This window comes from Streptomyces sp. B93 (genome assembly GCF_018070565.1).
Taxonomy (GTDB): Bacteria; Actinomycetota; Actinomycetes; order Streptomycetales; family Streptomycetaceae; genus Streptomyces.
The window spans coordinates 285,015-342,046 of sequence record NZ_JAGPXL010000001.1 but is presented as its reverse complement, the minus strand read 5'-3'; the positions used below and the strand labels follow the sequence as shown (position 1 = coordinate 342,046).

The following is a 57,032-nucleotide window of genomic DNA, read 5'->3' as shown; positions in this document are numbered from 1 at the left end:
CGGCTGGGTGACCTGCGGCAGCTCGCCGTCGACCCGGCGGAAGAAGTTCCGCAGGGAGTGCGCGGCGTGCAGCGGGACCCGGTCGTAGCCGATCTCGACGCTGCCCGGCTTGGCGATGTCGCTGGCGATGCCCCGGGTGGTGCGGACCAGGTGCCGGGCCACCGGGAGGGCGTACGCGGACAGGCCGTGCACCTTGTTCGCCGGGTTGACGACCACGACACCGCTGATCGCGTCCCCGTGCCGGGCCGCGAGCCGCAGCGCGAGGGCGCCGCCCATGGACAGACCGCACACGAAGACCCGCGCACAGTGCGCGCTGAGGGCGCGCAGCTCGCGGTCCACCTCCGCGTACCAGTCCTGCCAGCCCGTGAGCTGCATGTCCTCCCAGCGGGTGCCGTGGCCGGGCAGCAGCGGCAGGGTGACGGTCAGGCCGTGCCCGGCGAGGTACTCCGCCCAGGGGCGCAGCGACTGGGGTGAACCGGTGAAGCCGTGGCAGAGCAGTACGCCGACGTCGCCGCCTTCATGGCGGTACGGCTCGGCACCAGGGAGGACCGGCACCATCGGTCTCCTGTTCAGTGAGAGGGACTGTGAGGACATCGTGAGGGACGGTGAGCTTCACCGTACGCGACCGCACTGACACCGACCAGGGCCGCAGGCCCTCTCGCACCGGCTCCGGGTTAAGGTCTGTCCGACAGACACAGGAGGCACTCGGTTGTTGTACGGCGCGATGAAGGTATCCATCGGGGGTCCGCTGAAGCTTGTCTTCCGGCCCTGGGTGGAGGGCCTGGAGCACATTCCCGCCGAGGGCCCCGCGATCCTCGCCTCCAATCACCTGTCCTTCTCGGACTCGTTCTTCCTGCCCGCGGTCCTCGACCGCAAGGTCACCTTCATCGCGAAGGCCGAGTACTTCACCACGCCCGGTCTCAAGGGCCGGATGACCGCCGCGTTCTTCAAGGGCGTCGGTCAGCTGCCGGTGGACCGCTCCGGGGCGCGCGGCGCCGGTGAGGCGGCGATCAGGAGCGGTATCGAGGTGCTGGAGCGCGGCGAGCTGTTCGGGATCTACCCGGAGGGCACCCGCTCGCCCGACGGCCGCCTCTACCGCGGCAAGCCGGGCGGCCTCGCGCGCGTGGCGCTCGCCACCGGTGCCCCGGTGATCCCGGTCGCGATGATCGACACCGAGAAGATCCAGCCGCCCGGTCAGGTGATGCCCAAGCTGATGCGGCCCGGCATCCGGATCGGCAGGCCGCTGGACTTCCGCCGCTACCAGGGCATGGAGCACGACCGTTTCGTGCTGCGCGCGGTGACCGACGAGGTCATGTACGAGATCATGAGGCTCTCCGGCCAGGAGTACGTCGACATGTACGCGACGGCGGCCAAGCGGCAGCTCGCGGAGGCGGCGAAGGCCGAGAAGGAGGCCGCCAAGGCGGCGAGGGCCGCGCTGGCGCAGGCCGAGAAGGAACAGGCGGAGAAGGAGAAGCGGGCCGAGCGGGGCGACCGGACGCAGTAGCGTTCGGTTCGGGCCGCACCGCGGTCCGGCCAGGGGGGTGGCGGACGTGGCCGAGCGTGAGCGGGTCATGAAGATGTCGGTGGAGCAGCCGCTGTGGCGGGCGCTGACCGGTTACCGGGTGCTGACCATGCTCTACGCGGTCGGCCTGTTCATCAGCGCGCACGACGACTTCGCCCGGCCCTGGGCCGCGGTCGTCTACTTCGCCGTCCTCGTCGTGTGGACCCTGGCGACCCTGCCCCGGGTGGCGAACGCGGCCAGCTGCACCCGGTGGTTCCTGGCCGCCGATCTGACCATCGCGCTCGTCGGCATCCTGCTGACCCGGTTCGCCGACTCCGTCGAGCGCATCGAGGCGGGCAACGCGACGCTGCCGTCGATATGGACCGCGGGCAGTGTGCTGGCGTTCGCCCTCAAGGGCGGCTGGCGCTGGGCGGCCTTCGCCTCCACCCTGGTCGCCGCCGCCAACCTCCTCCACCGCGGCTCCCCGACCCGGGACACCGTGCACGCCGTGATCCTGGTCTGGGTCGCCTCCATCGCCATCGGCTACGTCGTCGAGGTCGCCCGCGCCTCCGAGCGCACCCTCGCCCGCGCCCTGGAGATCGAGGCCGCCACCCGGGAGCGCGAGCGGCTCGCGCGGGACATCCACGACAGTGTCCTCCAGGTGCTGGCGATGGTGCAGCGCCGGGGCGCGGTCATCGGCGGCGAGGCGGCCGAGCTGGGGCGGCTCGCGGGCGAGCAGGAGGTGGCGTTGCGCACCCTGGTCTCCGGCGGCCTGCGCGCCCCGGACGCCCCGCGGGCCGCGGTCCCGCCGCCCCGGTCCGAGGACCCGGACGTCCCCGTCGACCTGCGCCCGCTGCTCGCGCCGTACGCCGGTGCCCGGGTCAGTCTCGCCGAGCCCGGCGCCCCCGTGCCACTGCCGCCGGCCACCGCCGCCGAGCTGGCCGCGGCCGTCGGGGCGGCCCTGGACAACGTGCGCAGGCACGCCGGGGAGGACGCCAGCGCCTGGATCCTCGTCGAGGACGAGCCCGACGAGGTGATCGTGACCGTCCGCGACGACGGCCCCGGCATCCCCGAGGGGCGGCTCGCCCAGGCCGAGGGCGAGGGCAGGCTGGGGGTGGCCCTGTCGATCCGGGGGCGGCTGCGTGACATCGGCGGCACCGCCGAGCTGATCTCGGTGCCGGGCCAGGGCACCGAGGTCGAGCTGAAGGTGCCGAAGGACCTCAACACCGTACGGGGGAAGGCGGAGACGCGATGAGTGAGCAGCAGGGGCCGATCCGGGTGATGGTGGTCGACGACCACCCGATGTGGCGCGACGCGGTCGCCCGTGACCTGGCGGAGGCGGGCTTCGACGTGGTGGCCACCGCGGGCGACGGCGAGCAGGCGGTGCGCCGCGCCAAGGCCGCCGCGCCCCAGGTGCTGGTCCTCGACCTGAACCTGCCCGCCAAGCCGGGCGTCCAGGTCTGCAAGGAGCTGGTCGCCGCCGACCCGGCCCTGCGCGTCCTGGTGCTGTCCGCGAGCGGGGAGCACGCGGACGTGCTGGAGGCGGTGAAGTCCGGCGCGACCGGCTACCTGGTGAAGTCGGCGTCCACCGCCGAACTGCTGGACGCGGTGCGCAGGACGGCCGTGGGCGACCCGGTGTTCACCCCGGGCCTCGCCGGTCTGGTCCTCGGCGAGTACCGCCGCCTCGCCGCCGAGCCCGCGCCCGCCCCGGACGCGGGCGAGCCCGACGCGCCCCGGCTGACCGACCGGGAGACCGAGGTGCTGCGGCTGGTCGCCAAGGGGCTGAGCTACAAGCAGATCGCCGAGCGCCTGGTGATCTCCCACCGCACCGTGCAGAACCACGTCCAGAACACCCTCGGCAAGCTCCAGCTGCACAACCGCGTCGAACTCGTCAGGTACGCCATAGAACGCGGCCTCGACGAGGAGTAGCACGGGTGGCGTCGCGGGTAGCGTGAGGCGTACGGCAGCACGGTCCACGCATACGGCAACCTCGGCGAAGGGACCTCCCATGCGGGTCGGAGTACTGACCGGAGGCGGCGACTGCCCCGGGCTCAACGCCGTCATCAGGGGCATCGTCCGCAAGGGCGTGCAGGAGTACGGCTATGAGCTGACCGGTTTCCGGGACGGCTGGCGCGGCCCCATGGAGGGCGACGTCATGCGGCTCGACATCCCCGCCGTGCGCGGCACCCTGCCCCGCGGCGGCACCATCCTCGGCTCCTCGCGCGCCGATCCCTTCCAGCACGGCGAGGCCGCGGTGCGCCGGGTCCGCGAGAACCTCGCCAAGCACGAGGTCGACGCGCTCATCACCATCGGCGGCAAGAACACCCTGACGGTCGCGGCCCGCCTCTTCGAGGAGTACGGCGTGCCCTGCGTCGGCGTGCCGAAGACCATCGAGAACGACCTGCCGTCCACCGACTACACCTTCGGCTTCGACACGGCCGTCACCATCGCCACCGAGGCCATCGACCGGCTGCACACCACCGCCGAGTCCCATATGCGCGTCCTGGTGGTGGAGGTGATGGGCCGTCACACCGGCTGGATCGCCGTCCGCTCGGGCCTCGCCGGTGGCGCCAACGTGGTCCTCATCCCCGAGCAGCCCTTCGACCTGGACCAGGTGTGCGCCTGGGTGACCTCACGGTTCAGGGCGTCGTACGCCCCCATCGTGGTCGTCGCGGAGGGCGCCGCGCCGGTGGGCGGCGACCCGATGCCGGGGGACGACGACGAGTCGGAGCCCGCCGGGCCGGTGCCGCCGTCCGGGATCGGCGAGTGGCTGGCCCGGGAGATCGAGCGGCGCACCGGCAAGGAGGCCCGCACCACGGTGCTCGGCCATGTCCAGCGCGGTGGCACGCCCACCGCCGCCGACCGCTGGCTCGCCACCCGGTTCGGGCTGCACGCCATCGACTGCGTCCGCGACGGCGCCTTCGGCCGGATGGTGGCCCTGCGCGGCACCGACATCGTCCGGGTCCCGCTCGCCGAGGCGAAGGCGCCGCTGAAGACGGTCGACGCCGGGCTCTACGACGAAGTCGGGGTCTTCTTCGGCTGAAGATCGTATATTCGCCCTGGCGGGGCATGTGCGCCCGCCGGAACGAACACGGCTCACGACCCGGGGAGACCCTGTGGAGATCCTGGCCTTCGGAGTGCAGGCCGACGAGAGGCCCCTGATCGAGAACGCCTTCCGCGGCCACCACGAGGTCCGCTGCCTGGACGTCTTCCTCAACGCGGACACCGCCCCCATCGCCGCCGGGCACGAGATCATCTGCACCAGCGTCAACTGCGACCTCGGCCACCAGGTCCTCCAGACCCTCGCCAAGGGCGGCACCCAGATGGTCGCCCAGCGCTCCACCGGCTTCAACAACATCGACCTCGGGGTCGCCGAGCGGCTCGCCATGACGGTCGCCCGGGTGTCGTACTACTCGCCGTACTCCGTCGCCGAGTTCGCCTGGACGCTCGCCATGGCCGTCAACCGCCGTATCGTGCGCGCCTCCACCCGCACCCGCGACTTCGACTTCCGCCTCGACGGCCTGATGGGCCGCGACCTGCACGGCCGCACCGCGGGCGTCCTCGGCACCGGCAAGATCGGCGAGGCGTTCGCCCGGATCGCCCACGGCTTCGGCATGCGCCTGCTCGGCTGGGACATCGCCGAGAACCCCGCCTGTGTGGAGCTGGGCATGGAGTACGTCCCCAAGGAGCGTCTCCTCGCCGAGTCCGACGTCGTCTCCCTGCACGTCCCCCTGCTGCCCCAGACCGAGCACCTCATCGACGCCGCCGCGCTGAAGTCGATGAAGGACGACGCGATCCTCGTCAACTCCAGCCGCGGCGGCCTCATCGACACCGCCGCCCTCGTCATCGAGCTGCGCGCGGGCCGCTTCACGGGCGTCGGCCTGGACGTGTACGAGGCGGAGGCGGGCCTGTTCTTCCTCGACAAGTCCCTCCAGGCCATCGAGGACGACACCCTGGCCCGCCTCGTCACCTTCCCCAACGTCCTCGTCACGTCCCACCAGGCGTACTACACCGTGGACGCCGTCGGCCAGATCATCGACACCACCGTGGCCAACGTCCTCGACTACCGCGCGGGCCGCCGCTCGGAGAACGTGCTGGTGCCGCGCAGCTGACCGGCCAGCTCCCGCACCACCCCGGCGCCGTTCAGCGACAGCACCGACTCGGGGTGGAACTGCACGCCCGCGAACCCTGGCCCGCGCAGCGCGTGCACCTCGCCCGTGGCGCTCCGGCTGACCTCCACGCCGTGCGCCGCCAGCTCGGCCGCCGACTCGTCGTCGCAGCGCGCCACGAAGCTGTTGTAGAAGCCGACCGTCTCCGGCCGCCCGAACAGGTCGACCGTCACTTGCGCCCCCTGGTACGGAACCTCCTTCCGTACGATGTCCAGCCCCAGCTCCGCCGCGATCAGCTCATGGCCGAGACAGACACCGAGCACCCCCTGCCGGTGCCCCCCGACGACCTCCGCGGTCAGCGCGCGCAGGAACCGCATCTTCGGATCGGCCGTGTCGGCGGGGTCACCGGGGCCGGGCCCCAGCACCAGCAGCCCGTCGTGCCCGAGCACCGCCTCCCTGAGCCCCGGCTCGTCGTACCGGCGCACGGTCACGTCGAGGCCGCCGGAGCGCAGCACGTGCGCGAGCATCGCCGTGAAGGTGTCCTCGCCGTCGACGACCAGCGCGTGCCCCGCCAGGACGTCCGAGCGCTCCTGCATCCGCAGCCAGAACGGCGCCAGCGCGCCCCGGCGCCCGTCCAGCGCGGCCCGCACCCGGGGGTCGTCGGCCAGTCGCGGCCGTACGGACTCCTCGCGCGGCCGGGACGGACCTACCCCCAGGGCCGCCAGCACCCCGGCCGCCTTGGCGTGCGTCTCCGCCACCTCGCCCGCCGGGTCCGAGCCGCGCACCAGGGTGGCGCCGACGGGGACGCGCAGCCGGCCGTCGCGGGAGATGTCGGCGGTACGGATGAGGATGGGGGAGTCCAGGGTCTGGGCCCCGCCGGAGTCCCGCCCGAGGAGGGCCAGCGCGCCCGCGTAGTAGCCCCGGCCACCGGTTTCGTGCCGCTCGATGACCCGGCAGGCGTTCTGCACCGGTGAGCCGGTGACGGTCGCCGCGAACATGGTCTCCCGCAGCACCTCCCGCACGTCCAGCGAGGACTTCCCGCGCAGCTCGTACTCGGTGTGCGCGAGGTGCGCCATCTCCTTCAGCCGCGGCCCGACGACGACCCCGCCCATGTCGCCGACGGTGCACATCATCTTCAGCTCCTCGTCGACCACCATCGACAGCTCCTCGATCTCCTTGCCGTCGGCGAGGAAGGAGAGCAGGTGCTCGGGCGTGGGCCCCTCGGCGGGGTAGCGGTACGTCCCGCTGATCGGGTTCATGACGACCGTGCCGCCCGCCATCCGCACATGCACCTCAGGGCTCGCGCCGACCAGCGTCCGCTCCCCGGTGTGCACCACGAACGTCCAGTACGCGCCCCGCTCCCCGACCAGCAGCCGCCGGAACAGCGCCAGCGCGTCGGCTCTGCCGAAGCCGGGGATCTCCCCCTCGTACGTCCGGCGGATGACGAAGTTCGCGCCCTCGCCGCGCCCGATCTCCTCGCGCAGCACGCGCCCGACGACGGCCTCGTACTCCTCGTCGGACACGTCGAAGCCACCGCCCTCGACGTGCACGTCATGCGACGGGAGCCCATCCAGGGCCTCGGCGAGCGGGATCTCGTACCTCTCCTCGGGCACGAGCACGCTGAGCGGCGTCCCGTCGTCGCGGACGTCGAAACCGCGCTCCCGGATCTGCCGGAACGGGACGAGGGCCAGCCCCTCGCCCGGCAGGTCGGCGAGCCGTTCGCGGGTGACGGCCGGGCCGACGAGGACCTCGACCGTCTCCTGGTCGTGGCCCGGGGCGCGGCGGCGCAGCAGGGCGAACGGACGGGGGTCGTCCAGAAGTGCGAGCAGGTTCATGGGGCCGTGCTCCTTCTCGGTGTCTCGGTGAGAGAGAGAACGGCCCGGAAACGCCGAAGGCCGCCTCTCGGGCGGCCTTCGCGAAGTTTCTCGTACGCGCAGTCAGTGGGCCGCCGAAGGAGCGGTCCACCACCAGTTCTGGATCGAGTGCGCGAACATGACACGGACCCTACCGCATGTCCACGGGGCGTACGCCGTGTCTCATCAGCTGGGCATGGGGCAAAGCGGCCGACACGACCCCGTAATGTGGTGGACGTGACCGTGAACGCTAAGACCAGCGCCACCGCTGGCAACACCTGGCGAGACCTGCCCGCGGCGCAGCAGCCCGAGTACCCCGACACCGAGGCTCTGCGCGCAGTGATCGCGGACCTCGAGTCGTATCCGCCGCTCGTCTTCGCGGGCGAGTGCGACCAGCTGCGCGCCCGGATGGCGGCCGTCGCCAAGGGAGAGGCGTTCCTCCTCCAGGGCGGCGACTGCGCGGAGTCGTTCGACGCCGTCGGCGCCGAGCAGATCCGGGCCAAGCTCAAGACCCTCCTCCAGATGGGCGCGGTGCTGACGTACGCCGCCTCCGTGCCGGTCGTGAAGGTCGGCCGGATCGCGGGCCAGTACTCCAAGCCGCGCTCGAAGTCGACCGAGACCCGTGACGGCGTGACCCTGCCGTCGTACCGGGGCGACTCGGTCAACGGCTTCGACTTCACCGAGGCGGCCCGCGTGCCGGACCCGGAGCGGCTGAAGCGGATGTACCACGCGTCGGCGTCCACGCTGAACCTGGTGCGCGCCTTCACCACGGGCGGCTACGCCGACCTGCGCCAGGTGCACGCCTGGAACCAGGACTTCGTGAAGTCCTCCCCCTCCGGGCAGCGCTACGAGCAGCTCGCGCGGGAGATCGACAACGCGCTGAACTTCATGCACGCCTGCGGGGCCGACCCGGAGGAGTTCAAGACGGTCGAGTTCTACAGCTCCCACGAGGCGCTGCTGCTCGACTACGAGTCCGCGCTCACCCGCGTCGACTCCCGCACCGGCCAGCTCTACGACGTCTCCGCGCACATGGTGTGGATCGGTGAGCGCACCCGGCAGCTGGACCACGCGCACATCGAGTTCGCCTCGCGCATCCGCAACCCGATCGGCATCAAGCTCGGCCCGACCACCACGGCCGAGGAGGCGCTCCAGTACATCGAGCGGCTCGACCCCGACCGGGAGCCGGGACGGCTGACGTTCATCGTGCGGATGGGCGCGGACAAGATCCGGGACCGGCTGCCGGAGCTGGTGGAGAAGGTCACCGCGTCCGGCGCCACCGTGGCCTGGGTGACCGACCCGATGCACGGCAACACCTTCGAGGCGGCCTCCGGTCACAAGACCCGCCGCTTCGACGACGTGCTCGACGAGGTCAAGGGCTTTTTCGAGGTCCACAAGGCTCTCGGCACCCACCCGGGCGGCATCCATGTCGAGCTGACCGGTGACGATGTCACCGAGTGCGTGGGTGGCGGCGACGAGATCTTCGTCGACGACCTGCACCAGCGCTACGAGACGGCCTGCGACCCCCGGCTGAACCGCAGCCAGTCGCTGGACCTGGCCTTCCTCGTCGCCGAGATGTACCGGGACCAGTAACCGGGACGGTGCCGGTTCGCCCGTTACAGGGGCGTCGACTGGGGCGCGGATCACATGCGATCCGCGCCCCGCTCGACTTTTGCGGCACCTGAGTGACGGGTAAGGTTAGGTTAGCCTCACCGATCAAGGGTCGGTACGGCACGACCCTGATCCCAGTCGGGAGGTGAACCCGCGTGTTCGTGTGCAGTTGCTTCGGCATCACGGAGCAGCAGGTCAAGCAGCATGCGGAGGACGGCGCCTGCACGCCGCGGCAGATAGCCTCGGCCTGCAAGGCGGGCACCGACTGCGGCGGCTGTGTGCGCCGTATCCAGGCCCTCCTCGGACGGGGCAGCTGTCCGCGCCGGGAACTGGCGGACCAGGGCAGGTCCCCGCTCGCGGACATGACCAGCAAGCCCGCGGCCGTGCGGGTGACCGCCGAGGCGGCCTGAACCCGGAGCCCGAACCGGGTCAGTGGCCGGAGAAGCCGCCCGTGCCCGGACCGGAGGCGTCGGGCTGGCTCTGCTCGATGAGCGTCGACAGGTAGAGCGACTCGCCCAGCTTCTCGATCAGGTCGAGCTGGGTCTCCAGGTAGTCGATGTGGTGCTCCTCGTCGGCGAGGATCGCCTCGAAGATGTTGGCCGAGGTCACGTCGCCCTTGGCGCGCATCACCTCCACACCGCGCCGCAGCCGGTCGATGGCCTCGACCTCGATCTGCCGGTCCGCCTCGAACATCTCGGTCACCGTCTGCCCGACGCGGACGTGGAACAGCCGCTGGTAGTTGGGCAGGCCGTCCAGCAGCAGGATGCGGTCGGTCAGCACCTCCGCGTGCCGCATCTCGTCGAAGGACTCGTCGCGGGTGTACTTGGCGAGCTTCGTCCACCCCTTGTGGTCCTGAAGCTTGGAGTGCAGGAAGTACTGGTTGATCGCGGTCAGCTCGGCGGTCAGCTGCTCGTTGAGCAGTTCGAGGACCTCGGGGTCGCCCTGCATACGGGGCTCCTTCCACGTGGGGACGCCGGAATCGGAGGTTGCCGCCGCATGATTGCACCGGCGTAGAAGATCGTCCAGTAAGTGCGTACTTAGTAAGTAAGGGCATGCTTAGCGCCAGTTGACCGATTCCTCCCGACCCTGGTCCTGTGCACCGTCCGTGTTCTGTCAGGATGGACACCATGGATCGTCCGGTGGAGAGCGAAACAGGAGAAGCGGCACGGTACGAGCTTCCGCCGGGGCAGCGAGTCCAGCGCGGCTGGCCGGTCACCCACTACGGACCGGTACCCAAGTTCCGGACCGAGCGCTGGGAGTTCAGGGTCTTCGGCGCCACCGCCGACGGCGCGAAGCACTGCTGGAACCACGAGGAGTTCACGGCCCTGCCGTACACCACGGTGGTGGCCGATCTGCACTGCGTGACGAAGTACAGCATGCTCGGCGCGGAGTGGGGCGGAATCCCCGCCCGCACCATCCTCGACATCGCGCCGCCCGCCCCCGACGTCACCCATGTGATGGTGTGGGCGGAGTACGGCTTCAGCTCCAATCTGCGCCTCACGGACTTCACCGCCGAGCGCACCCTCTTCGCCACCCACAAGGACGGCGAACTGCTCACCGCCGAGCACGGCTTCCCGCTGCGCCTGATCGTCCCCCACCTGTACGCCTGGAAGGGCCCGAAATGGGTCCGCGGGGTGGAGTACATGACCACCGACCGGCGGGGCTTCTGGGAGGAGCGCGGCTACCACAACATCGGCGACCCCTGGCGGGAGCAGCGGTACTCGTACCAGGAGGAGCCGGGGGAGGGCCCGGAACTCTGACGTCGGACCGGGCCTCAGCCGTCCCGGAGCTTCTTCAGCCGCTCCACGTCCGCCGCGTGCCCCTCCTTGCCGCCGGGGGTCTCGATGACCAGCGGAACGCCCTCGGTGGCGGGGTGCGTCATCAGCGCCCGGAACGGGTCCTCGCCGATGTGACCGGAGCCGATGTTCGCGTGCCGGTCCTTGTGGGCGCCGACCACGTCCTTGGAGTCATTGGCGTGGATCAGCTTCAACCGGCCCTCGCCGACCGTGTCCACCAGCAGGTCGAGGGTCTGGTGCATGCCGTCCGGGCCGGTCAGGTCGTGGCCCGCCGCGAAGATGTGGCAGGTGTCCAGGCAGACGCCCAGCTTCGGGTGGGCGTCCAGCGCCTCGAAGTACGGTCCGAAGTCCCAGGTGCGTGAGCACAGCGAGGAGCCCTGGCCCGCGGTGGACTCCAGCAGCAGGAACGGGTCGTCGTCACGGGTCAGCTCGTCGAGCAGCGGCAGCAGCCGCTCCCGCACCTGGCGCAGGGCCACCGACCGCTCCCGGCCGCCGGTCGCGCTCCCGGTGTGCACCACCACGCCGAGCGCGCCGATCTCCCGCCCGCGCCGCAGCGAGTGCCGCAGCGACTCCACCGACCTGTCGACGGTCGCCTCGGTGTGCGAGCCGAAGTTGATCAGGTACGGGGCGTGCACGTACGCCGGTATGGACTCCGCCGCGCAGGCCGCGCGGAACGCCTCGTCCTGCCGCGGGTCACCGCTCGGGGTGGCCCACCCGCGCGGATTGGCGACGAAGACCTGCACGGTCTCCGCCCCCAGGTCACGGGCGTAACGGAGCCCGACGGTGTTCAGTCCACCGGCGACGGGCACATGCCCGCCGACGGGATTGCGCGAGACGCTCACGTACGGCCTTCTCAACCGATCTTGATGGTGATCGTCGACCCCTTGGGCGCCGTCTCACCACCCTCGACGGACTGGCTCTCCACGGTGTCGCCGCCGAACAGCCCGAAGAACCCGCGGTCCTCCTTGACCTCGAATCCGGCGCCCTGGAGCTTGTCCTTGGCGTCGCCGACGCTGTCGCCGACCACGTCCGGGACCTCGATCATCTCGGGGCCCTTGGAGACCGTCAGCGTGACCGTGTCGCCCTCGGCGGCCTCGGCGTCGGCGCCCGGCGACTGCTGGGCCACCTGGCCCGCGTCGACGTCGGAGTGGACCTGCTCCTCGGCGATCCGCACCTTCAGGCCCGCCTGGAGGAGTTCCTCCCGGGCGTCCTCCAGGTCGTCGCCGACGACGTCCGGCACGTCGACGGGCTGGCCCTTGCTGACCGTGAGCGCGATCGCCGAGCCCGAGCGCAGCTCGGTGCCGCCCTCCGGGTCGGTGCTGATGACGAAGCCGGCGGGGACGTCGTCGCTGAACGCGCGCGTGACCGTGCCCGGCTCCAGCCCTTCCTGCTCGATCACGTCCTTCGCCCGGTCCAGCCGGTACCCCGCCACATCGGGCACCCGCACGGTCTCCGGGCCGCGCGAGACGGTGAGGCCGACGGAGCCGTTGCCCCGGATTCTGCTGCCCGGCGCCGGGTCCGTGCTGATCACGGTGCCGCGCTGGGCCGTGTCGCTGTAGGCGTGCTCGACCTTGCCGACCTCGAGACCGGCGTCGGCCAGCCGGTCCCGGGCCTCCTGCTCGGTCTGCGCCAGCAGCGACGGGACCTTGGTGAACTGGCCGGAGTTGATGTACCAGACGCCCACACCGAGGCCGAGGGCCAGCAGCACGGCCGCCACGATGGTGACCAGCCCGCGCCGGGGCAGCCGGGCCCGGGAGCGCGGCGGCAGCGGTGGTGCCTCCAGCCGGCTGGTGAGGTTCGGGCCGTACGGCCCGTCCCCGCCGGCGGGCAGCGTCCGGGGCACCGTCAGGGAGCGCGGGAGGACGCTCGTACGGTCCTCGGCGTTGTCGTGGTCCGCGGTGAGCGCCTGCGGCGGCACCGCGTCCAGCTGCTCGTCGCTGAGCGCGCCGCGCGCCGTACGGGCCTGCGCGAGCAACGCCACGGCGTCGTGCGGCCGGACCTCGGGGTTGCGCGCGGTCGCCGAGGCGACCAGCTCGTCCAGCTCGTACGCGAGACCCGGCACGGTCGCCGAGGGCGGGGGCACGTCCTCGTGGAGGTGCTTGTAGAGGACCACGGCGGGGGACTCCCCGTCGTGCGGCTTGCCGCCGGTGAGCATCTCGTGCAGGACCACCCCGCACGCGTACACGTCGACGCGCGCGTCGGCCCGGCCGCCCTCCTCGATCTGCTCGGGCGCGAGATAGGAGACGGTGCCCAGCACGGCGCCGGTGGTGCTGGTGACCGTGTCCACGGACCGTACGAGTCCGAAGTCGGCGACCTTGACCCGGCCGTCGTCCCCGATGAGCACGTTCTCCGGCTTCATGTCCCGGTGCACGAACCCCGCGCGGTGCGCGGCGCCCAGCGCGGCGAGCACCGGCTCCAGGATGTCCAGCGCGGCACGCGGCTGGAGCGCCCCGCGCTCGCGGAGCACATCGCGCAGGGTGCAGCCCGCGATGTACTCCATGGCCAGGTAGACATACGCCCCGTCGGTCCCCTGGTCGAACACCTGGACGACATTGGGGTGCGCGAGCCGCGCCACCGACTTGGCCTCACGGATGAACCGCTCGACGAACGTCCCGTCCGCCGCGAGGCCGGGATGCATCACCTTGACCGCGAGAATCCGGTCGAGCCGGGTGTCCACGGCCCGGTAGACCGTGGCCATCCCACCGACGGCGATCCTCGCGTCGATGCGATAACGGCCGTCGAGCACCTGCCCGACGAGAGGGTCCTGAAGGGTCGTGTCCACGCAGGTGAGTGTACGAGCAGCGACCGACACACCCGGCCGGTTACTCCAAGATCGCACCAGACCTGAAGCCCACCTGTGACGCAATCCACGAACGCAGAGCCGCCGACGGCGCTCGGCCACCCACGGGAAACCCGAGCCTGTCAGCCGACTGGAAACGGGTGGTGCGCGAGTGGGAGAGAAAGGGGCAACGGCAACGCCGGTTCAGAAGGCGGGCCGCTCAGGATCAAGCACCGCCAAGCCCTCCGCGGGAGACGACGCCGAGGCGAACCGCCGCCGCGGAATCCGCCCCGCGCGGTACGCGAGCCGCCCCGCCTCCACGCCATGCCGCATCGCGTCAGCCATGAGAACGGGCTCCTGCGCCCGCGTCACGGCGGACGCCAGCATCACCCCCGCACACCCCAGCTCCATCGCGAGCGCCGCGTCCGACGCCGTACCCGCCCCCGCGTCCAGGATCACCGGCACCCCCGCCCGCTCCACGATCAGCTCGAAGTTGTGCGGGTTGCGGATGCCGAGCCCCGACCCGATCGGCGACCCCAGCGGCATGATCGCGGCACACCCGGCGTCCTCCAGCTTCCGCGCCAGCACCGGGTCGTCGTTGGTGTACGGCAGCACCGTGAACCCGTCGTCGACCAGCGTCTCCGCCGCGTCCAGCAACTCGACCGGGTCCGGCAGCAGCGTCCGCTCGTCGGCGATGACCTCCAGCTTGACCAGGTCCGTACCGAGCGCCTCCCGCGCCAGCCGCGCCGTCAGCACGGCCTCACCGGCGGTGAAGCAGCCCGCGGTGTTGGGCAGCACCCGGATGCCGAGCCGGTCCAGCACGGACAGCACCGAACCCCGTACCGAGGGGTCCACGCGCCGCATCGCGACGGTCGTCAGCTCGGTGCCGGAGGCCACCAGCGCCCGCTCCAGCACCTCCAGGCTGGGCGCCCCGCCGGTGCCCATGATCAGACGGGACGTGAACGACGTACCGCCGAGGACGAAGGGATCGTCGGCCATGGTCAGCCTCCTTGGACGGCGGTGAGGACTTCGACGCGGTCGCCCTCGGCCAGGGACGTGGACGGCCACTGCGCCCGCGGGACGACGGTCTCGTTGAGGGCGGCGGCCACTCCGGAGGGCGCCGCGGTGAGCGTTCTGACGAGGGCGTCGAGAGCCGTACCGGGCGCGACGCTCCGGGACTCCCCGTTGACGGAGATGTTCATGCGGGCTGCTCCATGAGTGCGGGGGCTTGCGTGAAGCGCTGCGGGGTGAAGGGCCGGGCGACCTCCGGCAGCTCCCCGGTGGTCAGGACGTGCGCCATGGCGTCGCCGGTGACCGGGGTGAGCAGCACCCCGTTGCGGTAGTGCCCGGTGGCCAGCAGCAGCCCGTCGAGGGCGGTCGGGCCGAGCAGGGGCGCGTTGTCGGGGGAGCCGGGACGCAGACCCGCGCGGGTCTCCGTCAGGGGCAGCTCGGTGATCCCCGGCATCAGCTCGTGTGCGTCGCGCAGCAGCTCGTACACCCCGCCCGCGGTGACCGTGGTGTCCCAGCCCAGATCCTCGCTGGTGGCGCCGACGACCAGCTCGCCGTTCTCACGCGGCACCAGGTAGACATGGCTGCCGCGGACCATCGCGCGGACGGTACGGCTGAGGAACGGCGCGTACCGTGGGGGCACGGCCAGCCGCAGCACCTGCCCCTTCACCGGCCGCACGGGCGGCAGTACGGCGTCGGGGACGCCCGCGAGCCGCCCGCTGAGGCTGCCCGCGGCCAGCACCACCCGCTCGGCGGTCAGCGCGTCGCCGTCCCGCGTGAGCACACCCGTGGCGCGGTCCCGGACGACCGTGAGCCGCTCGGCCCAGCTCCGGTGCAGGACCACCCCCGCACGCTCACAGGCGGTGAACAGCGCGGCGGCCAGCCGCCGGGGGTCGATCTGGTGGTCGCCGTCGACCCGCAGTCCGCCGCGCACCCCGGGCGCGAGCATCGGTTCCAGACGGCGGCAGTCCCGCCCGGACAGCCAGGTGGACTCCAGCCCCGACTGCCGTTGCAGGGCGTGCAGTTCGCGCAGGTGGGCGCGGTCGTCGGCGTCCAGCGCGACGGCCAGCGTGCCGCTGCGGCGGTAGCCGAGGTCATGGCCGGTGAGGTCGGTGAGTTCGGCCGCGAAGTCGGGGTAGCGGTGGGCGGAGGCCAGGTTCAGGCCGAGCAGGGTCTGCTCGCCGTAGTGCAGTTCGGTGACGGCGGCCAGCATCCCGGCGGCCACCTGCGCCGCCCCGCCGCCGGGTTCGGGGTCCACCAGCGCGGTCCGCAGCCCGCGCTGTGCGGCCCGCCACGCGGTGACCAGGCCGATGATTCCGCCCCCGACGACGAGGACGTCTGACGTACGCGACATGGGCGTCCAGCCCCTCCCTTCGCCGGCATGACCCGGATCAGGTTCGTACGGTCGGAGGCCGCCAGCCTCCCTCTCAGCCCGGTGCGTCCGGGCTCCCGCGAGTGCTTTACGTTGGCCACCACCCTAGCCGCTGCCGCGACGTCTCTGTAAGGGAGCCTCCCGCATGCCCCGATCCCTCGACGGCCTCGTCCTCGCCCCGGTCGCCGACCAGGCCCCAGGCCAGGTCGGCACCCGCACCCGCTTCACGTACCACGAGCAGGACGGCCAGATCTGGGCGGAGTACGCGGGCGGGGACGTGGTGCGCGGCCGTCTGGTGGGAACCCGCGCGGGTGACCGGCTGGACTTCCGGTACGTCCAGCTCAAGGCGGACGGGACGACGTCCTCGGGGCACTGTGTGTCGACGGTCGTGGAACTGTCCGACGGGCGGGTCCGGTTGGAGGAGACCTGGGAGTGGGAGTCGCAGGAGGGCAGCGGCACCAGCGTTGTGGAACAGGTCACTGAGCACGCCCCCTGACTGACTTTTCGTCAGGTGTCTATGGTGATCAGGTGAGCGAGCAGCAGCAGGCACGGGGAGCAGCCACGCCACGGCGCGTGGTCGTCGCGGGCGCGGGCATGGCCGGGGTGCAGACCGCGGTCGCCCTGCGCGAACAGGGCTTCACCGGCACGGTGACCCTGATCGGCGCGGAACCGCACCAGCCCTACGACCGGCCGCCGCTGTCCAAGGCCGTCCTGCTCGGCAAGGCCGAGGACTCCGCCTTCGACGTCGACTTCGAGGCGCTCGGCATCGAGCTGCGGCTGGGCTGCGAGGTGGCGGGCGTGCGCCCCGCCGACCACGAGCTGGACACCGAGTCCGGGCCCGTCCCGTACGACGTCCTGGTCGTCGCCACCGGCGCCGAGCCGGTCCGGCTGCCGGGCACCGAGGGCGTGCCCGGGGTGCATCTGCTGCGCACCCTGGACGACGCCGAACGGCTGCGGCCGGTGCTCGCCCGGCAGCACGACATCGTGGTCGTCGGCGCGGGCTGGATCGGCGCCGAGTTCGCCACCGCCGCCCGGGAGGCGGGCTGCGCGGTGACGGTGGTGGAGGCCGCCGACCGCCCGCTCACCGGTTCGCTGCCCGCCGAGGTGGCCCTCCCCATGGCGGCCTGGTACGCCGACAGCGGGGCCGTCCTGCGCACCCACGCGCGCGTGGCGCACATCGAGCCCGGTGTGGTGGTCCTCGACGACGGCTCCCGGCTGCCCGCGGACGCGGTCGTGGTCGGGGTCGGTGCCCGGCCCGCCACGCGCTGGCTCGCCGGGTCCGGCATCACGCTGGGCGCGTGGGGCGAGGTGGTCGCCGACGACCGGCTGCGCACCTCCGCCCCGGACGTCTACGCGGTCGGCGACTGCGCCTCCTTCCCCTCGGGGAGGTACGGTGAGCGGCTGCTCGTCCACCACTGGGACAACGCCCTCCAGGGGCCGCGCACGGTCGCCGCGAACATCGTGGGAGAGGCGCCCGCCGCCTACGACCCGGTGCCGTACTTCTGGTCCGAGCAGTTCGGCCGCTTCGTGCAGTACGCGGGCCACCACGCCATCGCCGACTCCACGGTGTGGCGCGGCGACCCGTCCGGCCCCGCCTGGGCCGTGTGCTGGCTGCGCGGGAACCGTCTGGTCGCGCTGCTGGCCGTGGGCCGCCCCAGGGACCTGGCCCAGGGCAGGCGGCTGATCGAGGCGGGCGCGACGATGGACCCGGGGCTGCTGGCCGACCCGGCCCGGCCGCTGAAGTCCGCGACCGCCTGAGGGCCCCGCGGCAGCCCGCCGTCCGCCCGGGTGGGCGGGGCTGGCTTCCGACTGTCAGTGGGGGATGGCACGCTTGTTGGCGTGACCGAGATTGACGCAAAGATCGATGCTCTCGTCCCCGCCTGGCTCACCCTCCCCGACATCGCGGAAATGCTCGATGTCGAGGTGACGCGCGTGCGGCAGCTGGTGAAGGAGGGCCAGCTGATCGCCGTGCGCCGTGGCGAGAACCGCGCGCTGCACGTCCCCGCCGCCTTCATCGACGGGGACCGGGTCGTCAAGGGCCTGTCCGGGACCCTGACGCTCCTGCGGGACGACGGCTTCACCGACGAAGAGATGCTGGAGTGGCTCTTCACCCCCGACGAGAGCCTGCCCGGCACCCCCGCGCAGGCCCTGAGCGAGAATCGCGGTACGGAGGTGAAGCGCCGAGCCCAGGCGCTCGCCGTCTGATCCGACCGACCGCCTGAGGTGTACGGGCCCCGGCGCCCCCGCGGCCCGTACACCACCGACCACGGGGGACCACGTATGCCCGCCACCGCCGCCACCGCCCGCGACCAGCTCGCCGACGCCCGGCTCTACCTGTGCACGGACGCCCGCGGGCGCCAGGGCGACCTGCCCGAGTTCCTGGACGCGGTCCTGGCGGGCGGTGTCGACATCGTGCAGCTGCGCGACAAGGGCATGGAGGCGGCCGAGGAGCTGGAGCACCTGGAGGTCTTCGCCGAGGCCTGCGCGCGGCACGGAAGACTGCTCGCGGTCAACGACCGCGCGGACGTCGCCCACGCCGCGGGCGCCGACGTCCTCCACCTCGGCCAGGGCGACCTGCCGGTCCCGGCGGCCCGTGCCCTCCTCGGCGAGGAGGTGCTGATCGGCCGCTCCACGCACGCCGAGTCCGAGGCCGCCGCTGCCGCCGTCCGGGACGGCGTGGACTACTTCTGCACCGGCCCCTGCTGGCCCACCCCCACCAAGCCCGGCCGTCACGCCCCCGGCCTCGACCTGGTCAGGTACACCGCCGGGCTCGGCACCGACCGCCCCTGGTTCGCCATCGGCGGCATCGACCTCGGCAACCTCGACGAGGTGCTCGCCGCGGGCGCCCGCCGGGTCGTCGTGGTGCGCGCGATCACCGAGGCCGCCGACCCGGGGGCCGCGGCGGCGGAGTTCGCCAAGCGGTTGCGGGCGGCGTAGGTCTGGTCCTCGGGGACGCGTGGAGGCACTGTTTCGGCCGGTGTGTCCAAGGGATGGACAACAGCGCGACAAATCAGGCAATTTTCCCGACTCCGGTTGGGTGAACACCGCCCCCTGGCTAACCTGCCCGTATGGCCCTCGGCACCGCATCCACCAGGTCGGACCACGCTCCGACCGTGCGCGACATGCTCGCGACCGGCAGGACGACGTATTCCTTCGAGTTCTACGCCCCCAAGACCGCGAAGGGCGAGCGGAACCTGTGGAACGCGCTGCGCCGGGTCGAGGCCGTGGCACCCGACTTCGTCTCCGTGACCTACGGTGCGGGCGGCTCCACCCGCGCGGGCACCGTCAAGGCGACCGAGCGGATCGCCTCCGACACCACCCTCACCCCGATCGCCCACCTCACGGCCGTCGACCACTCGGTGGCCGACCTGCGCAACATCATCGGCCAGTACGCCGACGCCGGGATCCGCAACATGCTCGCGCTGCGCGGCGACCCGCCCGGCGATCCGATGGGTGACTGGGTGGCGCACCCCCAGGGCCTCACCTACGCCGCCGAACTCGTCGAACTGATCAAGACCTCCGGTGACTTCTGCGTCGGCGTCGCCGCCTTCCCCGCGATGCACCCGCGCTCCAGCGACTGGGACGCCGACGTCAGCCACTTCGTGGACAAGTGCCGCGCGGGCGCGGACTACGCCATCACGCAGATGTTCTTCCAGCCCGAGGACTATCTGCGGCTGCGCGACCGGGTCGCGGCGGCCGACTGCGACACCCCGATCATCCCCGAGGTCATGCCCATCGCCAGTGTGAAGACGCTGGAGCGTGTGCCCTATCTCACCAACGCCGCGTTCCCCGCCGACCTGAAAGAGCGGATCCTCACAGCAAAAGACAATCCCGCCGCTGTACGCTCCATTGCAATCGACTTCGCCACGGAGTTCTGCGCACGGCTGCTGGCCGAGGGAGTGCCGGGTCTGCACTTCATCACGCTCAACAACTCCACGGCGACACTGGAAATCTACGAGAACCTGGGTCTGCACCGCCCACCGCAGGCCTAGACCGGTCGCACCGGCGTACGACACACTGCGTAGCGGCCATCTGGGAGAGGGGCGTACATGGGCTGGACGGTCCTCTACATCGCGTTCGGCGTCGTCGCGCTGTGGCTGCTCGGCGAGGTGCTGTTGCAGTACAAGGCGCGGCTGCGCTGGCGGCTGCTCGCCTTCGCGGGCTTCCTCGGTGTCGTCGTCGGCGTGCTGATCCCCTCCGTCGTCGTCATCGGCTTGGGCGCGGCGGCCTTCGCGGTCGGCCAGACCTACGTCACCCTCTCCTTCCGGCGCGGCTTCGCCGCCGGGTGGGCGGTCACCGGCCGCCCCCGCTTCGGCCGGCGCGGCGAGGCGGAGCACCAGGACCCGACCCTGGAGGTCTCCGACCTCGAGACGGCCGACAACGGCTACGACGACGGCTACGGCCACCGCGACCAGGCGTCCTACGGCGACGAGTACGACCGCGACGACGTGTTCACCCCGTCCCGTCCCACCGGCGATCCCACGGCCGCCGAGACCACCGCCGTCTACGAGCCCCAGCCGCTCCCGGACGACACCGGCTCCTACGGCATATACGGCGACGCCCCCGCCGCCGACCAGCAGCCCCAGGACCAGTACGCCACGGCCGCCCAGTCCGCCGACCAGGGCTACGGCTACGACTACTCCGGCTACAACCAGCAGGGTTACGGCTACGACACCACCGGCCAGCAGTACGCCGCCTACTCGGACCCGTACATCGGCACCCAGACCTACGGCGGCGGCACCTCCTACGACACCGGCTACGCCGACCAGACGTACGGTCAGCAGGGCTACACCCAGGACCAGTACGCGACCGGCGGCTACGGCGGCGACGGCACCCCGCCCGGCGGCGTCTGGGTCCCGCAGCAGCGCAGCACCGACGACCCCTACGGCGGCGAACTCCCGCCGGAGCAGCCCTACCCCTACGAGGGCGACGGGCAGCCGCAGGGCGGCCACGGCTACGACGAGCGGTACCGCTTCTGACCCTGCGTCTGCACCTGCCAAGGGCCGGGCCCCGTTCGCGGGGCCCTTCTCGCGTCACTGCGAGCCGCGGAACTCCGGTCCCTCCACGATCAGTCCGGCGACCAGCGCGCCCGACATGCCCGCGTGCGGGAGCCCACCGCCGGGGTGCGACCAGCCGCCGACCGTGAACAGGCCCGGCACACCGGTGGTGTTCGACGGGTGCAGCAGCCGGCCCCCGGCAGCCGCCAGCGCCGGAGCGGGTATCGCGCCGCCCACCGCACCGGTCGCCTCCGCGACATCGTCCGGGGTGCGCACCTCGTGCCACAGCAGGCGCTCCCGCAGGCCGGGCACGGCGCGTTCGGCGGCGGTGATCATCGCTTCGGCCAAGGGGCCGTGGTCCGACGCCGTCCCGGCCGGGACGGTGGCGGTCAGCGTCACCGCCTCGTGCCCGGCGTCCGGGACCAGGGCCGGGTCATCGGGCCGCAGCACCGTCACCGTGGGGTGCGCTACCGTCCCCGGCGGCGTACCGAACACGGCGTCCAGCTCGGCGTCGCGGTCCCGGGTGTGCACCACCGTCCGGTGCGCCGTGCCCTCCGGGCGGCCGCCGCGCAGCGCCAGCAGCACCGTGAGCCGACTCGGCAGCCCGTGCTGCGGGGGGACCTCTCCCGCGCCGCCCCGCACCGCCGTGCCCGTGACGATCCGGTCCAGCGTCCGGGGCGCGACACCGGCGACCACGAAGTCCGCCTCGGCGACCGCGCCGCCGGACAGTTCCACGCCCGCCGCCCGGCCGTCCTTCTCCAGCACCCGTGTCACCTCGGCGCCGAAGACGAACTCGACCCGGCGGGCCACACAGCGCTCGTACACCGCGCACGCCAGCTCCCGCAGCCCGCCGCGGACGTACCAGGTGCCGAAGGCGTGGTCCATGTAGGGCAGCAGGGCCGTGCTCGCCGGGGCCGTACGCGGATCCAGGCCGTACGCCAGCGCGTGGCTCTCCAGCAGGGCGGCGAGCCGGGGATCACGCAGCTCCCAGGCGGCCACCTCGGCGAGGGTGCCCGCCCTGCGGGTGCGCAGCAGCCTCTTGTGCGGCACCGCCGGATAGGGCTCGCGCTCGGCCAGCACCCGCCAGTTCGGCCACAGCGGCTCCTCCAGCAGCGGCCTGCGCGAACGGTCCCACGCCTCCCGGGCCCGCACCAGGAAGTCGCCCCAGCGCCCGCCCGCCCCGGCGCCCAGGGCCTCGTCCAGCGCCGCGACGACGCCCGCGCGCGAGGCATTCGGCAGGGCGGCCCCGGTGCCGTCGGCGAAGAGGTGGCGGGCCGACGGGTCGACCTGGACCAGCTCGACGCGGTCCTCCAGCGGCTCCTTGCCGGTCTTCAGGAACAGGTCGCGGTAGACCGCGGGCAGCGGCAGCAGTCCGGGGCCGGTGTCGAAGGAGAAGCCGTCGCGCTCCCACCGGCGCACCGCGCCGCCGTAGGTGTCCGTCCGCTCGTACACCGCCACCCGGTGGCCCGCGACGGCCAGCCGGGCGGCGGCGGCCAGTGCGCCCATCCCGGCGCCGATCACCGCAATCCGTGCCATGCCCGCGACCCTATCGGCCGCCACTGACAATCCACCCACGAGCCCGGTTGCCGCGGGGCCGGGTGCGCAGTGCTGAGTACCGGTACTCAGGTGACGAGATGAGTACGCGCGCGGATGGGCTGCGACCTGCGGGGACGAGAGAGTGGAGGCACGGGAAGGGGCAGGGCGCCGGCACCGCCGACACGGGGCGGCGGAACGGCACCCGCTCCGGACCGCTCCTTCCGTCGGCCCGGGTCGGCGGAAGCGAGACACGGGGGTGTTCGGGGGAACGACCGAACGGGTCCAACGGGGGAACGGGGGAACCGAGGGCCCTACGGGGGAGCACGAGGAAGCGCCGGTCCGGCGTGGTCCGCGGGGGACGCGGCCACATTCCGGACCGGCGTTTTCGTGCGTCCGCGCTACCGCCGGCCGCTCACCCGCCCCTGGAGGAGTCGGGACAGCGCCGCGTGGACGTCGTCCAGGGAGCGCTCCGGCTGGAAGGACTGCCAGTCCAGGGCGGCCACCAGGACCATCCCGACCAGGGCCGCCGCCGTCAGCTGGATGTCGATCTCCTCGCTGAACTCGCCGCCCGCCACACCGTCCCGCAGCACGTCCTCGACGACGGCGACGACCTGCCCGCGCACCACCATGAGCGTGGACTGCCAGGCCCGGTTGGTGCGCCACAGCTCGGCCACGTACAGCTGGGTGAAGGCCGGGTACCGGGCGATGAAGCCGAGACCCGCGCGGATCATCGCGTCCAGGGCGTCGACCTTGCTGCCGCCGTCCCGCGCGGTGTGCTCGGCCGCCTCCCTCAGGGACGCGGTCAGCAGCCCGACGCCGTGCCGCAGCAGCTCCTCGAAGAGGACGGACTTGCTGGCGAAGTTGTAGTAGACGGTGCCCTTGGCGACCCCGGCCCGCTCGGCGATCTCGTCCACCGTGGTGGCGGAGAAGCCCTGCTCGGCGATGAGCGTGACGGCCGCCTCGTAGAGCTTCTGCCGGGTGGCCTCACGGCGGGTGCTGCCGCCCGACGCGGCGCTGCTGCTTTCCATGGCCATGATTGTCCCGCGCGCGGTCACAGGCTCAGCTCCGGGTGCAGCCGGTCGAGGGTCCACACCTGGCGGCGGCGCGCCGACAGCGCGGTCAGCGCGAGGGCACCCGCGGTGAAGGCGACGAGCACCACGCACGCGTGCCACACCGGTCCGAGACCACCGCCCGTGATCAGCCTTCGGAGGGCCTCGACGACATAGGTCATCGGCAGGAAGGGGTGCAGGGCGTTGAAGAAGCCCGGACTGGTCTGCACCGGATAGGTGCCGCCCGCCGAGGTCAGCTGGAGCATCAGCAGCGCGAGGACGAGGATCCGGCCCGCCGCCCCGAAGCGGGCGTTCAGCCACTGCACGATCGCCGCGAAGCAGGCCGTCACCAGGAACAGGAAGCACACCGTCCCGGCCGCGCGGGCCATCTGGAGGCCGACCGCCCAGTGCAGCACCGCCATGAGGCCCACCGTCTGGAGCACCCCGATCGCCAGCACCGGCAGCCAGCCCGCGAGCGCGATCCGCCAGGCGGCGGCCCCGGCCGCGAGCGCCCGCCGGTTCAGCGGCGTGATCAGCATGTACGCCACCATGGCGCCCACCCACAGCGACAGCGGGATGAAGTACGGCGCGAACCCGGTGCCGTAGTTGGGCGCCTCGTGCAGGGACTTCGCGGCCAGCTGGACCGGGTCCGCCATGACCTCGGTGCGCTCGTCGCGCTCCTGCTCGTCGTAGTCCGGGATCCGCTCGGCGCCGTCGTGCAGTCCGCCCGCGAGCTTCACCGACCCGTCCACGAGCTTGTACATGCCGCCGCTGAGGTCGTCCGCGCCCGTCCTCAGGTCGGTGACGCCCTCGTCCAGGTCGACCGCGCCGGTCTTGGCGGTGCCGAGGCCCGAGTGCAGGTTCTCGGCGCCCGTGGCGACCTTGCCGGCGCCCTCGTTCAGCGCGTCGATGCGGGAGACGGCGTCGGCGAGGTCCTCCGAGAGGTGCGGCGCGCGGTCGGCGAGCGCCTGCGCCTGCTCCTCCAGCGTGGCGAGGTCGTCGTCGAGGGTCTTCAGGTCGCCGTCGTGGTCGGTGACCAGCGTGTTCACGTCCTCGGCGATCGTCGCCGCGTCCGCCGCCGCATCCCTGGCCCGCTCCAGGTCGCCGCAGGCCGCGTCCGGCGGGGCGGGCTCCTCGCAGCGGGTCCGGTAGACCTCGTCCAGGGTGCCGGAGGCCGTGCGGGCGCCCTTCGCCGCGGCCGGCGCCGTCTCCACCAGGGTGTCGAGGTTGTCGCGGATCGCCCCGGCCGAGTCGGCGACGAGCTGGGCCGTGTCCCCGATGGTCCGCTCGTTGTCCGCGAGGAAGGGCCCCACCTTCTCCGCGACACCGCCGACCTTGTCGGCGAGGGTCTGGGTGCCCTCCGCGACCTTCTTGGCGCCGTCCTCCAGGTCGTCCGCGCCCTTGTGCAGCTTCTTCAGGCCCTTCGCCAGCGAGCCGCTGCCGTCCTCTGCGTCCTTCAGCCCGGCGGCGAGGTCCTTGGAGCCCTGCTCCGCCTTGCCGATGCCGCCCTTGAGGGTGTCCGCACCGTCCGCGGCCCTCACCGTCTCGCCGTGGATGTCGGAGAACGAGATGAAGATCCTGTCCAGGAACGACCGCGACGCCTTGGTGGAGGCCGCCGTGCGCACCTCGCCGAAGACCGTCCGTGAGATCTGCCCGACGATGTAGTTGTTCGCGTCGTTCGTACGGACCTGGAGCGCGCTCGTCTCCGGGGAATCGCCGGAGCTGGACGCGATCCGCTCGCTGAAGTCCGCGGGCATGGTCAGCGACAGGTAGTAGCGGCCGTCCTCCACGCCCGCGTGCGCCTCCGCCGCGCTCACCTCCCGCCAGTCGAAGACCTCGCTGTCGCGCAGCCCCCGGACGATGTCGTCGCCCGCCGCGACCCGCCGCCCGTCGACGGTCGCGCCGCGGTCCTCGTTCACCAGCGCCACGGGCAGCCGGTCCAGACGCCCGTACGGGTCCCAGAAGGACCACAGGTACAGGGCGCCGTACAGCAGGGGCAGCAGCAACAGCGCGACCAGGGCCGCCCGCGGCAGCTTCCCCCGGCCGAAGCGCCGCAGCTCAAGCGCGGCGAGACGCGGCGAGCGCATCGACGGCCTCCTTCGCGTCGTCCTCGGTGTTCTTCTCGTCGTCCCCGGTGCCGTCGGCCCGTCGCCCGCCGGTGGACACCACCAGGGCGCCCTCGGGGGCCTCGCTGCACACCGCCAGCACCGTCGTCCCGGCCTCGGCGAGCGACCCGAGCAGTGCCCAGACCTCGTCGCGTTCGGCGTCGGAGAGCTTCAGGTCGGTGTCGTCGACCCCCAGCAGCCGGGGCCGCCCGATGAGCGCCAGGGCGAGCGACAGCCGCAGCGCCTCCAGCCGCTCCAGATCGCGTACGGCGGTCCGGGAGCCCTTGGGCAGGGCCGCCCGGTCCAGCCCCACGGCGTCCAGGGCGGCGTCGATCCGCCGCCACGCCTCCCGCGCACGGCCGGCCCGGGGCCGCAGCAGCGCGCGCAGGGAGTCGCCGAAGCGGTGTTGCAGCAGGGCCCGCTCGCGCAGGTGCTCCCCGACGGTGAGCGCCGGGTCGAGGTCGGTGACGCCCGCGACATGGGCGAGCGCGCTGACCCGGCGCGCCGCCGCCAGCTGCTTCGGCAGCCGGGCCTCGCCCACGGCGGCCGTGCCCTCGGACGCCTTCATCCGCCCGGTGAGCGCGAGCAGCAGACAGGTGCGGCCCGTCCCCGACGGCCCCTCCACGGCGATCAGCGAGCCGGGCCCGGCGGTGAACGAGACCCCGCGGAAGGCCCAGCCGCGCGGGCCCTTCACCCCGAAGTCATGGGCGGCGACGGCAAGTCCCCGCACGGATTCCCCCACGGTCCCCCCTGGACTGGAACTTGAACTGACTGGTCAGTGCAAAAACTAGCCCGAACTCCCGAGCGAAGCAAAAGCCCAGGTCAGAACGGATTGTCAGTGCCATACCTCACGATGGGCACATACGGCACCCCATATGCGGGCGTGCCGTCACCCAGACGACAGGAGGTTCGTCATGGCCAACTCGTCAGCCGCCGCCGCACACCGGCGTCGCGCCACCGGCCCTGCCCCCTCACTGACCGGCCCGGCGAGCGACGTGCACCCCGTGCTCCGCCGGGCCACGGCCCCGCCCGCCGCCCTCGACCTGCTCGCCCAGGCCCGCGCCGGACTGGACGAGGCCACCGTCCTCGAAACCCCGAACGAGCGGTATGCGACGGCCCACCTCGCCGCCCTGCGCACCGCCGCCGCCGTGCTCGCCGCCCGCGGGCGCCCCGAGACCACACCCCGGCGCCGGGCCAGGATCCGGAGCGCCTGGGAAGTGCTCCCCGAGATCGCGCCCGAGCTGACCGAGTGGAGCGCGCTGTTCGCCTCCGGAGCCCGGCGCCGCGCCCGGGCCGAGGCGGGCATCCAGGGCGCGGCCAGCAGCAGGGACGCCGACGACCTCATACGGGACGTGGCGATGTTCCTCCGCCTCGTCGAGCGCATGCTGGTGCTCCAGCCGGTCCTGCCACAGCCACGCCAGGACGGAGAGGAGGCGCCCGGCCCCCGCGGCCCGCACCCCGCGCACGGCATGCCCGACGCGGGCTGACCACCCGCGTCGGCGGCCCGCCGGGATGGGCCGTCGCCGTCGCACGGCACCGCAGTGGCCCGGCGGCGCACCGGAGGCCATGGGGAGGCACCGGAGGCAATAGGGTGGAGGACGCCTGAAGCCCTTCACTAGGAGTCAACTGCCGTGTCGGACCCGATGAGGCCCCGCGCCTCCCTCCGTACCGCCGTGGTCTGGGAGGTCCTGAAGGACGCCCTGGACCGGCGGGTGAAAGCCACGGGCCGGGAGTCGCTGGACGTCCTCGACACCGGGGGCGGCAGCGGCAACTTCGCGGTGCCCGTCGCCCGCCTCGGCCACCGCGTCACCGTCGTCGACCCCAGCCCGAACGCCCTGTTCGCGCTGGAGCGCCGCGCCGCCGAGGCCGGGGTCGCGGACCGGGTCCGGGGCGTGCAGGGCGACGCCCACGGCCTCTTCGACGTCGTCGAGCGCGGCGGCCACGACGTGGTGCTCTGCCACGGCGTCCTGGAGTACGTGGACGACCCTGCCGAGGGCGTCCGCAACGCCGTCGCCGCGCTGCGGCCCGGGGGCGTCCTCAGCCTGCTCGCGGCCGGGCTCGGCGGCGCCGTGCTCGCCCGCGCCCTCGCCGGGCACTTCACGGAGGCTCACCAGGCCCTCGGTGACCCGGACGGACGCTGGGGCGAGGGTGACCCCATGCCCCGCCGCTTCACCGCCGAGCAGCTCACCGGACTGGTCGAGGGAGCGGGCCTGCGGGTCGGCGCCGTACACGGTGTCCGGGTCTTCGCCGACCTCGTCCCCGGGGTGCTGGTGGACACCGAGCCCGGCGCCCTCGACGCCCTGCTGAAGCTGGAGGCAGCCGCCGCCGAGCTTCCGTCGTTCCACGCGGTGGCCACGCAGCTTCATGTGCTCGGTGAGGCCGAAGGGACCTGACGGAGCTGAGCCACCTCCCGGGGCGCGCCGCTGATCAGGGAGTTGGCCGCACATGGAGTACGCCACAAGCCCCCCGATCGTGGGCTTGTCGCCGTATGATCGAGGGAGACCACCCGGCATGACGGGTCGGCTGCCGGGGAATCCAATCCTCAGCGAGCCGGGACGGCCATGGCGAATTCCGGTTGGCCAATTGGCGTAGAGGGGCGGGTTTCACGGGGGCGATTCCCTGCCTATCCTGAAGGGACCCCCCGGGTCGCCCCGGCGACTGCACGATGAGGAGGATTCCGTGCCGCTCTCAGAGCACGAGCAGCGCATGCTCGAGCAGATGGAGCGAGCGCTGTACGCCGAAGATCCCAAGTTCGCGACAGCGCTTGAGGGAAGCGGGCTGCGTACGTACACCCGGCGACGGGTCTACCAGGCGGTCGCGGGCTTCCTCGTAGGTATCGCGCTCCTCATGGCCGGAATGGTCGCCAAGCAGGTCTGGCTCAGCGTGGTGGGCTTCCTGGTCATGCTCGGCTGCGCGGTACTCGCGGTGACCGGCTGGCGCAAGGCCCCCAAGCCGGGTGAGCAGCCCAGCGGCGGCGGTGGCGGTCGGCAGTCCCGACATCAGGGACGTCAGCGGCGCTCCATGATGGACCGCATCGAGCAGCGCTGGCAGCGTCGCCGTGATGAGCAGGGCGGTCACTGACCACCGGCTCCACCGGCTCCTGAACAAGCGTTGTGTGAGGGTGTCACCACCGTGAGGCGGTGACACCCTCACGCATGCGCGCGTGTCCGACGACCGTCTCGGCCGTTCGGCCACCGTGCCGTGGACGGACATGAGAGCGGCGGTACAGCCAGACGCTGTACCGCCGCTCCGTCGTACCGAGGGGCCCGCCCCCCGCCCGCCGTCAGCCGCGCTGACCGGACGGGCGGGGCCGGCGGACCAGCGCCGTCAGGCGGCCGGTCCAGCGGGCCCGGACGGCCGTCCAGCGGTCGGAGAGGTCCCACAGCGCCCGAATGGCCGAACGGGGCGCGACAAGAGCCCGGACCCGGCTCGGCCAGCCGGCCCGGGACCGCAGGGCCGTGCGCAACCGGCGCGCGTCGGTGGCGAGACCGTCCGTCGTCCGGGGCCGCGGCGCGAACAGCACCTGCTCGACGGCGCCCGCGACCCGGTGCACCGACTGGGCGGTCGCATCGTCCAGCTCCCCGAGCCGTACGATCCGCTCCGCCGCCTTGCGCGGAGTGAGCGCGTCGTCCGGCACGATGCCGTAGTCCCACGCCGTGTCCGTGAGCTCCCGCCACACCGCCAGCACATGCCCGGCGGTCGCCTCGGCGGCCTCTCCGTCGACCGCCACGCCGGGCAGGTCCGCCACGTCGATCGCACCGCTCTGCCCAGCGCCGCCGCCCGCCGCGCTCCCGGTCGCGGGGGCGTGCCGCGCCGAGGCCAGCCGGACCGACCGCCGTCTGATCCGCCACATCATCGGCAGCAGCGGTACGGCGACCAGCAGGGCGCCCAGCAGGATCCAGCCCGCCGTGCGGTACCACGGGGCGCCCGAGTCCTCGGGGGTGCCCGGGTCCAGCGGCAGCGCGCCGCCGCACAGGTCCCCGCGCTCGTCCCGCGCGACACAGCTGCTGCTCTCCGACGGCTCCGCGGACGGCGCCGCGTCCGACGGCCGGGCCACGTCCGGCGCGTCCGGGGTGGTGCTGCCCGGAGCGTCCGGCACGGTGTAGGGCGGGGTGGTGCCCCGGGTCGGCGTCGGCTCGAAGCGGGTCCAGCCCACGCCCTCGAAGTACAGCTCCGGCCAGGCGTGCGCGTCGCGGAGCATCACGGCCACCGACTGGTCGCCCTGCGGGGTGCCGGGGGCGAAGCCCACCGCGACCCGGGCCGGTATGCCGAGCGTACGGGCCATCGCCGCCATCGCGAAGGAGTAGTGGACGCAGAAGCCCTGCTTGTCCTCCAGGAAGCGGGCTATCGCCCGGGAGTCGTTGCCGACCTCGACCTCGGTGTCGTACTGGAACCCGCCGGTCACGGAGAAGTAGTCCTGGAGCGCGACCGCCTGCTCGTACGGGTTCGCCGCCCCGTCGGTGACCTGGCGGGCGGTGCCGGCCACCACATCGGGCAGCGAGTCCGGCACCTGGGTGTACTCGCGCGTCAGGGCACCCGGCGGCTCCGGCGCGTCGGCCAGCTGCTCGGCGGTCGGCTGCACATCGAGGCTGCGCACCTCGTAGGTCAGACCGCGGGTGTTCTGCCCGTGGTCGCCGACCAGGGTCATCCCGACCGGCTCGTAGCGCCAGTTGCCGTCCACGTCCACACCGCTCGGCGGGTACGGCATCGGGAGCCAGTCCTGCGCGTACCAGTCAGCGGCCGTGATGCGGGTGCGGACCTCGGCGCGCCGGATGTCGGCGGCGAGGCCGACCGGGGTGGGGAAGTCGTCGGGCACGGCGGTGATGTGCCGCTTGGCGGGCTTCCAGGTGGTGCCGTCGAAGTCGTCCAGGGAGACGATCCGCAGGTACATGTCGGAGATGTCGCTGGTGCTGGTGCGCAGGCTGAGGACCTGGCGGTCCTCGTCCACGTTCAGACTGTCGCGCAGTGAGACCAGGGGGTTCACCGCGGAGATCGTGCCCCCGCCGCCGCGCCCGGCGCCCACACCGCGCCCGGCGCCGTCCAGCAGACCGCCGTTCATCGCGGGCAGGGCCAGTGGGACCACCAGGGCGATGCCCAGCGCGACCGCGCCGATCCGCCGTCCGGTGCGCACCGGCGCCACCGCGCCGCCGGACTCCATGCCGGGGCCGCGGGCCGCTCCGCCGAAGACCCGGCCCCACTGGGACAGCCGCTCCCGCCCCTCGGCGAGCAGCAGCATCAGGTAACCGGCCGCGGCGATCAGGAACCACACCCACTCGCCGCTGCCTTCGGACAGCCCCGCCGCGATCGAGTACAGCGCCAGCAGCGGCAGCCCCGCCGGGGCGGCGTTGCGGAAGGTGGCCGCGAGGACGTCCACCGCCAGGCCGATCACCACCACGCCGCCGATCAGCATCAGCTGGATGCCGTCGGAGAGCGGCGCCGGGATCGCGTAGCGGCTGACGTCGTCGGTGCCCTGCTGGAGCAGGTCGGAGAAGTGACGGAACGCCTCGGGGCCCGGGATCAGCCCGGCGATCGCGTACTCCCGGGCGAAGACCAGGGTGAGCAGCATCAGGGAGACCAGCGCCTGGAGCAGCACGGTCAGCGGCCGGGGCAGCGGCACCCGGCGGCCCACCGCGCCCACGCCGGTCTGCACGGCCAGCAGCACGGCCGCCTGGAGGAACCAGGTGGCCGGGTCGACCAGCGGCAGCAGGGCGCAGGCCGCCATCAGCGTGGCCGCCATCCCGCCCAGCGCCATGCGCGCCGGACCACTCATGATCGTCCCTCCCCACCGCTCGGCCCGCCCGTCGCGGCCAGGCCCGAGCGCTCCCGGTCCGCCTGGCGCCACAGGTCGCCCAGGGCGGCGCCGCGTGGCACGCCGACGGCCGTCCAGCCCGCCTCGCGCAGCAGCCGCAGCCGCTCCTCGCTCCGGTGGAACGCCTGGGGGGCCTCGGTGGGTTCCCGCACCCAGTTCTCGCTGTCGAGGACGAAGGCGAGCGCGCCGCCGCTGCGTTGCCGCATCCGCGCGGCCACCGCCGCCTGCTCCTCGTCCAGGTCGCCGAAGAACGCCACCAGCAGCCCCTCGTTGCCACCGCGCAGCACGTCGTAGGCGCGGGAGAGGCTGGTGCCGTCCGAGTGGTCGATCACCGCGAGGGTGTCCATCATCAGTCCGGCCGCGTCCGCCGACTCCTGGTTGGCGCCCGCGAAACCGTCGGAGCCCTCACCGGGCACCGCGCTTCCGGTGTCCGTCAGCAGTCGTACCGAGAAGCCGCGTTCCAGCATGTGGACCAGGACGGACGCGGAGCCCGCCACCGCCCATTCGAAGGCGGAGTCGGGGCCCGCGCCGCGGAAGGCGGTGCCGCGGGTGTCCAGGAGGACGGTGCAGCGGGAGCGCTGGGGCTGTTCCTCGCGGCGCACCATCAGCTCGCCGTAGCGGGCGGTGGAGCGCCAGTGCACCCGGCGCAGGTCGTCGCCGTAACGGTAGCCGCGCGGGATCACGTCGTCCTCGCCCGCCAGGGCCAGGGAGCGCTGCCGCCCGTCGCCGTACCCCTTCGCCTCGCCCGCCAGGCGTATCGGGGACAGGGCCTCCACGCGCGGGATGACGGTCAGGGTGTCGTGCGTCGAGAAGGACCGGGTCAGCTCGCACATCCCGAACGGGTCGGTCAGCCGCAGCTGGAGCGGGCCCAGCGGGTAGCGGCCGCGCAGGTCGGAGCGGACGCGGTAGGACACCTCGCGGCGGCCGCCCCCCTCCACCCGGTCCAGCACGAAGCGGGGGCGCGGGCCGAGGACGTAGGGCACCCGGTCCTGGAGCATCAGCAGGCCGGTGGGCAGCCGGGAGACGTTGTCCATCCGCAGGTGGACGCGGGCCTCGGAGCCCGCGGGCACGCGGGCGGGGGAGAGGCGGCGGCTGCCCGCCACCCGGTAGCGGGTGCGGTAGAGCACCAGGGCGCACACCAGCGGCAGTACCGCCAGCAGCAGTCCGACCCGCAGCAGATCGCTCTGCCCGAGGACGTAGGCGCAGACGGCGGCCGCCACCCCGGCCGCCAGGAAGGAGCGGCCGCGGGTGGTCAGGCCCGCCAGGGCCGTGCGCACACCGCCCTTGTCGCCGCGGTCGGGTTCCGGCGGCGCCGTCGCGGCGGTGGTCATCACAGCCTCCGCGGCGGCTGCTGCGGGTACGCCGGGGCGCCCTGGCCGATGCCGAAGGCGTTCTGCTGGGCGCCCGACGGGACCGGGGTGCCCTGGAGGATCTCCTGCACGACCTGCTCCGCGGTGCGGCGGTTGAGCTGGGCCTGCGCGGTGGGCAGCAGCCGGTGGGCCAGCACTGCCACGGCGAGGGCCTGTACGTCGTCCGGGAGCGCGTAATCCCGGCCGCTGAGGGCCGCGGCCGCCTTCGCCGCGCGCAGCAGGTGCAGCGTCGCGCGCGGCGAGGCGCCGAGTCTGAGGTCGGGGTGGGTGCGGGTGGCGGCGACCAGGTCGACGGCGTACCGCCGGACGCTGTCCGCGACGTGCACGGAGCGCACCGCCTCGATCAGCTTGACCATCTCGTGCGCGTGGGCCACCGGCTGGAGGTCGTCCAGGGGGCTCACGCCGCCGTGCACGTCGAGCATCTGAAGCTCGGCCTCCGCGCTGGGGTAGCCGATGGAGACCCGGGCCATGAAGCGGTCGCGCTGGGCCTCGGGCAGCGGGTAGGTGCCCTCCATCTCCACCGGGTTCTGCGTGGCCACCACCATGAAGGGGCTGGGCAGCTCGTAGCTGTGCCCGTCGATGGTGACCTGGCGCTCCTCCATCGACTCCAGCAGCGCGGACTGGGTCTTCGGCGAGGCGCGGTTGATCTCGTCGCCGATCACGATCTGCGCGAAGATCGCACCCGGCTTGAACTCGAAGTCCTGACGCTGCTGGTCCCAGATCGACACGCCGGTGATGTCGGAGGGCAGCAGGTCGGGCGTGAACTGGATACGGCGCACCGAACAGTCGATGGACCGCGCCAGCGCCTTGGCCAGCATCGTCTTGCCCACGCCGGGGACATCCTCGATCAGAAGATGTCCCTCGGCGAGCAGCACGGTCAGCGAAAGCCGTACGACCTCGGGCTTGCCCTCGATCACTCCTTCCACCGAACTGCGGACCCGATCCACAGTGGCGGTCAGATCAGTGAGGCTCGCTCGATCGTCATAGGTCGTCACCCGGCCCTCCTCGGCCCGTTCTTTCCCGGGCCGACGCTCTGCGTTGCGATCCGGCCCACCCCTGGAACACGGACACCACGCGCGAAAAGTTCCGCGTGGCGCCACAACCGCATTCTTGCTGCCGTTACCGATTCGTGTCACTCGCCTGTGGACAACTGGCCGCGATATGTCGGTGAATGCGACCCTTCGTGCCGTCTGAGGCTTCGAATTCACACAGAACGAGTGTCCCGTGGGCAGGCCGGACGCGGGTCAGGCGGGACCGGTCAGGCGGGGTCGACCTCGCGCAGCAGGCCGGTCCGCACGTCGAAGACGAAGCCGCGCACATCGTCGGCGTGCAGCAGGAACGGCGAGGTCCGCACCCGCTGCATCGACTGCCGCACGTCCTGGTCGACGTCCCGGAAGGCCTCCACGGCCCAGGCCGGGCGCTGGCCGACCTCCTGCTCCAGTTCCTCGCGGAAGTCCTCGGTGATGGTCTCCAGGCCGCACCCGGTGTGGTGGATCAGCACGATGCTGCGGGTGCCCAGCTTGCGCTGGCTGATGGTGAGCGAGCGGATCACGTCGTCGGTGACGACACCGCCCGCGTTGCGGATGGTGTGGCAGTCGCCGAGTTCCAGGCCGAGTGCGGCGTGCAGGTCGAGACGGGCGTCCATGCAGGCCACGACGGCCACCTGAAGAACCGGGCGGGCGTCCATGCCGGGGTCGGTGAAGGCGGCGGCATACTGCTCGTTCGCCTCGACGAGACGGTCGGTGACGGTACCGTCGGGGCGGGTGGCGCCCCCGGGGCTGGTGTGAACCGATGCAGAAGTCGTCATGTTGACGACGTTACTGGTCACACACGCTCCCGGCCCCTTGTGAGAGGGGACAAAGAACATCAACGTGGCTTGTTGTGAGCTAACCCACAAGTGGGCCGCGGGTGCGCCCGTACGGGTGATCGGGCCGGGTCCGCGCGGTGCGCCCGGCGGGGGCCGCGACGCGCAGGCCGGTTGATTGACCGCGAGACACGGTGGACTAAAGTGACGCGAAGCGGGAGGCGAGGTTCTCCCCGCTGGACTGATCCCCCGAGACCCCGGCGGTGTTCCGGAGATCTCCCCGCGTGCGCGCCGCGTACGTACGGCTCGGCCTCCACCCGCTCCGGCCGGCTGACGCTTCCGGCGCCGGCAGGCCTCCCCTTCGTGAGCGGGCGGGGACCCGGCGGTGCGTGCGGGCGTGCCGGAACTGAGAGGCCCCACGATCAATGGTGCGCGAAGCGCATTCGAATAAGGGCGGTGGTGGGCGACGGGTGGGACAGAGTCGACACGTCCCGGTGATGCTCCAGCGGTGCCTGGACCTGCTGGCGCCCGCCCTGGAGCGGCCCGGCGCGATCGTCGTCGACTGCACCCTCGGCCTCGGCGGCCACAGCGAGGCCCTGCTCGCCCGCTTCCCCGAGGCCCGGCTCGTCGCCCTGGACCGCGACAAGGAGGCGCTGCGGCTGTCCGGGGAGCGGCTCGCGCCCTTCGGTGAGCGGGCCACCCTGGTGCACGCCGTCTACGACGAACTGCCCGAGGTGCTCGGGCGGCTGGGCATCCCGCACGTGGCGGGCGTCCTGTTCGACCTCGGGGTCTCCTCCATGCAGCTCGACGAGGCCGACCGCGGCTTCGCCTACGCCCAGGACGCCCCGCTCGACATGCGCATGGACCAGACGACCGGCATCAGCGCGGCCGAGGTCCTCAACACCTACCCGCCCGGCGAACTGGTCCGCATCCTGCGGGCGTACGGCGAGGAGAAGCAGGCCAAACGGATCGTCGCCGCCGTGGTGCGCGAGCGGGAGAGGGAACCGTTCTCCACCAGCGCCCGGCTCGTCGAGCTGATCCGCGACGCCCTGCCGCAGGCCGCCAAGCGCACCGGCGGCAACCCCGCCAAGCGCACCTTCCAGGCGCTCAGGATCGAGGTCAACGGCGAGCTGTCGGTGCTGGAGCGGGCCGTCCCGGCGGCGGTGAAGGCGCTCGACGTGGGCGGCCGGATCGCCGTGCTGTCGTACCACTCCCTGGAGGACCGGCTGGTCAAGCAGGTCTTCGCGGCCGGGGCCGCCACCACGGCGCCGCCCGGTCTGCCCGTCGTCCCCGAGCGCTACCAGCCCCGGCTCAAGCTGCTCACGCGCGGTGCCGAACTTCCCACCGAGGAGGAGGTCGCCGACAACCGCCGGGCGGCCCCGGCACGACTGCGCGCGGCCCAGCGCATCAGGGAGGACGTCGAGTGAGCCCGACACGGGGGAGGGCGCGTGGGTAGGAAACCCGAACTGAGGGGGCGGGCCGCCCGGCTGGCCCGGCTCATCCCGACCGGACCGGGACACGGGCCCGGCCGGGGCAGGGGGCACAACCAGGCGGCCAGGACGCCGTTCGTGCTGCTCGTCGTCGTGCTCCTGGGGGGCGGGCTGATCGGGCTGCTGGTGCTGAACTCCGCGCTCAGCGAGGGCTCGTTCCGGCTGGACGACCTCAAGAAGGAGACCAAGGAACTCACCGACGAGGAGCAGTCGCTGCGCCGGGACATCGACGCCTACGCCGCCCCCGCCGCCCTTCAGCGCCGCGCCCGTGAGCTGGGCATGGTCCCCGGCGGCGACCCCGCCTTCCTCGACCCCGACGGCAAGGTCAAGGGTGTGCCCGGTCCGGCGCGGAGCACGTCGGCGTACACCCCGTTGGTCCTGGCGCCCGAGGCGATGCCGACGGGACCCACCGCGTACCCGGACCCGACGGCGGTTCCGGAGACCCCGACCGCCTCAGAGACATCGCAAGCCCCGGCAGCCCCACAGGCCCCGGCAGACCCAGAGGGCGTCCCGGAGGCCCCGGCCGCATCGGAGATCCCGGCAGGCCCCCCGGCCGCCCCCGGCACCACCCCGACCCCAACCCCTACCCCCGGCAGGTGACGGAAGTGTCCGACAGGGAAGCGCCGCGTCGACGGGTGCCCGGGCCCGCCCGGCCCGTTCGAGCCGGGGGCCGGTCACGGCCGGGGCCCGGTGCGCGTCCGCCCCGCAGGCCCGCACCGCCGCGCGGCCCGGCCGCCGCCCGGCCGCTGCGGCTGGGCAGTCCCCGGCCCCGGCTGCGGATGGTCGGCCTCGGGCTGACCGTCGTACTCCTGGTGTTCACCGTGCGGCTGCTCCAGGTGCAGGCCGTCGACGCCAGCGCGTACGCCGCGAAGGCCGAGCGGAACCGGTACGTCGTGCACACGCTGGCCGCCGAGCGCGGCCAGATCACCGACCGCAACGGCATCGCGCTGGCCACCAGCGACGACGCCGAGGACATCACGGCCGACCCGACGATGTTCACGCGCGAGCAGCTGGAGATCGGCGACGGGCCCGAGCGGGCGGCGGAGCTGCTCGCGCCGATCCTCGGGCAGGACCAGGCCGTGCTCGCCGAGAAGCTGCGGACGAAGAACACCCGGTACGTCCTGCTGGCCCGCCGCCAGACCCCCGCGGTGTGGAAGCAGATCAAGGACCTGAAGACGGCCCTCGCCAAGAAGGCCGAGCACGACGACTCCACGGTCAACGTGCTCGCGGGCGTCTTCTCCGACCCCAGCAGCAAGCGCGTGTACCCCAACGGCGAACTCGCCGCCGGGATACTCGGCTGGGTCAACGCCGAGGGCAGGGGCGGCGGCGGGGTCGAGCAGCAGCTGAACAAGGTGCTCGCCGGGAAGCCGGGCGAGATCCGCTACGCCCAGTCCGGCGGCCACCAGGTGCCCACGGTCGGCTCCCGGGAGACGCCCGCCGTGCCCGGCTCCGACGTCGAACTGACCATCGACCGCGACATCCAGTGGGCCGCGCAGAACGCCATCGCCGAGCAGGTGGAGAAGTCCAAGGCGGACCGCGGCTACGTGATCGTCCAGGACACCCGCACCGGCGAGATCCTCGCCATGGCCAACTCGCCCGGCTTCGACCCCAACGACCTCTCCCAGGCCGACGCCACCGCGATGGGCAACGCGGCCCTCCAGGACGCCTTCGAGCCCGGCTCCACGGCCAAGCTCATGTCGATGGCCGCCGTGCTGGAGGAGAAGGCGGCGACCCCCGACACCCATGTCGTGGTGCCCAACCGGCTGCACCGCGGCGACCGGCTGTTCCGGGACGACATCGACCACGAGACCTGGTACCTGACCCTGAACGGCGTCCTCGCCAAGTCCAGCAACATCGGCACCATCCTGGCCGTCGGCCAACTCGGCGACTCGCAGGCCGAGTCCAACCGGATCCTCTACTCCTACCTGCGCAAGTTCGGCCTCGGCAGCCCCACCGGCCTGGACTTCCCCGGGGAGACCCAGGGCATCCTCGCGCCGCCGGACCAGTGGTCGACCTCGCAGCAGTTCACGATCCCCTTCGGGCAGGGCGTGTCCATCAACGCCATGCAGGCGGCGTCCGTCTACTCGACCATCGCCAACGGCGGCGTCCGGATCGAGCCGTCGCTGGTGCGCGGCACCAAGGGCCCCGACGGCCGCTTCACCCCCGCACCGGAGCCGGAGAAGACCCGGGTGGTCGGCAAGGACACGGCGAAGACCCTCGCCAAGATGCTGGAGTCGGTCGTGGACGACGAGGAGGGCACCGGCACCAAGGCGCGCATCCCCGGCTACCGCGTCGCGGGCAAGACCGGCACCGCCAACCGCGTCGATCCGGACACCGGCAAGTACCGCGGCTACACGTCCTCCTTCGCCGGTTTCGCGCCCGCCGACAAGCCCCGAGTCACCGTCTACTGCGCCATCCAGAACGCCACCGAGGGCAGCTACTTCGGCGGTCAGATCTGCGGGCCCATCTACAAGCAGGTCATGGAGTTCGCCCTCAAGACCCTCCAGGTCCCGCCGACCGGGTCCGCCCCCGCGAAGCTGCCCGTCACTTTCCGGCCATGATCGACAGCCGGGCCGGTTCCCCAGGACCGGACCCGGCCGATCGGCAAGCACCCGAGCCACCAGGAACCACCCGTGACCACGATCACCCCCGACCCCGGGAACCAGAGCACCCCGCGGCCCCCTTTTAGCTCCGAGGCGGGTGCGCCCGGTACGCTCACCGCCGTGCCACACGCTGATCAGTCCCAAACCACCCAGAAGGGCGGTCCCGTGACCTACCCGGGACCGCCGCGACCGGCCACGGTCTCCGCCACACCCCTCGCGGAACTGGCCGGACAGCTGGGTGTCACCGCCCCCCGGGCCACCGCCGAGATCACGGGCATCACCCATGACTCGCGCGCCGTCCGCCCCGGTGACCTGTACGCCGCCCTGCCCGGCGCCCGCGCGCACGGCGCCGACTTCGTCGCCCAGGCCGCCGGTCTGGGCGCCACCGCGGTGCTCACCGACCCCGGCGGCGCCGAACGCGCCGCCGCCACCGGGCTCCCGGTGCTGGTCGTCGACGACCCGCGCGCGCGGATGGGCGAACTGGCCACCACCATCTACGGCCACCCCGGTGACGGTCTGCTCCAGATCGGCATCACCGGCACCTCCGGCAAGACCACCACCGCCTATCTCGTCGAGGGCGGACTGCGCACCGCGCACGCCACCGGGCTCATCGGCACCGTCGAGATGCGCATCGGCGAGGAGCGCATCAAGTCCGAGCGCACCACCCCCGAAGCCACCGACCTCCAGGCCCTGTTCGCCGTCATGCGCGAGCGCGGCGTCGAGGCGGTCGCGATGGAGGTCTCCAGCCACGCCCTGGTGCTCGGCCGGGTCGACGGCTGTGTCTTCGACATCGGGGTGTTCACCAACCTCAGCCCGGAACACATGGAGTTCCACTCCGGCATGGAGGACTACTTCCAGGCCAAGGCGCAGCTGTTCACGCCTGAACGCAGCAGGCTCGGCGTGGTCAACGTCGACGACGAGTACGGCCGCAGGCTCGCCAAGGAGGCGACCGTCCCGGTCGTCACCTTCTCCGCCGAGGGGCACCCCGACGCCGACTGGCGCGCCGAGGACGTCCAGGTCGGCCCGCTGGACTCGCCGTTCACCGCGGTCGGCCCCGGCGGACAGCGCATCCGGGCCAGGTCGCCGCTGCCGGGCCCGTTCAACGTGGCCAACACCCTCGCCGCCCTGGTCGCCCTCGCGGCGGCCGGGCTCGACCCGCAGACCGCCGCCGACGGCATCGCCGCGGTGCCGGGCGTACCGGGCCGTCTGGAGCGGGTGGACGCCGGACAGCCGTATCTCGCGGTCGTCGACTACGCCCACAAGACCGACGCCGTCGAATCGGTGCTGCGCGCCCTGCGCAAGGTCACCGAGGGCCGGGTGCACGTGGTGCTCGGCTGCGGCGGCGACCGTGACACCACCAAGCGCGCCCCCATGGGCGCCGCCGTGGCCCGGCTCGCCGACACGGCCGTACTGACCTCCGACAACCCCCGTTCCGAGGACCCGCTCGCGATCCTCGCCACCATGCTCCAGGGGGCGGCGTCCGTGCCGGTGCACGAGCGCGGCGAGGTGCTCCTGTTCGAGGACCGGGCCGCCGCGATCGCCGCCGCGGTGGGCCGCGCCCGGCCCGGGGACACCGTGCTGGTCGCCGGCAAGGGGCATGAGCAGGGCCAGGACATCGCCGGGGTGGTCCGTCCGTTCGACGACCGCCAGGTGCTTCGGGAAGCAATCCAGCAGACCCAGGGATGAACTTGTGATCGCCCTCTCTCTCGCCGAGATCGCAGCAGTCGTCGGCGGGCAGACGCACGACATACCGGATCCGTCGGTCCGCGTCACCGGACCGGTCGTCCGGGACTCCCGCGAGGTGGAGCCAGGCAGCCTCTTCGCCGCCTTCGCCGGTGAACGCGTCGACGGCCACGACTTCGCACGGCAGGTGGTGGACGCGGGGGCGGTGGCCGTCCTCGCGTCCCGTCCCGTCGACGTGCCCGCGATCGTCGTGGACGACGTACAGGCGGCGCTCGGCGCGCTCGCGCGGGAGGTCGTCGCACGGCTCGGCGCCACGCTGATCGGCCTCACCGGCTCCGCGGGCAAGACCAGCACCAAGGACCTGCTCGCGCAGGTGCTGCGGCGCAAGGCGCCGACGGTGTTCACACCGGGATCGCTCAACAACGAGATCGGCCTGCCGCTGACCGCGCTCAGCGCCACCGAGGAGACCGGGTTCCTCGTCCTGGAGATGGGCGCCCGGGGCATCGGGCACATCCGCTACCTCACCGGCCTGACGCCCCCTCGGGTCGGCGTGGTGCTGAACGTCGGCAGCGCCCACATCGGCGAGTTCGGCGGCCGGGAGCAGATCGCGCAGGCCAAGGGCGAACTCGTGGAAGCGCTTCCGGAAGACGGTACGGCGGTCCTGAACGCCGACGATCCCCTCGTACGCGCCATGGCCTCCCGTACGAAGGCGAAGGTGGTCCTCTTCGGCGAGGCCGACGAAGCGGACGTACGCGCCGAGAACGTACGACTCACGGACACCGGACAGCCTTCCTTCAGCCTTCACACACCCTCCGGGTGCAGCGATGTGACCATGCGCCTGTACGGTGAGCACCACGTGTCGAACGCGCTCGCCGCGGCCGCCGTCGCCCATGAGCTGGGCATGTCCGCGGAAGAGATCGCCACCGCGCTCTCCGAGGCGGACTCCCTCTCCCGCTGGCGGATGGAGGTCACCGAGCGCCCGGACGGCGTGACGGTCGTCAACGACGCCTACAACGCGAACCCCGAGTCCATGCGAGCCGCGCTGCGTGCGTTGGCGGCCATGGGCAAAGCCTCACGGGCTAAAGGGGGCCGTACGTGGGCGGTGCTCGGCAAGATGGCCGAGCTGGGGGACGAGGCGCTCGCCGAGCACGACGCGGTCGGACGGCTGGCCGTCCGGCTCAACGTCAGCAAGCTCGTCGCGGTCGGGGGCAGGGAAGCCGCCTGGCTGCAACTGGGCGCATATAACGAGGGTTCGTGGGGTGAGGAGTCGGTGCACGTGTCCGACGCACAGGCGGCGGTCGACCTGTTGCGCAGCGAGTTGCGCCCAGGGGACGTCGTGCTCGTGAAGGCGTCCCGTTCGGTCGGTCTCGAGGGCGTTGCCCAGGCGCTGCTCCAGACCGGTGCCGAGGGTGAGGTCGCCGCCCGATGATGAAGCAGATCCTGTTCGCGGGAGTCATTGGTCTGTTCCTGACGCTGATCGGCACCCCGCTGCTGATCAAGCTGCTGGCCCGCAAGGGATACGGCCAGTACATCCGCGACGACGGCCCGCGCGAGCACGCCAGCAAGCGCGGTACGCCGACGATGGGCGGTATCGCCTTCATCCTGGCGACGATCATCGCCTACTTCCTGGCCAAGGTGATCACGGTCTCCCTGGACCCGGAGGCGGACGCGTCGCCGACCTTCTCGGGTCTGCTGGTGCTCGGCCTGATGGCGGGGATGGGCCTGGTCGGCTTCCTGGACGACTACATCAAGATCGTCAAGCGCCGGTCGCTGGGTCTGCGGGCCAAGGCGAAGATGGCGGGCCAGCTGATCGTGGGCATCGCCTTCGCGGTGCTCGCGCTCCAGTTCGCGGACAACCGCGGCAACACCCCGGCCTCCACCAAGCTGTCGTTCATCACGGACTTCGGCTGGACGATCGGCCCGGTGCTGTTCGTGGTCTGGGCGCTGTTCATGATCCTGGCGATGTCCAACGGCGTGAACCTGACCGACGGTCTGGACGGTCTGGCCACCGGCGCCTCCGTGCTCGTCTTCGGCGCCTACACCTTCATCGGCGTCTGGCAGTTCCAGGAGTCCTGCGCCAACGCGCTGACGCTGACCAACCCGGGCGCCTGTTTCGAGGTGCGCGACCCGCTCGACCTCGCGGTCGTCTCCTCCGCGCTGATGGGTTCCTGCCTGGGCTTCCTGTGGTGGAACACCTCACCGGCCAAGATCTTCATGGGCGACACCGGCTCGCTCGCCCTCGGCGGTGTCCTCGCGGGCCTGGCCATCTGCTCCCGCACGGAGCTGCTGCTGGCCATCCTGGGCGGCCTGTTCGTGCTGATCACCATGTCGGTGGTCATCCAGGTCGGTTCCTTCCGGATGACCGGTAAGCGGGTCTTCCGGATGGCACCGCTCCAGCACCACTTCGAACTCAAGGGCTGGTCCGAGGTCCTTGTGGTGGTCCGCTTCTGGATCATCCAGGGCATCTGTGTGATTGTCGGACTCGGCCTCTTCTACGCGGGATGGGCAGCGGACAAGTGACCAACTGGCAGGGCAAGCGCGTCACCGTCGCCGGACTCGGCGTCTCCGGCGTCCCGGCGGCCAAGGTGCTGCACGCCCGCGGCGCGCACGTCACCGTCGTCAACGACGGCGCCGACGAGCGGGCGCGGGCACAGGCCGCCGAGCTTCAGGCGCTCGGCATCACCGTCCGCCTCGGCGACGGCGCTTCCCTGCCCGAGGGCACCGAACTGATCGTCACCGCGCCCGGCTGGAAGCCGGACAAGCCGCTGTTCACCGCGGCCGCCGAGGCGGGCGTCCCCATCTGGGGCGACGTAGAACTCGCCTGGCGGCTGCGCGGCCCGGACGCCGCCCCCTGGCTGGCGGTCACCGGCACCAACGGCAAGACCACCACCGTCCAGATGCTGGCGTCCATCCTGCGCGCGGCGGGCCTGCGCACCGCCGCCGTCGGCAACATCGGCGTCTCGCTGCTGGACGCCGTCCTCGGCGACGAGCCGTACGACGTCCTCGCGGTGGAGCTGTCCAGCTACCAGCTGCACTGGGCGCCCTCCCTGCGCGCCCACTCCGCCGCCGTCCTCAACCTCGCCCCCGACCACCTCGACTGGCACGGCTCCATGGAGGCGTACGCCAAGGACAAGGGGCGTGTCTACGAGGGCAATCGGGTCGCCTGCGTCTACAACGTCGCGGACAAGGCGACCGAGGACCTGGTGCGGGAGGCGGACGTCGAGGAGGGCTGCCGGGCCATCGGCTTCACCCTCGGCACCCCGGCACCCTCCCAACTCGGTGTCGTGGAAGGCCTCCTGGTCGACCGTGCCTTCGTCGAGGACCGGCACGCCAACGCGCAGGAGCTGGCCGAGATCTCCGACGTCCAGCCGCCCGCCCCGCACAACATCGCCAACGCCCTTGCCGCGGCGGCCCTCGCCCGCGCCTACGGGGTGCCCGCCACCGCCGTACGTGACGGGCTGCGGGCGTTCCGGCCGGACGCCCACCGCATCGCCCATGTCGCGGACGTGGACGGCGTCGCCTACGTCGACGATTCCAAGGCCACCAACACCCACGCCGCGGAAGCCTCGTTGGCGGCCTACGAACCGGTGGTGTGGATCGCGGGCGGACTCGCCAAGGGCGCGACCTTCGACGAACTGGTCGCCAGGTCGGCGAAGCGCCTGCGCGGCGCCGTCCTGATCGGCGCCGATCGCGGACTCATCCGCGAGGCCCTCGCGCGACACGCGCCGGAAGTACCCGTCGTCGACGTCGGGCGGACCGACACTGGGGCGATGCTCCAGGCAGTCCAGGAGGCGCGACGGCTCGCCGAGCCCGGTGACACGGTGCTGCTCGCCCCCGCCTGCGCCTCCATGGACATGTTCACCAACTACAACCAGCGCGGTGACGCGTTCGCGGAGGCGGTTCGCGAACTCGGCGCCTGACCCGGCCGCCTGCCGGGCGACCTTGGGAGGGACCGTGGTACGCGCGAAGCGCACGACGCCGGCACGGCCGGAAGCGGCGTACACCGGAGGCACCCATGCCCGGTAGCCGCACCGGCCGTCCGCCCGTCCAGCGGGCCGCGCGCCGCCCCGCCGCACCCCGCCCCCCGCGCGAGAACCCGTTCGTCCGGCTGAGCACCCGCGCGCGCCGCGCCTGGGACCGGCCGCTGACCGCGTACTACCTGATCCTCGGCGGCAGCCTGCTGATCACCGTGCTGGGCCTGGTGATGGTCTACTCGGCCTCCCAGATCAAGGCCCTTGAGCTGTCGCTGCCGGGCTCCTACTTCTTCCGCAAGCAGCTGCTGGCCGCCGTACTCGGTGCCGTGCTCCTGTACGCCGCCTCCCGGATGCCGGTGAAGCTGCACCGCGCGCTGGCCTACCCGATGCTGGCCGGTGCCGTGTTCCTGATGGCGCTGGTGCAGGTGCCGGGGATAGGGATGGCGGTCAACGGCAACCAGAACTGGATCTCCGTGGGCGGCCCCTTCCAGCTCCAGCCCAGCGAGTTCGGCAAGCTCGCGCTGGTGCTCTGGGGCGCCGACCTGCTCGCCCGCAAACAGGACAAGAGGCTGCTCGCCCAGTGGAAGCACATGCTGGTGCCACTGGTCCCGGTCGCCTTCATGCTGCTCGGCCTGATCATGCTCGGCGGCGACATGGGTACGGCGATCATCCTGACGGCGATCCTGTTCGGCCTGCTGTGGCTGGCGGGCGCGCCCACCCGGCTGTTCGTCGGCGTGCTGGCGGTCGCCGCGCTGATCGGCTCGGTGCTGATCAGGACCAACTCCAACCGTCTGGACCGGTTCGCCTGCATCGGCGCCACGGAGATGGGCGAGGACGGCTCCTGCTGGCAGGCCGTGCACGGCATCTACGCCCTCGCCTCCGGCGGACTCTTCGGTTCCGGACTCGGGGCGAGTGTGGAAAAATGGGGCCAACTCCCTGAAGCGCACACCGACTTCATCTTCGCCGTCACCGGTGAGGAACTGGGCCTGGCGGGGACGCTGTCGGTACTCGCCCTCTTCGCCGCTCTAGGCTATGCGGGTATCCGCGTGGCCGGACGCACGGAGGACCCCTTCGTGAGGTATGCCGCGGGAGGCGTGACCACCTGGATCACGGCCCAGGCCGTGATCAACATCGGTGCGGTGCTCGGTCTGCTGCCGATCGCCGGCGTCCCGCTCCCGCTGTTCTCCTACGGGGGATCCGCCCTGCTGCCGACCATGTTCGCCATCGGGTTGCTGATCGCCTTCGCGCGGGACGAGCCCGCTGCGCGGGCGGCGCTTGCGATGCGGCAACCCCGCTTTGGTAGAAAGCGGGGGGCTGGGGGACCGGGTTCGGAACGGAGCCCCCGGAGATGGAACACGATGCGACGGCGCGCCCCGGCGCGCTCGTCCGGAGAGCGGTGAATTTCGGTGCATGTCGTACTCGCCGGTGGGGGGACCGCCGGCCACATCGAGCCCGCGCTCGCCCTCGCGGACGCCCTGCGCAGGCAGGACCCCACCGTGGGGATCACGGCCCTGGGCACGGAGCGCGGCCTGGAGACCAGGCTGGTGCCGGAGCGGGGCTACGAGCTGGCGCTGATCCCGGCCGTACCGCTGCCCCGCAAGCCGACCCCCGAGCTGATCACCGTCCCGGGCCGGCTGCGCGGCACCATCAAGGCCGCCGAGCAGGTCCTGGAGCGCACCAAGGCGGACGCCGTGGTCGGCTTCGGCGGCTATGTCGCCCTGCCCGGCTACCTGGCCGCCAAGCGCCTCGGCGTGCCGATCGTCATCCACGAGGCGAACGCCCGCCCCGGCCTCGCCAACAAGATCGGCTCCCGGTACGCCGCCCAGGTCGCCGTCTCCACCCCCGACAGCAAGCTGCGGAACGCCCGTTACATCGGCATCCCGCTGCGCCGCTCCATCGCCACCCTGGACCGCGCCGCCGTACGCCCCGAGGCGCGCGCCGCGTTCGGCCTCGACCCGAACCTGCCGACCCTGCTGGTCTCCGGCGGCTCGCAGGGTGCCCGGCGCCTCAACGAGGTCGTCCAGCAGGTCGCGCCCTGGCTCCAGCAGGCCGGGATCCAGATCCTGCACGCGGTCGGCCCCAAGAACGAACTGCCGCAGGTGCACCAGATGCCGGGGATGCCCCCGTACATCCCGGTACCGTACGTGGACCGGATGGACCTCGCGTACGCCGCGGCCGACATGATGCTCTGCCGTGCGGGCGCGATGACCGTCGCCGAACTCTCCGCCGTCGGGCTCCCGGCCGCCTACGTCCCGCTGCCCATCGGCAACGGCGAACAGCGGCTGAACGCCCAGCCGGTGGTCAAGGCCGGCGGCGGGCTGCTGGTCGACGACGCGGAACTCACCCCGGAGTGGGTGCAGCAGAACGTGCTGCCCGTGCTCGCCGACCCGCACCGGCTGTACGAGATGTCCCGTGCCGCCGGTGAGTTCGGCCGCCGGGACGCCGACGACCTCCTCGTCGGCATGGTGTACGAGGCGATCGCGGCCAACCGCGCGCATCGTTAGCGACGTACGACGGAAGGCAGGAAGCGTGGCCGGACCGACCACCGCCGAGCGCGGTGCACGTCAGCAGGAACCGTCCGGCCCGCCTCCCGCCCGGCGGCTGCGACCGCCGAGCGTCCGTACGATCATCATCCTCGGGCTCGCCCTGGTGCTGCTCGGGGCGGGCGGCGGCTGGCTGTTGTACGGCTCGCAGTGGCTGCGCGTGGAGCGGGTGACCGTCTCCGGGACGCGTGTGCTGACGCCCGAGCAGGTGCGCGAGGCCGCCGACGTACCGGTCGGAGCGCCGCTCGTCTCGGTCGACACCGAGGGCATCGAGGCCCGACTTCGCGAGAAATTGCCCCGAATTGACTCGGTTGACGTGGTCCGTTCCTGGCCGCATGGAATCGGGCTGAAAGTCGTCGAACGCACCCCGGTCCTGTTGCTGGAGAATCCCGGCGACAGGGGTGGATTCCTGGAAGTCGACGACGAAGGTGTCCGATTCGCCACGGTTTCCCGGGCCACCAAAGGTGTTCCGCTCCTGAAATTGACCCTGTCCCGTTCCGGTTCCGCCGGAGCGAGCCTCAGGCGCTTCGGCGAGGAACGGCTCGTGCGTGAGGCGGTACGCGTCGCGGGCGTCCTGCCGGACCGCGTCGCCCGGGACACCCGGACCCTCAAGGTCCGTTCCTACGACGCCATCTCGCTGGAGTTGAGCGGCGGCCGGACCGTCTCCTGGGGAAGCGCGGAGAAGGGCGCCGCGAAGGCCCGTACGCTCACCGCCCTGATGAAAGCGGCGCCCGGGGCGCGGCACTTCGACGTCAGCGTTCCCACCGCCCCGGCGTCATCGGGGAGTTGACGCACATCCGCGCAGGCCAGCACCCTGGTTGGGCAGCGCTACGCCTGATCACATAGGGTGAAAAGAAAAACGGGAGGTTCGGCGTGTTCGTTGAACGTGCGCCACTTGTCGACTTAGTGTCCTGTTCAGAAGACTCCAGGGAACAGACACACTGGTAACCCTAAACTTCAACGTTAGGGTTCGGGTCGGCGATACGGACCGTCCCATTCGGCATCAGTCGTCGGATCGCGGGGGCGCAGCGCCCACGACGATGCGGCGACACGTAACTCGAGGCGAGAGGCCTTCGACGTGGCAGCACCGCAGAACTACCTCGCAGTCATCAAAGTCATCGGTGTCGGCGGCGGTGGTGTCAATGCCATCAACCGGATGATCGAGGTCGGTCTCAAGGGTGTCGAGTTCATCGCCATCAACACGGACGCACAGGCGCTGTTGATGAGCGACGCCGACGTCAAGCTGGACGTCGGCCGCGAACTCACCCGCGGACTCGGCGCCGGAGCCAACCCGGCCGTCGGCCGCAAGGCCGCCGAGGACCACCGCGAGGAGATCGAGGAGGTCCTCAAGGGGGCCGACATGGTCTTCGTCACGGCCGGTGAAGGCGGCGGCACCGGCACCGGCGGCGCGCCCGTCGTCGCCAACATCGCGCGTTCCCTCGGTGCCCTCACCATCGGCGTGGTCACCCGCCCGTTCACCTTCGAGGGGCGGCGCCGGGCCAACCAGGCCGAGGACGGCATCGCCGAACTCCGCGAAGAGGTCGACACCCTCATCGTCATCCCCAACGACCGGCTGCTGTCCATCTCGGACCGCCAGGTCTCCGTCCTCGACGCCTTCAAGTCGGCGGACCAGGTCCTGCTCTCCGGTGTCCAGGGCATCACCGACCTCATCACCACCCCCGGTCTCATCAACCTCGACTTCGCCGACGTGAAGTCGGTCATGTCCGAGGCCGGGTCGGCGCTGATGGGCATCGGCTCGGCGCGCGGCGACGACCGCGCGGTGGCCGCCGCCGAGATGGCGATCTCCTCGCCGCTGCTGGAGGCCTCCATCGACGGGGCGCGCGGTGTCCTGCTCTCCATCTCCGGCGGCTCCGACCTCGGCCTGTTCGAGATCAACGAGGCCGCCCAGCTGGTCAGCGAGGCCGCCCACCCCGAGGCCAACATCATCTTCGGCGCGGTCATCGACGACGCCCTCGGCGACGAGGTCCGGGTCACCGTGATCGCGGCCGGGTTCGACGGCGGCCAGCCCCCGGCCAAGCGGGACACCGTCCTCGGTTCCTCCTCCGCCAAGCGCGAGGAGCCCACGCCGGTACGGCCCGCCGAGAGCCGCCCGGCCTTCGGCTCGCTCGGCAGCGTCAAGCCCAAGGAGGAGCCGGAGCCCGCCCCGGAGCCGGTGAGTGAGATCCAGGCCCAGCCGCCGGTGCCGCCGTCGCGCAGCTACACGGACAGCGCGGCCGAGGAACTGGACGTCCCGGACTTCCTGAAGTGATAGGGAAGCGCTCCGGCAAGAGCACCGTGAACGGCGCGCACTTCGCCTTCACCGACCGGTGGGGCGGGGTGAGCGCCGTTCCGTACGAGGAGCTGAACCTCGGCGGCGCGGTCGGCGACGACCCCGGCGCCGTACGCACCAACCGCGAACTCGCCGCCAAGTCCCTCGGGCTCGACGCGGGCCGGGTGGTCTGGATGAACCAGGTGCACGGCGCCGAGGTGGCGGTGGTCGACGGTCCCTGGGGGGAGCGGCCGGTTCCCGAGGCCGACGCGATCGTCACCACCGGGCGGGGGCTGGCGCTCGCGGTGCTCACCGCCGACTGCGTGCCCGTCCTGCTCGCCGACCCGGTCGCCGGGGTCGCCGCCGCGGCGCACGCCGGCCGTCCCGGCCTGGTCGCGGGCGTCGTCCCCGCCGCGCTACGCGCGATGACGGAACTGGGCGCCGAGCCGTCCCGGATCGTCGCCCGCACCGGCCCCGCCGTCTGCGGCCGGTGTTACGAGGTGCCGGAGACGATGCGCGCCGAGGTGGCCGCCGTGGAACCGGCGGCGTACGCCGAAACGAGCTGGGGCACTCCGGCGGTCGACGTGGCCGCGGGGGTGCACGCGCAGCTCGACCGGCTCGGGGTGTGCGACCGGGAGCAGTCGCCGGTGTGCACGCTGGAGTCGGCCGATCACTTCTCGTACCGCCGCGACCGCGTCACCGGGCGCCTCGCGGGCTATGTCTGGCTGGGCTGATGGGGCATGACGGACCGTAAGGACGAACTCGCCGCGAACCTCGCGAAGGTGGAGGAACGCATCGCCGCCGCCTGCGCGGCCGCCGGGCGCCGGCGCGAGGAGGTGACCCTGATCGTGGTCACCAAGACCTACCCCGCCAGTGATGTGCGGATCCTGGCCGAACTCGGCGTGCGGCATGTCGCCGAGAACCGTGACCAGGACGCCGCCCCCAAGGCCGCCGAGTGCGCGGATCTCCCTCTCACCTGGCACTTCGTGGGTCAGTTGCAGACCAACAAGGTGCGATCGGTGGTCGGTTACGCCGATCTCGTGCAGTCCGTCGACCGTTCCCGGCTGGTGACGGCCCTGTCGAAGGAGGCCGTGCGCGCCGGACGTGAGATCGGCTGCCTGATCCAGGTCGCGCTGGACGCGGGGGAGAGCGGCCGGGGGGAGCGCGGCGGGGTGGCGCCGGGCGGGATCGAGGAGTTGGCCGACCGGGTGGCCGCCGCCGAAGGGCTCAGGCTCGCCGGATTGATGACCGTCGCGCCCCTCACCGGCGAGTACGCCGGACGCGAACGGGCCGCGTTCGAGCGGTTGATGGATTTGTCGACCCACCTGCGCGGAAGTCATCCGGCTGCCAACATGGTCTCGGCAGGAATGAGTGCGGACCTCGAACAGGCCGTGGCGGCCGGAGCGACACATGTGCGCGTCGGCAGCGCGGTACTCGGAGTCCGCGCACGGCTCGGGTAACGTCGCCAAGAAGTCGGACCACAGCAGAATATATGGTCATTACCGTCGAAAGGCGGGCATAACGACCTCGTGGATCGCGGGCACTTGGCAGTCGTCAGCCGATCCACCACAGAGCGGAGGACTCAGAGCATGGCCGGCGCGATGCGCAAGATGGCGGTCTACCTCGGCCTCGTGGAGGACGATGGATACGACGGCCGGGGATTCGACCCCGATGACGACTTCGAACCGGAGCTGGACCCGGAGCCCGAGCGGGACCACCGGCGTCACGAGCCGTCCCACCAGTCGCACGGCTCACACCAGCCCCAAAGGGACGAAGAGGTACGAGTCGTACAGCCGTCCGCGCCCCGCGACCCGGTGCCCCGCTCCGCTTCGCTCGCCGCGGAATCCGGGCGTCCGGCGCGCATCGCGCCCGTGGCGTCCATCACACAAGAACGCGCAAGCCTGGAGAAGAACGCACCGGTGATCATGCCCAAGGTCGTGTCGGAACGAGAGCCTTACCGGATCACCACGCTTCACCCACGGACCTACAACGAGGCCCGTACCATCGGGGAACACTTCCGTGAAGGCACCCCGGTGATCATGAATCTGACTGAGATGGATGACACAGACGCCAAGCGACTTGTCGACTTTGCGGCCGGTCTGGTGTTTGGTCTTCACGGCAGTATCGAGCGGGTGACGCAGAAGGTGTTCCTGTTGTCGCCTGCTAACGTCGATGTCACGGCGGAGGACAAGGCCCGCATCGCAGAGGGCGGGTTCTTCAACCAGAGCTGAGACAAGACAGACCGGCAGTAGCAGGAAACAGGGGAGAGGGAAAGACAGGCCATGAGCGTGTTCGCGCAGGTGATCTACATCGCGCTGATGGTGTTCCTCATCGTGCTGATCTTCCGGTTGGTCATGGACTACGTCTTCCAGTTCGCCCGCTCGTGGCAACCCGGCAAGGCGATGGTGGTCGTCTTGGAGGCCACCTACACTGTCACCGATCCACCGCTGAAGCTTCTGCGGCGGTTCATCCCGCCGTTGCGTCTCGGGGGCGTGGCGCTCGACCTGTCCTTCTTCGTACTGATGATCATCGTCTACATCTTGATCTCTATCGTGGGCAATCTCGCGAGGTGACAGTGGACGATCCGGTCTTGCCGACTGCCGATGACTACGTTGAGGTGAAGAGATGCCGTTGACCCCCGAGGACGTGCGGAACAAGCAGTTCACGACCGTCCGCCTCCGAGAAGGCTATGACGAGGACGAGGTCGATGCCTTCCTCGACGAGGTCGAAGCCGAACTGACCCGTCTGCTCCGGGAGAACGAGGACCTGCGCGCCAAGCTGGCCGCGGCCACTCGCGCCGCCGCGCAGAACCAGCAGAACATGCGCAAGCCCCCGGAGCAGCAGGACCAGCAGCACCCGCAGCAGGGCATGCGCGGTCCTGGTCCCGGCGGCCCGGGGGGACCAGGCGGCCCTGGGGGTCCCGGTGGTCCCGGCGGTCCGGGCGCTCCCGTCCCCGCCGGCATATCGGGCCCGCCGCAGCAGCAGATGGGTGGCCCCATGGGTGGCCCGCCCCAGCTGCCCAGCGGTGCTCCGCAGCTGCCCCCCGGCCCGGGTGGGCAGGGTCCGCAGGGTCCCGGCCCGATGGGTCAGGGTCCCATGGGCCAGGGCCCGATGCAGGGCCAGATGGGACACCCGATGGGCGGTCCCATGGGCGGTCCGGGCCACGGTGGCCCCGGCATGCCCGGTCAGGGCCCCGGTGGCGACAGCGCCGCCCGGGTTCTCTCGCTCGCCCAGCAGACCGCCGACCAGGCGATCGCCGAGGCGCGCGCCGAAGCCAACAAGATCGTCGGCGAGGCCCGTTCGCGTGCCGAGGGTCTGGAGCGTGACGCCCGTGCCAAGGCCGACGCCCTGGAGCGGGACGCGCAGGAGAAGCACCGCGTCGCGATGGGCTCCCTTGAGTCCGCCCGCGCCACGCTGGAGCGCAAGGTCGAGGACCTGCGCGGCTTCGAGCGCGAGTACCGCACGCGGCTGAAGTCCTACCTGGAGTCGCAGCTGCGCCAGCTGGAGACCCAGGCCGACGACTCGCTCGCCCCGCCGCGCACCCCTGCCACGGCCTCCCTGCCGCCGTCCCCGGCGCCCTCGATGGCTCCGGCCGGTGCCGGTGCGCCGTCCTACGGCGGCAACCAGGGCATGGGCAACGGCGGCCCGGGCCCGACGGGTCCGTCCTACGGCGGTCAGCAGCAGATGTCGCCCGCGATGACCCAGCCGATGGCGCCGGTGCGTCCGCAGGGTCCGTCGCCGATGGGGCAGGCGCCCTCGCCGATGCGCGGGTTCCTCATCGACGAGGACGACAACTGACGGCCTGCACGGCCAGTAGTACGCCGTAGGCGTCGGCAGCGTTCAAAAGGGGCGGGCCCCGGATTCCGATCCGGGGCCCGCCCCTTTTACCCGTGTTGACCTCTACTCGTGTTGACGCAGTACTCGTGTGGACCGCCGCAGGGCGCGCGGGACTTGCCCGCGCGCCCTGCGCGCTCGCGCCTCGTGTCGCCTACGCCTTGCGCAGGCGGAACGTCAGCGACAGACCCTCGTCCGAGAAGGCGGAGCCGTAGCTGTCGTCCGCCTCGCCCTGGGCGAAGTCCGTGGCGAGCACCTCGTCGGAGATCAGGCCCGAGTGCTCGGACAGCGCGGCCATCGTCGCCGGGTCCGTGGCGGTCCAGCGCAGCGCGATCCGGTCGGCCACGTCGAGGCCGCTGTTCTTGCGGGCCTCCTGGATCAGCCGGATCGCGTCCCGGGCGAGTCCGGCCCGGCGCAGCTCCTCGGTGATCTCCAGGTCGAGGGCGACCGTGGCACCCGCGTCGGACGCCACCGACCAGCCCTCGCGCGGGGTTTCGGTGATGATGACCTCGTCGGGCGCGAGGGTGATCGTCTCACCGTCGACCTCCACCGACGCCGTGCCCTCGCGCAGGGCGAGGGAGAGCGCCGCCGCGTCGGCGTTCGCCACGGCCTTGGCCACGTCCTGGACGCGCTTGCCGAACCGCTTGCCCAGCGCGCGGAAGTTGGCCTTCGCGGTGGTGTCGACGAGGCTGCCGCCGACCTCGCTCAGCGAGGCGAGGGACTCGACGTTCAGCTCCTCGGTGATCTGCGTGTGCAGTTCGGGGGAGAGCGCGTCGAAGCCGGCCGCCGCGATCAGGGCCCGGCGCAGCGGCTGACGGGTCTTGACACCGGACTCCGCGCGCGTGGCGCGGCCCAGCTCCACCAGGCGGCGCACCAGCACCATCTGCCTCGACAGGTCCGGGTCGATGGCGGTGAGGTCGGCCTCCGGCCATGACGCCAGGTGCACCGACTCCGGGGCGCCCGGGGTCACCGGGACGACCAGGTCCTGCCAGACCCGCTCGGTGATGAACGGGGTCAGCGGGGCCATCAGCTTGGTGACCGTCTCGACGACCTCGTGCAGGGTGCGCAGCGCCGCCTTGTCGCCCTGCCAGAAGCGGCGCCGGGAACGCCGTACGTACCAGTTCGACAGGTCGTCGACGAACGCGGAGAGCAGCTTGCCCGCGCGCTGGGTGTCGTACGACTCCAGGGACTGGGTCACCTGGTCGGTGAGCGCGTGCAGTTCGGACAGCAGCCAGCGGTCCAGCAGCGGGCGGTCGGCCGGGGCCGGGTCGGCCTCGGAGGGCGCCCAGTTCGACGTGCGCGCGTACAGGGCCTGGAAGGCGACCGTGTTCCAGTACGTGAGGAGTGTCTTGCGGACGACCTCCTGGATGGTGCCGTGACCGACCCGGCGGGCCGCCCAGGGGGAGCCGCCGGCCGCCATGAACCAGCGCACCGCGTCCGCGCCGTGCTGGTCCATGAGCGGGATCGGCTGGAGGATGTTGCCCAGGTGCTTGGACATCTTCCGGCCGTCCTCGGCGAGGATGTGCCCGAGGCAGACGACGTTCTCGTACGACGACTTGTCGAAGACCAGGGTGCCGACCGCCATCAGCGTGTAGAACCAGCCGCGGGTCTGGTCGATGGCCTCGCTGATGAACTGCGCCGGGTAGCGGGACTCGAACAGGTCCTTGTTCTTGTACGGGTAGCCCCACTGCGCGAACGGCATGGAACCCGAGTCGTACCAGGCGTCGATGACCTCCGGCACGCGCGTGGCCGTCTTGGCGCAGCTCGGGCAGGCGAAGGTCACGTCGTCGATGTACGGGCGGTGCGGGTCGAGGCCGGACTGGTCGGTGCCGGTCAGCTCGGTCAGCTCCGCGCGGGACCCGACGACCGTGAGGTGGTCGTCCTCGCAGCGCCAGACGGGCAGCGGGGTGCCCCAGTAGCGGTTGCGGGACAGGGCCCAGTCGATGTTGTTGTTGAGCCAGTCGCCGTAGCGGCCGTTCTTGACCGTGTTCGGGAACCAGTTGGTGTTCTCGTTCTCCTGGAGGAGGCGGTCCTTGATGGCCGTGGTGCGGATGTACCAGGACGGCTGGGCGTAGTAGAGCAGCGCGGTGTGGCAGCGCCAGCAGTGCGGGTAGCTGTGCTCGTACGGCAGGTGCTTGAAGAGCAGGCCGCGCTCGCCGAGGTCCTCGGTGAGCTTCTCGTCGGCCTTCTTGAAGAAGACGCCGCCGACCAGGGGCACGTCCGCCTCGAAGGTGCCGTCCGGGCGGACCGGGTTCACCACGGGCAGGCCGTAGGAGCGGCAGACCTTGAGGTCGTCCTCACCGAAGGCGGGGGACTGGTGGACCAGACCGGTGCCGTCCTCGGTGGTGACGTACTCGGCGTTGACGACGAAGTGGGCCGGCGCCGGGAACTCGACCAGCTCGAAGGGGCGCTGGTAGGTCCAGCGCTCCATCTCGGCGCCGGTGAAGGACTGCCCGGTGGGCTCCCAGCCGTCACCGAGCGCCTTGCCGACCAGCGGCTCGGCGACGACGAGCTTCTCCTCGCCGTCGGTCGCGACGACGTAGGTGACCTCGGGGTGGGCGGCCACGGCCGTGTTGGAGACCAGCGTCCAGGGCGTGGTCGTCCAGACCACGAGGGACGCCTCGCCCGCGAGCGGGCCCGAGGTGAGCGGGAAGCGGACGTAGACGGACGGGTCGACGACCGTCTCGTAGCCCTGCGCCAGCTCGTGGTCGGACAGGCCGGTGCCGCAGCGGGGGCACCAGGGGGCGACGCGGTGGTCCTGGACCAGCAGGCCCTTGTTGAAGATCTCCTTCAGCGACCACCAGACCGAGTCGATGTACTCGGGGTCCATCGTGCGGTACGCCTCGTCGAGGTCGACCCAGTAGCCCATGCGGGTCGTCAGCTCGGCGAAGGCGTCGGTGTGGCGGGTCACCGACTCGCGGCACCTGTCGTTGAACGCGGCGATGCCGTACGCCTCGATGTCCTGCTTGCCGCTGAAGCCCAGCTCCTTCTCGACCGCCAGCTCCACCGGCAGGCCGTGGCAGTCCCAGCCCGCCTTGCGGGCCACGTGGTAGCCGCGCATGGTGCGGAAGCGGGGGAAGACGTCCTTGAAGACGCGCGCCTCGATGTGGTGGGCGCCCGGCATGCCGTTGGCGGTGGGCGGGCCCTCGTAGAAGACCCACTCGGGGCGGCCCTCGGACTGCTCCAGGCTCTTGGCGAAGATCTTCTGCTCGCGCCAGAAGTCGAGCACGGCGTGCTCGAGGGCGGGCAGGTCTACCTGGGCGGGCACCTGGCGGTACGTAGGCGATGTCATCAGCGAACTTCCTCCGGCGGACTTGCTGCCTTCCGTCCGGAGGGACGAGAGCTGTGTCTTTCCTGCGCCGTCGGCGCGCTCCCGCGGTACCACCCTCCTTGGCCCTCCGGTGCGGGGTGTGCACCGGTGAGCCCCCTCATTGGGGTCGCGATGCCGGGTCTACTCGCCGTCCCTCGCGGGCTCGGCTTTCTTCCGGCGGCTCCGGGGTGATCTTCACGCCGCGCTCACCCCCGGGCTCACACCGTCCCCGGGTCGCTCTGGGCTGCCTACGACGCTACTCGTCCCCATCGACGCTTTTCGCTCCGCCCAGTGTACGGCGCCCCGCGGACAGTGGCCGACCGGATTTCGGCGCGGCAGGGCCGGGTGGTTACCCGGCGGGGAGCTGGGCACAACGGATGCATGCCGGTCGCGGTGGGGTCACGGGCCGGACGAACCGGGCGGCGTGCCCGGTTGCCGCGGGACTGAAGTCGATTTATCGTCCCAGCACGATTCGCGTGCAAGATCACAATATGTGAAGGGGCCGCGGCCATGGTGGCGAAGAAGACCGCCGTACAGCAGCCGGCGTCCTCCGGCAGGTCTACGAGGACATCCGGAGGTGCGGCCAGGGACGTGGCGGGGAAGAAGACCACGACGGCCACGAAGGGCGCG

General features: G+C 72.0%; 52 protein-coding genes and 1 riboswitch (2 of these 53 cut by a window edge). Of the genes, 34 read left to right on the top strand and 18 right to left on the bottom strand.

Annotation, left to right across the window (positions count from 1 at the left end; all coding sequences use genetic code 11):
- Positions 1 to 555 carry the 5' portion of a carboxylesterase gene (locus tag KBY47_RS01585; RefSeq protein ID WP_210919003.1) on the bottom strand. Its footprint begins 225 nt before the window's first position, so 555 of the gene's 780 nt are visible here — the first part of the coding sequence; its start codon is at positions 553 to 555; the stop codon falls past the left edge of the window.
- 169 nt (positions 556 to 724) lie between these two features.
- Here KBY47_RS01585 and KBY47_RS01580 point away from each other — a divergent pair, with 169 nt between their 5' ends.
- The 5 genes from KBY47_RS01580 to KBY47_RS01560 all read left to right on the top strand — a co-directional run bounded on the left by KBY47_RS01580 (position 725) and on the right by KBY47_RS01560 (position 5,613).
- A complete protein-coding gene (locus KBY47_RS01580) occupies positions 725 to 1,504 on the top strand; it encodes a 1-acyl-sn-glycerol-3-phosphate acyltransferase (protein WP_210919002.1) in 780 nt (259 codons plus the stop codon).
- Positions 1,505 to 1,550: 46 nt separating this feature from the next.
- Positions 1,551 to 2,756 carry a MacS family sensor histidine kinase gene (gene macS / locus KBY47_RS01575; protein ID WP_210919001.1) on the top strand — a complete coding sequence of 402 codons (1,206 nt, stop codon included), beginning with the start codon at positions 1,551 to 1,553 and terminating at the stop codon, positions 2,754 to 2,756.
- Positions 2,753 to 3,430, top strand: a complete 678-nt coding sequence (locus KBY47_RS01570) for a response regulator transcription factor (RefSeq protein WP_210919000.1) — start codon at positions 2,753 to 2,755, stop codon at positions 3,428 to 3,430. The genes macS and KBY47_RS01570 overlap by 4 nt, the downstream gene beginning before the upstream one ends.
- Positions 3,431 to 3,509: 79 nt before the next feature.
- Complete coding sequence (locus tag KBY47_RS01565; protein ID WP_210918999.1) at positions 3,510 to 4,544, top strand: 6-phosphofructokinase; 1,035 nt, start codon at positions 3,510 to 3,512, stop codon at positions 4,542 to 4,544.
- 73 nt (positions 4,545 to 4,617) lie between these two features.
- On the top strand, positions 4,618 to 5,613 hold the full coding sequence (locus KBY47_RS01560; RefSeq protein ID WP_210918998.1) for a 2-hydroxyacid dehydrogenase: 996 nt from the start codon (positions 4,618 to 4,620) through the stop codon (positions 5,611 to 5,613).
- Here KBY47_RS01560 and KBY47_RS01555 read toward each other — a convergent pair.
- Together KBY47_RS01555 and KBY47_RS37315 are read right to left on the bottom strand one after the other, a co-directional pair.
- A complete protein-coding gene (locus KBY47_RS01555) occupies positions 5,565 to 7,445 on the bottom strand; it encodes an anthranilate synthase family protein (RefSeq protein ID WP_210918997.1) in 1,881 nt (626 codons plus the stop codon). The two genes, KBY47_RS01560 and KBY47_RS01555, sit on opposite strands and share 49 nt — an antisense overlap.
- 102 nt (positions 7,446 to 7,547) lie before the next feature.
- Entirely contained in the window at positions 7,548 to 7,604 is a 57-nt protein-coding gene (locus KBY47_RS37315) for a trp operon leader peptide (RefSeq protein ID WP_210919157.1), read from the bottom strand.
- Positions 7,605 to 7,700: 96 nt separating this feature from the next.
- Here KBY47_RS37315 and KBY47_RS01545 point away from each other — a divergent pair, with 96 nt between their 5' ends.
- Both KBY47_RS01545 and KBY47_RS01540 read left to right on the top strand, forming a co-directional pair.
- The gene (locus KBY47_RS01545; protein WP_210918996.1) at positions 7,701 to 9,053 is read left to right on the top strand and encodes a class II 3-deoxy-7-phosphoheptulonate synthase; all 1,353 of its coding nucleotides are present in this window, start codon (positions 7,701 to 7,703) and stop codon (positions 9,051 to 9,053) included.
- Between the two features lie 173 nt (positions 9,054 to 9,226).
- Positions 9,227 to 9,481, top strand: a complete 255-nt coding sequence (locus tag KBY47_RS01540) for a bacterioferritin-associated ferredoxin (RefSeq protein WP_210918995.1) — start codon at positions 9,227 to 9,229, stop codon at positions 9,479 to 9,481.
- Positions 9,482 to 9,500: 19 nt separating this feature from the next.
- Here the strand turns inward: KBY47_RS01540 and bfr are convergent, their stop codons facing one another.
- On the bottom strand, positions 9,501 to 10,019 hold the full coding sequence (gene bfr, locus KBY47_RS01535; protein ID WP_210918994.1) for a bacterioferritin: 519 nt from the start codon (positions 10,017 to 10,019) through the stop codon (positions 9,501 to 9,503).
- A gap of 179 nt (positions 10,020 to 10,198) precedes the next feature.
- On the opposite strand from bfr, the gene KBY47_RS01530 reads away from it, so the two are divergent.
- Positions 10,199 to 10,831, top strand: a complete 633-nt coding sequence (locus KBY47_RS01530) for a sulfite oxidase-like oxidoreductase (RefSeq protein ID WP_210918993.1) — start codon at positions 10,199 to 10,201, stop codon at positions 10,829 to 10,831.
- A gap of 14 nt (positions 10,832 to 10,845) precedes the next feature.
- On the opposite strand, the gene KBY47_RS01525 is transcribed toward KBY47_RS01530, so the two are convergent.
- The 5 genes from KBY47_RS01525 to thiO form a co-directional block, all read right to left on the bottom strand.
- Positions 10,846 to 11,709, bottom strand: coding sequence for a deoxyribonuclease IV (locus KBY47_RS01525; RefSeq protein ID WP_308405002.1), 864 nt, complete (start codon positions 11,707 to 11,709; stop codon positions 10,846 to 10,848).
- An 11-nt stretch (positions 11,710 to 11,720) separates the two neighbouring features.
- On the bottom strand, positions 11,721 to 13,649 hold the full coding sequence (pknB, locus tag KBY47_RS01520) for a Stk1 family PASTA domain-containing Ser/Thr kinase (RefSeq protein ID WP_210918991.1): 1,929 nt from the start codon (positions 13,647 to 13,649) through the stop codon (positions 11,721 to 11,723).
- 201 nt (positions 13,650 to 13,850) lie between these two features.
- Positions 13,851 to 14,645, bottom strand: coding sequence for a thiazole synthase (locus tag KBY47_RS01515; protein WP_210918990.1), 795 nt, complete (start codon positions 14,643 to 14,645; stop codon positions 13,851 to 13,853).
- Positions 14,646 to 14,647: 2 nt separating this feature from the next.
- The gene (gene thiS, locus KBY47_RS01510) at positions 14,648 to 14,848 is read right to left on the bottom strand and encodes a sulfur carrier protein ThiS (RefSeq protein WP_210918989.1); all 201 of its coding nucleotides are present in this window, start codon (positions 14,846 to 14,848) and stop codon (positions 14,648 to 14,650) included.
- Positions 14,845 to 16,008 (bottom strand): glycine oxidase ThiO, encoded by a 1,164-nt coding sequence (gene thiO, locus KBY47_RS01505; protein WP_210918988.1) that lies wholly within the window; start codon positions 16,006 to 16,008, stop codon positions 14,845 to 14,847. Before thiO ends, thiS begins: the two co-directional genes overlap by 4 nt.
- Positions 16,006 to 16,117: riboswitch (TPP riboswitch) on the bottom strand. Its footprint overlaps the gene before it by 3 nt.
- A gap of 54 nt (positions 16,118 to 16,171) precedes the next feature.
- On the opposite strand from thiO, the gene KBY47_RS01500 reads away from it, so the two are divergent.
- The 6 genes from KBY47_RS01500 to KBY47_RS01475 all read left to right on the top strand — a co-directional run bounded on the left by KBY47_RS01500 (position 16,172) and on the right by KBY47_RS01475 (position 21,005).
- Entirely contained in the window at positions 16,172 to 16,522 is a 351-nt protein-coding gene (locus KBY47_RS01500; RefSeq protein WP_210918987.1) for a hypothetical protein, read from the top strand.
- A gap of 32 nt (positions 16,523 to 16,554) precedes the next feature.
- Positions 16,555 to 17,784, top strand: a complete 1,230-nt coding sequence (locus KBY47_RS01495; RefSeq protein WP_210918986.1) for an NAD(P)/FAD-dependent oxidoreductase — start codon at positions 16,555 to 16,557, stop codon at positions 17,782 to 17,784.
- A gap of 81 nt (positions 17,785 to 17,865) precedes the next feature.
- Entirely contained in the window at positions 17,866 to 18,231 is a 366-nt protein-coding gene (locus KBY47_RS01490; protein ID WP_210918985.1) for an Rv2175c family DNA-binding protein, read from the top strand.
- A gap of 75 nt (positions 18,232 to 18,306) precedes the next feature.
- Positions 18,307 to 18,963, top strand: a complete 657-nt coding sequence (gene thiE / locus KBY47_RS01485; protein ID WP_210918984.1) for a thiamine phosphate synthase — start codon at positions 18,307 to 18,309, stop codon at positions 18,961 to 18,963.
- 131 nt (positions 18,964 to 19,094) lie between these two features.
- Positions 19,095 to 20,018 carry a methylenetetrahydrofolate reductase [NAD(P)H] gene (metF, locus tag KBY47_RS01480; protein ID WP_210918983.1) on the top strand — a complete coding sequence of 308 codons (924 nt, stop codon included), beginning with the start codon at positions 19,095 to 19,097 and terminating at the stop codon, positions 20,016 to 20,018.
- A gap of 57 nt (positions 20,019 to 20,075) precedes the next feature.
- Positions 20,076 to 21,005 carry a hypothetical protein gene (locus tag KBY47_RS01475; protein ID WP_210918982.1) on the top strand — a complete coding sequence of 310 codons (930 nt, stop codon included), beginning with the start codon at positions 20,076 to 20,078 and terminating at the stop codon, positions 21,003 to 21,005.
- A gap of 54 nt (positions 21,006 to 21,059) precedes the next feature.
- Here KBY47_RS01475 and KBY47_RS01470 read toward each other — a convergent pair whose 3' ends face one another.
- The 4 genes from KBY47_RS01470 to KBY47_RS01455 all read right to left on the bottom strand — a co-directional run bounded on the left by KBY47_RS01470 (position 21,060) and on the right by KBY47_RS01455 (position 26,443).
- Positions 21,060 to 22,559, bottom strand: coding sequence for an NAD(P)/FAD-dependent oxidoreductase (locus tag KBY47_RS01470; protein ID WP_210918981.1), 1,500 nt, complete (start codon positions 22,557 to 22,559; stop codon positions 21,060 to 21,062).
- Between the two features lie 398 nt (positions 22,560 to 22,957).
- A complete protein-coding gene (locus KBY47_RS01465) occupies positions 22,958 to 23,587 on the bottom strand; it encodes a TetR/AcrR family transcriptional regulator (RefSeq protein ID WP_210918980.1) in 630 nt (209 codons plus the stop codon).
- Between the two features lie 23 nt (positions 23,588 to 23,610).
- Positions 23,611 to 25,695 (bottom strand): YhgE/Pip family protein, encoded by a 2,085-nt coding sequence (locus tag KBY47_RS01460; RefSeq protein ID WP_210918979.1) that lies wholly within the window; start codon positions 25,693 to 25,695, stop codon positions 23,611 to 23,613.
- Positions 25,667 to 26,443 carry an ATP-binding cassette domain-containing protein gene (locus tag KBY47_RS01455; protein WP_210918978.1) on the bottom strand — a complete coding sequence of 259 codons (777 nt, stop codon included), beginning with the start codon at positions 26,441 to 26,443 and terminating at the stop codon, positions 25,667 to 25,669. The genes KBY47_RS01460 and KBY47_RS01455 overlap by 29 nt, the downstream gene beginning before the upstream one ends.
- A 184-nt stretch (positions 26,444 to 26,627) precedes the next feature.
- Here KBY47_RS01455 and KBY47_RS01450 point away from each other — a divergent pair, with 184 nt between their 5' ends.
- From KBY47_RS01450 to KBY47_RS01440, 3 genes are all read left to right on the top strand, one after another.
- Positions 26,628 to 27,200, top strand: coding sequence for an SAV_6107 family HEPN domain-containing protein (locus tag KBY47_RS01450; protein WP_210918977.1), 573 nt, complete (start codon positions 26,628 to 26,630; stop codon positions 27,198 to 27,200).
- Between the two features lie 144 nt (positions 27,201 to 27,344).
- Positions 27,345 to 28,106 carry a methyltransferase gene (locus tag KBY47_RS01445; protein WP_210918976.1) on the top strand — a complete coding sequence of 254 codons (762 nt, stop codon included), beginning with the start codon at positions 27,345 to 27,347 and terminating at the stop codon, positions 28,104 to 28,106.
- A gap of 286 nt (positions 28,107 to 28,392) precedes the next feature.
- Positions 28,393 to 28,794 carry a DUF3040 domain-containing protein gene (locus tag KBY47_RS01440; protein WP_210918975.1) on the top strand — a complete coding sequence of 134 codons (402 nt, stop codon included), beginning with the start codon at positions 28,393 to 28,395 and terminating at the stop codon, positions 28,792 to 28,794.
- 202 nt (positions 28,795 to 28,996) lie between these two features.
- Here KBY47_RS01440 and KBY47_RS01435 read toward each other — a convergent pair whose 3' ends face one another.
- The 4 genes from KBY47_RS01435 to KBY47_RS01420 all read right to left on the bottom strand — a co-directional run bounded on the left by KBY47_RS01435 (position 28,997) and on the right by KBY47_RS01420 (position 34,759).
- Positions 28,997 to 31,483 carry a DUF3488 and transglutaminase-like domain-containing protein gene (locus KBY47_RS01435; RefSeq protein ID WP_210918974.1) on the bottom strand — a complete coding sequence of 829 codons (2,487 nt, stop codon included), beginning with the start codon at positions 31,481 to 31,483 and terminating at the stop codon, positions 28,997 to 28,999.
- Positions 31,480 to 32,853, bottom strand: a complete 1,374-nt coding sequence (locus KBY47_RS01430; RefSeq protein WP_210918973.1) for a DUF58 domain-containing protein — start codon at positions 32,851 to 32,853, stop codon at positions 31,480 to 31,482. The genes KBY47_RS01435 and KBY47_RS01430 overlap by 4 nt, the downstream gene beginning before the upstream one ends.
- Positions 32,853 to 33,887 (bottom strand): MoxR family ATPase, encoded by a 1,035-nt coding sequence (locus KBY47_RS01425; RefSeq protein WP_210918972.1) that lies wholly within the window; start codon positions 33,885 to 33,887, stop codon positions 32,853 to 32,855. Before KBY47_RS01425 ends, KBY47_RS01430 begins: the two co-directional genes overlap by 1 nt.
- A 263-nt stretch (positions 33,888 to 34,150) precedes the next feature.
- A complete protein-coding gene (locus KBY47_RS01420) occupies positions 34,151 to 34,759 on the bottom strand; it encodes a carbonic anhydrase (RefSeq protein ID WP_210918971.1) in 609 nt (202 codons plus the stop codon).
- A 407-nt stretch (positions 34,760 to 35,166) separates the two neighbouring features.
- Here KBY47_RS01420 and rsmH point away from each other — a divergent pair, with 407 nt between their 5' ends.
- From rsmH to KBY47_RS01340, 16 genes are all read left to right on the top strand, one after another.
- Positions 35,167 to 36,123, top strand: a complete 957-nt coding sequence (gene rsmH, locus KBY47_RS01415; protein WP_210918970.1) for a 16S rRNA (cytosine(1402)-N(4))-methyltransferase RsmH — start codon at positions 35,167 to 35,169, stop codon at positions 36,121 to 36,123.
- 21 nt (positions 36,124 to 36,144) lie between these two features.
- Positions 36,145 to 36,786: a hypothetical protein gene (locus KBY47_RS01410; protein WP_210918969.1), complete on the top strand. Its 642-nt coding sequence runs from the start codon at positions 36,145 to 36,147 to the stop codon at positions 36,784 to 36,786.
- A 5-nt stretch (positions 36,787 to 36,791) separates the two neighbouring features.
- Positions 36,792 to 38,747 carry a penicillin-binding protein 2 gene (locus KBY47_RS01405; RefSeq protein WP_308405001.1) on the top strand — a complete coding sequence of 652 codons (1,956 nt, stop codon included), beginning with the start codon at positions 36,792 to 36,794 and terminating at the stop codon, positions 38,745 to 38,747.
- A 207-nt stretch (positions 38,748 to 38,954) separates the two neighbouring features.
- Positions 38,955 to 40,475: a UDP-N-acetylmuramoyl-L-alanyl-D-glutamate--2,6-diaminopimelate ligase gene (locus KBY47_RS01400; protein ID WP_210918967.1), complete on the top strand. Its 1,521-nt coding sequence runs from the start codon at positions 38,955 to 38,957 to the stop codon at positions 40,473 to 40,475.
- 4 nt (positions 40,476 to 40,479) lie between these two features.
- Positions 40,480 to 41,901 (top strand): UDP-N-acetylmuramoyl-tripeptide--D-alanyl-D-alanine ligase, encoded by a 1,422-nt coding sequence (gene murF / locus KBY47_RS01395; RefSeq protein WP_210918966.1) that lies wholly within the window; start codon positions 40,480 to 40,482, stop codon positions 41,899 to 41,901.
- Positions 41,901 to 42,992: a phospho-N-acetylmuramoyl-pentapeptide-transferase gene (gene mraY, locus KBY47_RS01390; RefSeq protein WP_210919156.1), complete on the top strand. Its 1,092-nt coding sequence runs from the start codon at positions 41,901 to 41,903 to the stop codon at positions 42,990 to 42,992. The genes murF and mraY overlap by 1 nt, the downstream gene beginning before the upstream one ends.
- Positions 42,974 to 44,392, top strand: coding sequence for a UDP-N-acetylmuramoyl-L-alanine--D-glutamate ligase (murD, locus tag KBY47_RS01385; RefSeq protein WP_210918965.1), 1,419 nt, complete (start codon positions 42,974 to 42,976; stop codon positions 44,390 to 44,392). The genes mraY and murD overlap by 19 nt, the downstream gene beginning before the upstream one ends.
- Positions 44,393 to 44,487: 95 nt before the next feature.
- Positions 44,488 to 45,846, top strand: a complete 1,359-nt coding sequence (ftsW, locus tag KBY47_RS01380) for a putative lipid II flippase FtsW (RefSeq protein WP_210918964.1) — start codon at positions 44,488 to 44,490, stop codon at positions 45,844 to 45,846.
- A 6-nt stretch (positions 45,847 to 45,852) separates the two neighbouring features.
- Entirely contained in the window at positions 45,853 to 46,950 is a 1,098-nt protein-coding gene (murG, locus tag KBY47_RS01375) for an undecaprenyldiphospho-muramoylpentapeptide beta-N-acetylglucosaminyltransferase (protein WP_210918963.1), read from the top strand.
- A 25-nt stretch (positions 46,951 to 46,975) separates the two neighbouring features.
- The gene (locus KBY47_RS01370; RefSeq protein WP_210918962.1) at positions 46,976 to 47,779 is read left to right on the top strand and encodes an FtsQ-type POTRA domain-containing protein; all 804 of its coding nucleotides are present in this window, start codon (positions 46,976 to 46,978) and stop codon (positions 47,777 to 47,779) included.
- Positions 47,780 to 48,067: 288 nt separating this feature from the next.
- Positions 48,068 to 49,258, top strand: a complete 1,191-nt coding sequence (gene ftsZ, locus KBY47_RS01365) for a cell division protein FtsZ (RefSeq protein WP_210918961.1) — start codon at positions 48,068 to 48,070, stop codon at positions 49,256 to 49,258.
- 26 nt (positions 49,259 to 49,284) lie between these two features.
- Positions 49,285 to 49,992: a peptidoglycan editing factor PgeF gene (pgeF, locus tag KBY47_RS01360; RefSeq protein WP_374103049.1), complete on the top strand. Its 708-nt coding sequence runs from the start codon at positions 49,285 to 49,287 to the stop codon at positions 49,990 to 49,992.
- Positions 49,993 to 49,998: 6 nt separating this feature from the next.
- Positions 49,999 to 50,718 (top strand): YggS family pyridoxal phosphate-dependent enzyme, encoded by a 720-nt coding sequence (locus KBY47_RS01355; RefSeq protein ID WP_210918959.1) that lies wholly within the window; start codon positions 49,999 to 50,001, stop codon positions 50,716 to 50,718.
- Positions 50,719 to 50,847: 129 nt separating this feature from the next.
- Entirely contained in the window at positions 50,848 to 51,489 is a 642-nt protein-coding gene (locus KBY47_RS01350; protein ID WP_210918958.1) for a cell division protein SepF, read from the top strand.
- A gap of 51 nt (positions 51,490 to 51,540) precedes the next feature.
- On the top strand, positions 51,541 to 51,831 hold the full coding sequence (locus tag KBY47_RS01345) for a YggT family protein (RefSeq protein ID WP_004932337.1): 291 nt from the start codon (positions 51,541 to 51,543) through the stop codon (positions 51,829 to 51,831).
- 52 nt (positions 51,832 to 51,883) lie between these two features.
- Positions 51,884 to 53,056, top strand: coding sequence for a DivIVA domain-containing protein (locus KBY47_RS01340; protein ID WP_210918957.1), 1,173 nt, complete (start codon positions 51,884 to 51,886; stop codon positions 53,054 to 53,056).
- Between the two features lie 190 nt (positions 53,057 to 53,246).
- Here KBY47_RS01340 and ileS read toward each other — a convergent pair whose 3' ends face one another.
- Positions 53,247 to 56,384 (bottom strand): isoleucine--tRNA ligase, encoded by a 3,138-nt coding sequence (ileS, locus tag KBY47_RS01335; protein ID WP_210918956.1) that lies wholly within the window; start codon positions 56,382 to 56,384, stop codon positions 53,247 to 53,249.
- Between the two features lie 609 nt (positions 56,385 to 56,993).
- On the opposite strand from ileS, the gene KBY47_RS01330 reads away from it, so the two are divergent.
- Positions 56,994 to 57,032, top strand: the 5' portion of a protein-coding gene (locus tag KBY47_RS01330) for a TraR/DksA C4-type zinc finger protein (RefSeq protein ID WP_374103048.1). The gene runs 807 nt beyond the window's last position; 39 of the gene's 846 nt are visible here — the first part of the coding sequence; its start codon is at positions 56,994 to 56,996; its stop codon lies beyond the right edge, outside the window.

Excerpts from the sequence above, each read along its gene's own strand:
- KBY47_RS01580 (WP_210919002.1), top strand. The coding sequence starts at position 725 with ATGAAGGTATCCATCGGGGGTCCGCTGAAGCTTGTCTTCCGGCCCTGG.
- KBY47_RS01570 (WP_210919000.1), top strand. The coding sequence starts at position 2,753 with ATGAGTGAGCAGCAGGGGCCGATCCGGGTGATGGTGGTCGACGACCAC.
- KBY47_RS01565 (WP_210918999.1), top strand. The coding sequence starts at position 3,510 with ATGCGGGTCGGAGTACTGACCGGAGGCGGCGACTGCCCCGGGCTCAAC.
- KBY47_RS01555 (WP_210918997.1), bottom strand. The coding sequence starts at position 7,445 with ATGAACCTGCTCGCACTTCTGGACGACCCCCGTCCGTTCGCCCTGCTG.
- bfr (WP_210918994.1), bottom strand. The coding sequence starts at position 10,019 with ATGCAGGGCGACCCCGAGGTCCTCGAACTGCTCAACGAGCAGCTGACC.
- KBY47_RS01530 (WP_210918993.1), top strand. The coding sequence starts at position 10,199 with ATGGATCGTCCGGTGGAGAGCGAAACAGGAGAAGCGGCACGGTACGAG.
- KBY47_RS01515 (WP_210918990.1), bottom strand. The coding sequence starts at position 14,645 with ATGGCCGACGATCCCTTCGTCCTCGGCGGTACGTCGTTCACGTCCCGT.
- thiS (WP_210918989.1), bottom strand. The coding sequence starts at position 14,848 with ATGAACATCTCCGTCAACGGGGAGTCCCGGAGCGTCGCGCCCGGTACG.
- thiO (WP_210918988.1), bottom strand. The coding sequence starts at position 16,008 with ATGTCGCGTACGTCAGACGTCCTCGTCGTCGGGGGCGGAATCATCGGC.
- KBY47_RS01500 (WP_210918987.1), top strand. The coding sequence starts at position 16,172 with ATGCCCCGATCCCTCGACGGCCTCGTCCTCGCCCCGGTCGCCGACCAG.
- thiE (WP_210918984.1), top strand. The coding sequence starts at position 18,307 with ATGCCCGCCACCGCCGCCACCGCCCGCGACCAGCTCGCCGACGCCCGG.
- metF (WP_210918983.1), top strand. The coding sequence starts at position 19,095 with ATGGCCCTCGGCACCGCATCCACCAGGTCGGACCACGCTCCGACCGTG.
- KBY47_RS01475 (WP_210918982.1), top strand. The coding sequence starts at position 20,076 with ATGGGCTGGACGGTCCTCTACATCGCGTTCGGCGTCGTCGCGCTGTGG.
- KBY47_RS01470 (WP_210918981.1), bottom strand. The coding sequence starts at position 22,559 with ATGGCACGGATTGCGGTGATCGGCGCCGGGATGGGCGCACTGGCCGCC.
- KBY47_RS01465 (WP_210918980.1), bottom strand. The coding sequence starts at position 23,587 with ATGGAAAGCAGCAGCGCCGCGTCGGGCGGCAGCACCCGCCGTGAGGCC.
- KBY47_RS01460 (WP_210918979.1), bottom strand. The coding sequence starts at position 25,695 with ATGCGCTCGCCGCGTCTCGCCGCGCTTGAGCTGCGGCGCTTCGGCCGG.
- KBY47_RS01450 (WP_210918977.1), top strand. The coding sequence starts at position 26,628 with ATGGCCAACTCGTCAGCCGCCGCCGCACACCGGCGTCGCGCCACCGGC.
- KBY47_RS01435 (WP_210918974.1), bottom strand. The coding sequence starts at position 31,483 with ATGAGTGGTCCGGCGCGCATGGCGCTGGGCGGGATGGCGGCCACGCTG.
- KBY47_RS01430 (WP_210918973.1), bottom strand. The coding sequence starts at position 32,853 with ATGACCACCGCCGCGACGGCGCCGCCGGAACCCGACCGCGGCGACAAG.
- KBY47_RS01420 (WP_210918971.1), bottom strand. The coding sequence starts at position 34,759 with ATGTTCTTTGTCCCCTCTCACAAGGGGCCGGGAGCGTGTGTGACCAGT.
- mraY (WP_210919156.1), top strand. The coding sequence starts at position 41,901 with ATGAAGCAGATCCTGTTCGCGGGAGTCATTGGTCTGTTCCTGACGCTG.
- murD (WP_210918965.1), top strand. The coding sequence starts at position 42,974 with ATGGGCAGCGGACAAGTGACCAACTGGCAGGGCAAGCGCGTCACCGTC.
- ftsW (WP_210918964.1), top strand. The coding sequence starts at position 44,488 with ATGCCCGGTAGCCGCACCGGCCGTCCGCCCGTCCAGCGGGCCGCGCGC.
- KBY47_RS01355 (WP_210918959.1), top strand. The coding sequence starts at position 49,999 with ATGACGGACCGTAAGGACGAACTCGCCGCGAACCTCGCGAAGGTGGAG.
- KBY47_RS01350 (WP_210918958.1), top strand. The coding sequence starts at position 50,848 with ATGGCCGGCGCGATGCGCAAGATGGCGGTCTACCTCGGCCTCGTGGAG.
- KBY47_RS01345 (WP_004932337.1), top strand. The coding sequence starts at position 51,541 with ATGAGCGTGTTCGCGCAGGTGATCTACATCGCGCTGATGGTGTTCCTC.
- KBY47_RS01340 (WP_210918957.1), top strand. The coding sequence starts at position 51,884 with ATGCCGTTGACCCCCGAGGACGTGCGGAACAAGCAGTTCACGACCGTC.
- ileS (WP_210918956.1), bottom strand. The coding sequence starts at position 56,384 with ATGACATCGCCTACGTACCGCCAGGTGCCCGCCCAGGTAGACCTGCCC.